Here is a 49261-nt window from a genome sequence, read left to right on the forward strand (position 1 = left end):
CTTTTATCATGAGCAATAAATTCTTTTGCAAATTCAGCTCCATCCCAGTTGAAATCATCATCATAAAGCCCTTCATAATTAAATGATTTTTTAAAATCATGAATGAACTGTTTTGTTGCTGAATTACCATAAATAAAGCATGAGTTCTTGTCTTTTATTCCCCAAGGATCATTACTCTGCTCCATTGTATTAATAATTTGAGATGAAATAATTAATTCATTTTCCATGCTATCGTTCCTCTTTCTAGCCTTAAAATTAGATTTTTAATCATATAATCCATTTAACTTACGACTACCTCAAACCCTAGGATAGTTTATAATCACTTGGATTCAAATAATTGTTTAACATTATGAATAAATTTTTTTTATCTGCATTGCTGTAGATAAAGTTTGAAGAACTATCCGTTATTTCCCACGGCTCATTGTTCATCTCTATTGTATTAATAATCTGAGGTGATAGTGCATAGTTCTTTTTCATATCAGTAACAACTCTTTTTTAATCTAATGGTCAAGGAAACATTTTGCTTCTAGGTTGCACAAATCTTTTTGGCACGTAGAGATCATAATCATTGGTGCGACAATATTCTTCCAATTGCCGACTGGAATGAAGACCAATTCGTTTACATATGCGTGAGATATGGTTTTCAACTGTACGGTAGGAAATATTTAACATTATACCGATTTGCTTATTGGTATATTTTTGTAACATCAGGAAAATAACATCCCATTCTCGTTGAGTAAAGAGATCAGTCGGTGGTTGAAATAATATAGAAGCTGGAAGTTTTCCACGAAATAACCGAGTGAATGAAAAATCCTGAGCTTGCCAAGCATGATATATCGTTCCCATACAACTTCCGTCTTCATGGTAAAAAGGATATTTTGCACAAAAGTAGGATGACAGAATTTGTTCTTTCCCAAATACATGTGTCTCTAGTGAACACACTCTTTCTTCTTTCTCCATCACTTTTTGATCATGAGCGATGTATTCCTTGGCAAATTCGGCTCCATCCCAAGGTATTTCATCATCATAAAACCCTTCAAATTCAAATGAACTTGAAATATTCTTAATAGATTTTAATGCCAAATTACCATAAATAAAGCATGAATTTTTATCCTTTATTCCCCAAGGATCATTACTTTTCTCTAATGTATTAATAACTTGTGATGAAATAATTAATTTATTGTCCATGTATTACTCCTTTTTCTTTAGTTGCATTGCTGTAAATAAAGTTTGAAGAATTATCCGCTATTCCCCACGGCTCATTTTCTATCTCCATTGTATTAATAATCTGAGGTGATAGTGCATAGTTCTTCTTCATATTAGTAACAGCTCCTTTTTAATTTAAGGGTTAAGGAAACATTTTGCTTTCTGGATGCACAAACCTTTCTGGTACATAGAGATCATAATCATTGGTGCGACAATAATCTTCTAATTGACGAGTAGAATGAAGACCAATTCGTTTATATATACGTGATATATGGGTTTCAACCGTACGATAGGAAATATTTAGCATCCTACCGATTTGCTTACTGGTATATTTGTGTAATAGGAGGAAAATAACATCCCATTCCCGTTGGGTAAAGAGATCAGTCGGTGGTTGAAATAATATAGATGCAGGAAGTTTTCCATAAAATAGTCGAGTAAGTGAGAAATCCTGGGCTTTCCATGCATGGAGAAAGAGACCGGTACATTCGTTTTCATCATTATATATTGGATATTTTTCCGAAAAATAAGATGATAGAAATTTATCTTTCCCATATGTATGTGTTTCAAGTGAACATATTCTTTTCTCTTGTTTCATAACATTTTTATCGTGAATAACGAATTCTTTTGCAAATTCAGCCCCGTTCCAGGGGAGTTCACTATCATTTTTCCCTTCATAATCAAATAAATCTGGGAGATTTTGGATTTGTCTAAATGCCAAATTACCAAAAACCCAACATGAGTTTTTGTCTTTGATTGCCCAAGGTTCATTACTTTGCTGCATGGTGTTAATAATTTGAGATGAAATAATTAATTCATTTTCCATGTTATCGTTCCTCTTTCTAGCCTTAAAATTAGATTTTTAATCATATAATCCATTTAACTCATGACTACCTCAAACCCTAGGGTAGTTTATAATCAAATAATTGTTTAACATTATGAATAAAATTTTTTTAGCTGCATTGCTGTAAATAAAGTTTGAAGAACTATCCGTTATTCCCCACGGCTCATTGTTCATCTCCATTGTATTAATAATCTGAGGAGAGATAACATAGTTCTTATTCATATTAGTAACAACTCCTTTTTAATCTAAGGGTTAAGGGAGCATTCTGCTTCCAGATTGCACAAATCTTTTTGGCACATAGAGATCATAATCATTGGTGCGACAATATTCTTCCAATTGACGACTGGAATGAAGACCAATTCGTTTACATATACGTGAGATATGGTTTTCAACCGTACGGTAGGAAATATTTAACATTATACCGATTTGCTTACTGGTATATTTGTGTAATATCAGGAAAATAACATCCCATTCCCGTTGAGTAAAGAGATCAGTCGGTGGTTGAAATAATATAGATGCAGGAAGTTTTCCATAAAATAGTCGAGTGAATGAAAAATCCTGGACCTGCCAACCATGAAATATCGTTCCCATACAACTTCCGTCTTCGTGGTAAAGAGGGTATTTTTCACAAAAATAGGATGACAGAATTTGTTCTTTCCCAAATAGATGTGTTTCGAGTGAACATATCCTTTCTTTTTCTTCCATCACTATTTTATCTTGAATCACGTGTTCTTTAGCAAATTCAGCACCATTCCAAGGAATTTCATCATCGAAAAGCCCTTCATAGTTAAAAGAATTTGGAACATTATGAAGAGATTTTAATGCCAAATTAACATAAATAAGGCATGAATTCTCATCTTTTATTCCCCAAGGATCATTGCTTTGTTCCATTGTATTAATAACTTGAGATGAAATAATTAGTTTATTGCTCATGTTATTACTCCTTTTTCTTTAGCCTTAACATTATGAATAAATTTTTTTTAGCTGCATTGCTGTAAATAAAGTTTGAAGAACTATCCGTTATTCCCCACGGATCATTGTTCATCTCCATTGTATTAATAATCTGAGGTGATAGTGCATAGTTCTTTTTCATATCAGTAAAAACTCCTTTTTAATCTAAGGGTTAAGGGAGCATTCTGCTTCCAGATTGCACAAATCTTTTTGGCACATAGAGATCATAATCATTGGTGCGACAATATTCTTCCAATTGACGACTGGAATGAAGACCAATTCGTTTACATATACGTGAGATATGGTTTTCAACCGTACGGTAGGAAATATTTAACATTATACCGATTTGCTTATTGGTATATTTGTGTAACATCAGGAAAATAACATCCCATTCCCGTTGAGTAAAGAGATCAGTCGGTGGCTGGAACATAATATTGGCTGGTAATTTTCCATAAAATAGCCGGGTGAATGAGAAATCCTGAGCTTGCCAACCATGATATATCGTTCCCATACAACTTCCGTCTTCGTGATAAAGAGGGTATTTTTCAAAAAAATAAGACGAAAGAATTTGTTCTTTTCCAAAAGTATGTGTTAAAAGCAAACATACTCTTTCTTCTTTTTCCATCACCTTTTGATCATGATCGATGTATTCTTTGGCAAATTCGGCCCCATCCCAAGGTAACTCGTGCTCATAAAGCCCTTCAAATTCAAATGAACTTGAAAAATTCTTAAGAGATTTTAATGCCAAATTGCCATAAATAAAGCATGAGTTTTTATCCTTTATTCCCCACGGATCATTACTTTGCTTCAATGTATTAATAACTTGAGATGAAATAATTAGTTTATTGTCCATGCTATCACTCCTGTTTTCCTAACTTTAAAATTAGATTTTTAATTTTATAATCACTTTAACTCACGACTACCCCAAACCCTAGGATAGCTCATGATCATAAAATCCTTCATAATCAAATAATTGTTTAACATTATGAATAAAATTTTTTTTTAAGTTGTATTGCTGTAAATAAAGTTTGAAGAACTATCCGTTATTCTCCACGGCTCATTGTTCATCTCCATTGTATTAATAATCTGAGGTGATAGTGCATAGTTCTTCTTCATATCAGTAAAAGCTCCTTTTAATCTAAGGATTAAGGAAACATTCTGCTTTCTGGATGCACAAACCTTTCTGGTACATAGAGATCATAATCATTGGTACGGCAATAATCTTCTAATTGACGAGTAGAATGAAGACCAATTCGTTTATATATGCGTGAGATATGGGTTTCAACCGTACGATAGGAAATATTTAACATCCTACCGATTTGCTTACTGGTATATTTGTGTAACATCAGGAAAATAACATCCCATTCCCGTTGAGTAAAGAGATCGGTCGGTGGTTGGAACATAATAGATGCCGGCAGTTTTCCATAAAATAGCCGGGTGAATGAGAAATCCTGAGCTTGCCAACCATGAAATAGAATCCCCATGCAGCTACCATCTTCATGATAAATAGGTAGCTTTTCAAAAAAATAGGATGACAGAATTTGATTTTTCCCATATACATGCGTTTCAAGTGAACACACTCTTTGTTCTTTTGTCATTACAGTTTTATCATGAGTAATAAATTCTTTTGCAAATTCAGCTCCATCCCAGGGAATTTCATCATCAAAAACTCCTTCATAGTCAAAAGAATTTGAAAGATTTTGGAGGGTTTTAAATGATTGATTAGCATAAATAAAGCATGAGTTCTTGTCTTTTATTCCCCAAGGATCATTACTTTGCTTCATTGTGTTAATGATTTGCGATGAAATTATCTTGTTACTCATAGTATCATTCCTTTTTCTAGCCTTAAAATTAGCTTATTGATATTTAATTTTGTAATCAATTTAATTCCACACTGCCGACAGTGACAAATCTCGCGGGAATATAAGCGTCAAGTTTATTTTCTTTACAGAAATCTTTTAATTCTTCGTGTAATGATAAATTGAATTTTTGGTAGATTGACTGAATATGATTAACCACATCTTCGGCACTTATCATTAACGCTTCACCGATTTTCTCTTCATCTAATGAACGTAGCGTTAGAAAGAGAACTTCCCATTCAGTTTGTGTCAATTTGTCATTAGGGGCGATAAATTCCAGCGTTGCCGGAGGGGTTTTATCATAATAGTAAGCAGTAGAAAAGTTTTTGGTTTTGCACATATGAAAAGTGAGCCCAATACAATTGCCATCTTCATCGCAAAGTGGGTATTTATTACAAAGATAGATTTGCTTAATCTTATGTTCTTCAAATGGATGCGTTTCTAGTGAACTAACACGTTGCATAGTTTGAAGAACTTTTTGATCCTGACGGTGGAATTCTTTTTCATATTCTGCAATAGGTGAGGGTAATTCACCTGTGGTAAGCCCGGTAATATCGAAATCGTCAGGTAAATTGTGTAGTTGATAAAAAGCGGAATTGGCGTAAATAAATCTCGATTGGAGATCTTTAGCTCCCCAAGGTTCATCACTGTTTTCCCACATATGAATTAATTGTGGGGTGATATTATTAGGTCTGTTTTTTATATGTTGCATTAGTGACTCCTGAATGATTATTTCAATTGTTATCTGACATGTTTGCTAACTAATTATACTTAAAATGCCTTGGTAATATAATAGAATATAATAACTTGCTCGTCAAAATACATATATTTATTAATTAAACCTTTTATTGTTATATAGTGATACTTTTAACATTAATGAATATAACTAAAAATACTATTTTGTATAAAAACATTTTAGTTCACTTACTAAACAGCAAAATTAATGAATAAATTTTTTAAGTCATGAATAATTAAGTGACGTAGATCAAAACTTTCTGTCATTAACCGAAGCGTGAGGGAGCGATTGTTATAACGATGATAGGTAATAGAATGAAAAAGCAGGTGTTATTTTTGGCGCGGGATAATGGCGAAAAAATGGCATTTAATCGGAATAATATTCGAACAATTAAAGAATGCTTTTTAAACGGCGTATTTAGAGCATTGTAATTAGATAAACTATATTTTGGAATTATCAGAATAATCAACTAAATAGAGTTTTCAATCTAAAAACCGAGTTTGAATTTTCCTACTGCTGACAATAGCTATTCTTAAATAAAATTAAGGTTAGGTAAATTCTATGAAATTAAATTATCGAAGAATAATTAAGTAAAAAACTTACTTAAAATGGTATAGCCCAAGATATAAAGTTGTATTTCAAGTTCCACTTAGATGTTTGCCACCATCACGTTCTTACTCTATTTCCCGCAGTTTGTATCAATGATTTTCTGCTTTGACAGTGCCAGCGAGGTAACGTCGGAGGCAAAAAATTGACCTGATTTTCATTATCAAGGCGAAGAGGACGACTTAATTGCCTATCCCAATAGGGCTATTTTATTTGCCCTTCTTTGCCATAAAGAGCGAACCTGGGCAGTGCTCAAAATCCTCACGTACTATGTGTACGCTCCGGTTTTTCCGCGCTGTCCGTGTTCAAACTGCCTGCAACAATTACGCCTATTGAGATAGGCTCTTAAACCGGTATCACCTGAGTGAAATTGCGGAACGGTCCGGTAAAGCGCCGACTCGTATTCGCTTTCGTTGGATCAGAGATGAAAAAAGCGGAAAGATGACGGTTCAGGGCTATCATGTCAGCCCGGAAAGTGGTTTGGATAAAGTGCTGGTTCGTATGATGAGATTGAATCCGACTACCGGTAATTATGAATTCTGGGAGCCGGGAGAAAATCGACCGACGATTTTATGGACGCCGAATGAACAGGAATTCAAGGCTCCACCGCATACCGGAAATGAAGAGCCGCCGTTTATTCCGTCGTAAATAACCGTATTACCAATCCCGGATAAAGAGGGTAGTGATATTGAATCGCTGCCAATGCCAGAAGAGAAGGATTTCCGTGATTATATACCCGTTATCCTTCAAGTTGCCTCTTTGTTGGCTGCGCTCGCTCACCCCAGTCACATAGTTTGCTATGCTCCCGGGGATTCACTCCCTTGCCGTCGTGATGCATCTTGAAATCCATAGGGTATATCCTGATCCTCTCTATACCCGTCATCTTTCAAGTTGCCTCTTTGTTGGCTGCACTCACTCACCCCGGTCACATCGTTACCTATGCTCCCGGGGATTCGCTCCTTTGCCGTCGCGATGCATCTTGAAATCCATAGGGTATATCCCTAATATTATGTTTTTAAATGAAATATTTAAACAGGGCGGATTATTTTCTCCATTAATAATGGATAAGGGTAATATGTAAAAATTAGGAATAAATACGTAATTTAAGACAATAAAAACTTTTCCGGTATATAGTGATTAAAATTATTGGCTCGACAATACGCTTCCAGTTGTTGGCTGGAATTAATCCCTATCTTACGGTATATCCGAGTCATATAATATTCAATAGTGCGATAAGCTAGATTCAGTATCCGTCCAATCTGCTTTCTGGTATTTTTCTGTAAAAAGAGGAAAATGATATCCCATTCACGGTGAGTAAAAAGATCCGTTGGTGGTTGCAGCATAATTGAGGCCGGTAGTTTGTCGTGGTATTGATGTAAATAGGCTAATGAATAGTTTTTTGCTTTCCAACCATGATATATGACGCCGATGCAATCTCCATCTTTATGGTAAAAAGGTGATTTTTCGAAAAAGTAAGACGATAGGATTTGCTCTCTGCCAAATATATGGGTTTCGATTGAACATATTCTCTGCTGTTTTTCCATTACCTTTTTATCATGATTAATAAATTGTTCCGCAAACTTAGCGCTATCCCAAGGAAGTTCATTTTCATAGGCCCCTTCAAATTCAAATGAATTTGAAAAGTTCTGAAGAGATTTTAATGCTAGATTACCGTAAATAAAGCATGAGTTTTTATCTTTAATTCCCCAAGGCTCGTTGCTTACTGCCAGTGTATTAATAACTTGAGATGATATAGCTATGCGATTACTCATATTATAATTCCTTTTTACCCATTTTGGGTTTAAGTTGTGATATGCTTGAATCATATTGTTAGTTTAATACTTTATTACCAGCAATAATAGACTTTTTCAGAAAATAATTATTGTGGCTATTTTTATTACGAGAATTGTTTAGTTGTGCATGCCATTATAGATTTAATTTGAGGTAAATTTTCTTAATATAATTAACCGTGTTTTCTATCATGGATGAGAGTAATTTATCAGTTAAAAATCGATCAATTTTACACAGATAAATTAGTTCAATAATGATATTATTTAAATGATTTATTTGTTTGTGATATTTAAAATAGCTGTGTTTTATGATAGAAAAAAGACAATTATTTCTGCTAATTAAATTTATTTTTATTTAAGATGTGAACTTTAAATATGAGTAACTGTAACAGGAAATAATTATTTTTCTAAAAATTAAATAGGCATTAAGCTGTTTATACCCTATGGATTTCAAGATGCATCGCGGCGGCAAGGGAGTGAATCCCCGGGAGCATAGATAACTATGTGACCGGGGTGAGCGAGTGCAGCCAACAAAGAGGCAACTTGAAAGATGACGGGTATATATAATTGATGTTTTTAATATATAAAAATTGTGTCGGTATAATTTTCATATATTACCTGTATCATACCGACAGCGATAAACTATTTGATCATGATTTTTATGACTAAAAAATAGTAAATAAAATTATTAAAATAGTAAAAATTTTTCGGGTACATAACGTTTAAAATTGTTGATGAGACAATATTCTTCCAGTTGTTGGTTGGAATCAACACCTATCTTATGATATATCTTGGCCATATGGGATTCAATTGTACGGTAAGAGATATTTAATATTTTTCCAATCTGTTTCCTGGTATATTTTTGTAAAAAGAAGAAAATAATATCCCACTCACGTTGGGTAAAAGTATCTGTTGGTGGTTGAAATATAATAGATGTGGGGAGAACGTTATAATATTGATATAAGTTCATTAATGAAAAATCTTTGGCTTTCCATCCATGAAAAAATATGCCTATACATTCCTTTGCATCGTTATATAGTGGTAATTTTTCTTGGAAGTAAGACGATAAAATGTTTTCTTTTCCATATGTATATGTTTCAAGTGAACAGATTCTTTTCCCTTTTGTCATTACAATTTTATCATGATCAATAAATTCTTTCGCAAACTCCGCTCCACCCCAAGGAAGTTCGTCATCAAAAAGCCCTTCATAATCAAATGACGTTGGAATGTTTTGAATAGATTTTAGGGCCGGGTTACCATAAATAAAGCGTGAATTTTTATCTTTGATTCCCCACGGTTCATTGCTTGCTTCCATTGTGTTTATTATTTGTGATGAAATGTATGTTCCATTAATTTTTTTCATGATTAATGCCTATTATAGTGATGATAAATTTATACCCGTTATCTTTCAAGTTACCTCTTTGTTGGCTGCACTCGCTCACCCCGGTCACATAGTTATCTATGCTCCCGGGGATTCTCTCCCTTGCCGTCGCGATGTATCTTGAAATCCATAGGGTATATAATATTCGGCGACCCTAAGTGATCAATATTTATAGGGTGTAAAAGAGGATAGTTATTTTTCTTGTCGTGGTCTCCAAATGAGTGAGTTTCTAGCAAAGTGGCTCTGCATCGTTTCAAAGTATGTTTTATCTTAGTAACGGAATTCTTGTTCATATTTTAAGATTATCAAATATAATTTATATGTTTAAATGACCCCATTTTTATTCTTCGTACACGTTAAGATTAAAGTGATACTGATTAGTTTACTTTTTATATTTTGCATAGTAAATCCTTGGTGATTACTTAAGACATTATTTGAATGATTTAAGTAATAATTCTACGTAACATGATTTGATTCTATAGCATAGAATAACAATTTGTTTTTCAAGGGAAAATAACTATTAATTAAATTATTTATTATTTAATAATGAAATTTTAAATAAACATAAATGTATTTATGAATATTATTTCACGGAAAAATTATTTAGTAATGGTGTTTTTTATGAATGTCCAACGATAGCCGGTAATACTTATTTTTTTTCGATGGTCATTAGTGATGAATGGGTATCAATAGTCTCGGCATATTGTATACCCGTCATCTTTCAAGTTGCTTCTTTGTTGGCTGCACTCGTTCACCCCAGTCACATAGTTATCTATGCTCCCGGGGATTCACTCCCTTGCCGCCGCGATGCATCTTGAAATCTATTGGGTATATAAGAAATCTAATGACTTAAATTTTTCTATAATCTAACTTTTCAAATGAATTTATAGCGCTATTTTTCGATAGATTATAAATTTTAACTCCTTTTCTTATGGCTATTTCATGAGCCAGGTTGAAACAAGGAATGATGAAATCATGTAAGTTATTATTTAATTTGGTATCTAGCTTGTCATTTTGGGTTTCATAAAATCTTGGTTTTGAAAAATTGTTCATGTCTAGACCTGCGAAATATATTTCTTTATAACCCAAAAAAAATGCTATTTGCAAAGCAGAATATGCCACTGTTGTTCCGTTGTAGAATCCGAGATTTAAGTTCAATGAGAATGCGACACCGTTCTGTATTATTATTTCATCACTCTTTATTTCAAAAAGTTCTTTTTCCTGTTGATAAACTGGCTGGTCAATGTTCTCAATAATAATGACTTTACATTTTAATTCAAGATAACCGTAATGAATTAAGATATCATTGAGACAATCCATTGTTGTGAAGAGTATCAATTCATCATCTTTTAATATATTTAAAACGATATTCTTCCTATTTAGAATGAATGTTCGGTCAATTATAACATGATATTTTAATTTTATCTCTGGTGATAATTCATACGAGCCGTTAACACCCATAATATCAAATTTGGTATCATCAAAAAAATCTGTATTGATGGTAGATACCGACGGTCCAGATGCAATAATGATTAAGGGTTTTTCTGATTTTTTTGGGAATTCATTGATATTTATACTTTTCTTATTGAATGAAACGGCGTCGATTTTGCCATTAATGTTTCTTGAGATCTTTATGTGAGGCCAAAAGTTCATATTGTGTTTCATTTTTTTACTGGATACATTTCTGTATATTGATTTTGTTATATTCTGCTTACAGAGCATACCTAGTTTTAAAAGATATTTATATTTAAAAAACATATTGTGTTCCCATTTTTCATTGGAATGTTCAATTAATTATTTTTTGCTTTTTTATCTTTATCTCATTTTGAGATTTAGGTGTATATACAATACAATCAGCAGGGATATCTTTATTAATAAATGACATGGCGCCTATGTAGACATTATCTCCAATTGTTATGTTGTCACTTATAATACAAGAATTTGCACCTATTTTTACATCATTACCTATACTTATTTTCCCTTGAATATCTTCATTAAGAACGCCAATGGTTGTATTTTGTAAAACATGAAAATTATCACCAATAATGCAAGTGCGGGAAATAACAATGCCAACATAATGAGATATACGTAAATTTTTTCCTATATAGCAGCCTAATCCTAAATCACATCCATATTTATTTCTTAAATTTCTATTGATACGAATCGAGATTTTCTTGGCTTTATTTGTCCTATATAAGTAATTAGCAATTCTCCACCAGAAATAGAACCTGCGGTCTGGGCATTTAAAAGCTCGATGGATTGTTTTGAACCATGAAAACGATGTCCGTGAACAGACAACTTCGCTGAGTAAACATGCTTTTAAATGGCTTAGCTCTTCTTTATGTGATAATACCTTGTTCATTTTTCTATCAAAACCCTGCACTGATTAGCCGTATCATTTTTCAGATATGGATTATATTAAAAATATCGAATTTAGCCAAATAGATCAATCAGGCAAACCTAGCTATGTGAATTTTTGTTGACTAAATACAGGTGAATCCCAAGAAAAAATCACCGTCAAGCGCGAATGACGTAAATTCAGTAAACACCGACACAATTTCAATCGCTGCCAACTCTGATATTGCGCTAGGAACAGCAATGTACTGGAAAGATCATAGATTTGGTATTGCTCCTGCTCAAATCATATTAATTAAAATTGGAAATATTTTTAAATTATCAGTAAGTAAAATGTCAATAGTGATACGGAATGGGTATTAATAGATAAATTTCCGGCTGTAGTTTCTAATGTTGAACTATTTATTACTACCAATTATATAAAAATAATTAACCTTATAAGTAATAAGAACGCTGCATTATTCTTTTTCTGAACTAGACTTGATTGGCGTGAATTGTAGGATGGATTGTTTTTACAATAATGCAATATATTGGTTATAAAATAATATTATTTAATTTCAGGAGAAAGTATATGAGTTATAAGAATGATTTTAAGGCTTTTTCTACTAGTGATAATGCGAATGTAATCAGTCAAGAAAAATACGAGGTAAATCAGAGTTTACAAACTGGATTTTCACCAGATAATGTTCCCACCCACTTATTAAATAAGGTATTACGTCAAGCGTCAGCGGTATCATCTGCCGTGACTGATTTTATCGCGACACGATCTGGCAATGATGTTCTGGATGATGGAAATATAGCCAAACTCACCGCTCAATTAAATAAAGCGCTAGAGCAAAAAATGACAACAGATATTCCCAGTGCTTCATTAACACAAAAAGGTGTTGTCCAGCTTACAAATGTGGTTGGTAATAGCGATACATTGGCGGTTACACAAAAGCTTGTTCAGGAAGTAATAAATTCATTACGTGAATATACCCGCGAAGAGATAGACAACCGGATGAAAACAGCCAATGAAATTCCTGTCGGTTCTCCTATTCCGTGGCCGTTACCTCATCCACCATTCGGTTATTTCACTTGTAATGGTTCAGCATTTAATAAATTACAGTATCCGAAGTTGGCGGAAGCTTATCCTGACGGTAGGTTACCTGATTTAAGAGGCGAATTTATTCGCGGATGGGATGATAGTCGAGGTATTGATAGTGGCCGTGGAGTTTTAACTCATCAGGGGGATGCCATCAGGAATATTAAGGGCTCATTTCCTGGGGCGATAACATATAGTTTTCAGTTGGCAACAAAAGGGGCTTGTTATGGTGGTGAAACTTTTGGGGTGGCTACAGATGGCAAATCCAAATCGGTAGGTCATTTTACCCCAGATGTTGTATACACTGCATACGGCTTTGGGTTCGACGCGTCAAGGGTTGTTCCTGTAGCCTCAGAGAACCGTCCCCGCAACATAGCATTTAATTACATAGTAAGAGCGGCGTAATGGCTGAACAAAAATACGCTTGATAGCCGGAAATAGAAAGAAAGACTGCTTTCTACTTGGATGGAAAAAATTTTGACCCTTTTTTAACGGTAAATTTTAATTTATTGATTTTTAAGTAAATATTGTTTATCCCACAAAAAAGGGTTTTTTATTTTTTATAATGGTTGCTCTTTAACATTCAATGGGTTGGGGTTAATATGTAACAGTGCACTGCCGTACAGGCAGCTTAGAAATCCCATTTCTTGTAATATAGATAATGGTACTCGTGCACTGCCGTACAGGCAGCTTAGAAAGGTTTGTTGCTCCAGTAACCCTTCCAGTACGTGCACTGCCGTACAGGCAGCTTAGAAATTCAAATGCTGTCAGGGTTATTTCAACGAAGGGTGCACTGCCGTACAGGCAGCTTAGAAATGTTGGTTACTTAACATGCAACGGTCAGACATGTGCACTGCCGTACAGGCAGCTTAGAAATCTGTTGATTTTAATTAATGCATCAAAATGTTGTGCACTGCCGTACAGGCAGCTTAGAAATACTTGTGTACAGAGAAAGCTTGCTTTCGCTTGTGCACTGCCGTACAGGCAGCTTAGAAAACGAAGTTTCTTTTTAGTCTTGGGCGCAAAGCGTGCACTGCCGTACAGGCAGCTTAGAAAGAACTAAATCGCGGATAAATTCGTAGGTTTTCGTGCACTGCCGTACAGGCAGCTTAGAAATTGGGATGAATCAGCAAACGGGCCGCAGTATGGTGCACTGCCGTACAGGCAGCTTAGAAATTCAATTTATCGTCAGATGAATAATATTTATCGTGCACTGCCGTACAGGCAGCTTAGAAATTAGCATCAATCGTCAGCTCACGCTCTAATAGGTGCACTGCCGTACAGGCAGCTTAAAAAACCAACATTCTCACTTACCAATCTATTTTCAGAACTGTCGGCTCAAGTGTATCGTTGAGAACAATGAATGTGTGTTTTATGAAGATAGAGAGCCTATGACATTCCAGAACACCGTCGCTTAGATATTCGTGTCCAAATGCCAGAAGATTCATCTTGGAATTTAAAATAGAAGGCGTTACAGAAAGAGATAGAAGGAATAAGAGCAAAATAGTTTTCAGATGTTAAATATAAATGGTTTGGGTATGTTTTCGATTCTTAAATATTTAATTACTTATTACTGCTAATTATATAAAAATAGTCAATCTCCTAATAAATAGGAATGCTGTATTACTCTTCTTTCTGAACTAGACTTTGATTTTAATGAATTACAGACGGATTATTTTTACAGTAATTAAATATGTTGATTATAAAAAATATTATTTTGCTTAAGGAGTAAGGATATGAGTCAAAAAAATGATTTTAAAGCTTTTTCTATTAGCGATAATGCTAATGTAATTAGCCAAGAAAAATATGAAGAAAATCAGAATTTGCAGACTGGGTTTCCACAAGATGGTATTACCACTGATATGCTAAATAAGGCATTACGTCAGTCTTCCACGATATCCTCTGTAGTCGCTAATTTTATTGCCACACAATCTGGCAATGATGTTTTGGATGATGGGAATATAGAGAAACTCACCAGCCAATTAAATAGAGCGCTGGAACAGAAAATGACAATAGAGGTTCCTGATGCCTCATTAACACAGAAAGGTATTGTTCAACTTACAAATGTGGTTGGCAATAGCAATACATTGGCGGTTACACAAAAACTTGCGCAGGAAATAATAAATTCATTACGTGAAGAAATTAATATACCTGTGGGTTCCCCCATTCCGTGGCCGTTACCCTATCCACCTGTCAACTATCTCGTTTGTAACGGTGCATTTTTCAATAAATTGCAGTACCCAAAGTTAGCAGAAGCTTATCCTGACGGCAGATTGCCCGATCTCAGGGGGGAATTTATCCGTGGCTGGGACAGTGGTCGAAATGTGGATCCATCTCGTTCAATATTGTCATGGCAGGAAGGGGCTTATTTGGTACAGAATGTTGATCGGGCTAATAATTTTATGATTACCCTCTCACGCAATGAGTTTGCAAAATTGCAGTGGGATATTCCACAAAATAAAAATACTTCGGTAAAAGCTGTATATTATAAAGCTCAGGCAGACTGGATTGCGAATTCCGCATTTATAGGGGTATCGAGGCCCCGTAATATAGCATTTAACTATATAGTGAGAGCAGCAGCATGCAGCATAATGACAGAACAAAAATACGCTTTAGAACATGAAACCGCTGTATTGGGTGAAGACGGATTAGCAATTCAACCCGGTTGGATAAAAGTTTATCACACGAATCAAATAACAAGAGAATTTACTAACGCTGATATTGAATATGTCATGCTCGGTGTCAGTTTATCAGCACATTCTTATTTAGATGCACCAGACTTTCCCGATTCTGATGATGTGGCTGTTTGTCGCAGTGAAGACGGTAAGTGTTGGGAGATCGTCCCTGATTATCGGGGGAAAATAGCTTACGACACGTTAACATTAACTCAACAGAAAATCACTGAACTGGGTGAATTACCTGAAACTCTGACCTTCAAGCAACCGACCACCGATTTTGATAAATGGGATGGCACAAAATGGGTCACTGATAATGTCGCTCTAAAAGCAAATCAGATTGAACAAGCGGAACAGCAGCGTGTAACTCTGTTGCGACACGCGAGTGAATCCATTGCATTACTGCAAGATGCTGTTGATTTAAATATCGCTACCGAAGTAGAAAAATCCGCCTTACTGACATGGAGAAAATATAGGGTAATGCTCAATAGAGTAAATATTTCATTGTCTCCCGATATTGAATGGCCGGAACAGCCGAGGTAAAGACTTTGATTGATGTGAGTTGCGAAATAATGTTATTTAATTCAAGGAGGACATATGAGTCCCAAGAATGATTTTAAAGCTCTCTCTGTTATTAATAATAAAAACATAGTGAGTCAAGAGAAATATAAAATAAGTTCGGATTTGCAGGCAGAGTTTCCTTCAAATGATGTTCACTCTCATTTGTTAAATAAGGCGTTGGATCAATCATCAACTATATCAGCCGTCATAGCTAATTTTATTGCGGAACAATCTGGCGAGGATGTTTTAGATAATGGTGATATAACCAAGCTTACCGCTCAATTAAATAAAGCATTAGAACAGAAAATTTCAGATACCTCTAACATTCCTGTCGGTATTCCTGTTCCTTGGCCGACTGCCGTGCCGCCTGCTGGGTGGTTGCAGTGTAATGGGGCGGTCTTTGATAAGTCGAAATTTCCGAAATTAGCAGAAGCTTATCCTGATGGTCACTTACCTGATTTGAGAGGGGAATTTATTCGGGGTTGGGATGATAGACGAGGTATTGATAGTGGCCGTAGAATTTTAACGCATCAGGGGGATGCTATCCGAAATATTCAGGGTTCGTTCGCCGGCATGATAGCACTAAATTATCATTTGGCAACAAGAGGGGCTTTTTATGCTAGTCAAGTTCTTGGAATAGCGACAGATGGCAGTTTTAAATCGATAAATATTTCTGACACGGATACTCCATACGGCTTTGGATTCGAGGCGTCAAGGGTTGTTCCTGTAGCGGCAGAGAATCGCCCTCGCAACATAGCATTTAATTACATAGTGAGAGCGGCGTAATGGCTGAACAAAAATACGCTTGATAGCTAGAAATAGAAGGAAAGACTGCTTTCTACTTGGATGGAAAAAATTTTGACCCTTTTTTAACGGCAAATTTTTACTTATTGATTTTTAAGTAAATATTGTTTGTTCCATAAAAAAGGGTTTTTTATTTTTTATAATGGTTGCTCTTTAACATTCAATAGGTTGGGGTTAATATGTAACAGTGCACTGCCGTACAGGCAGCTTAGAAAGCCGGTATTTTGCCGGGGGAAAGCCATATGGGGTGCACTGCCGTACAGGCAGCTTAGAAAATGTCAAAAACAATTACTCTCTCAGAACCCTTGTGCACTGCCGTACAGGCAGCTTAGAAAAATCTGGTGGCTTAGTGTGAGGGTTATCAGTCGTGCACTGCCGTACAGGCAGCTTAGAAAGCATGAACGCTTGAAATGTACTTCAAACATAGTGCACTGCCGTACAGGCAGCTTAGAAAAGCAACTGCAACACATGCTTGTTCTGGCAAAAGTGCACTGCCGTACAGGCAGCTTAGAAATTTAGTGAATATTTATTCATTGCACAACAATGATGTTAGGAAAGCATGTTAGGAAGGGTGGTTGCCGGCATGAAAAAAGCCACCGCAAGGTGGCTTTTTCTTTTCCCTAACTCACTGTTTTATCAGTGAATTTTACATGGTGCCCAGGGCGGGACTTGAACCCGCACAGCCTTAAGGCCGAGGGATTTTAAATCCCTTGTGTCTACCGATTTCACCACCTAGGCTGAATTTGGAGGCGCGTCCCGGAGTCGAACCGAGGTTGACGGATTTGCAATCCGCTGCATGGCCACTCTGCCAACGCGCCTTTCTATATTCAACGACATTCAACTACTAATTCAGCATCCAACTTCTGAACAGTAACTTGGAGCGGGAAACGAGACTCGAACTCGCGACCCCAACCTTGGCAAGGTTGTGCTCTACCAACTGAGCTATTCCCGCACCGCTTCGAACTGGCTGATTTACTTATTTGTTTTTGTAAATCTCATGTGCCGTTCGATGCGTTGCATTCTACTTACTTCACGTATCGAGTCAACACAATTATTGTTACGCCGTGTTTGTTCGATGGTTTTTACGTCACTTCGATCAAGCTTCACGCAAATCAGACCAAGCCGCGTTTACATATTGAAACATTGACCAAAATGTCATCACCGTAGCAACATAAAGTAATATGAATCCGCCCAATTCGAATTCAAAATTAGGGCGCCATAATAAAGCAACTAACGCCGCCATCTGCGCTGTCGTTTTTACTTTACCCATCCAGGAAACGGCAACACTATTGCGTTTGCCTAATTCAGCCATCCATTCTCTAAGAGAAGAGATGATAATTTCACGCGCTATCATGGTTGCTGCAGGGAGGGTTATCCACCATGTATGATAGTGTTCGGAAACTAAGACTAATGCGGCCGCAACCATGATTTTGTCCGCGACTGGATCAAGAAATGCGCCAAAGCGAGTGGTTTGTTTCCAAAGGCGAGCGAGGAAACCGTCAAACCAGTCTGTCGCCGCAGCGACAATAAAAATTATGGCACAAACCATCGGCGCCCATGTGAATGGCAAATAGAATGCCAGAACAAAAAATGGGATCAGGACGATACGAAATAGAGTGAGCCATGTTGGTATATTTAATTGCATAGTGCTTCTTAACTATCTGGCTATAGTGGAATTTATAAGTATGGTGCATCAATGTACTTAGTGTTTCAATGCATTATAAATTTTTTCTGCTAATGCATAGGAAATAGTCGGTATTTTTGCGATCTCTTCGACACTTGCATTACGTAAAGGCTGCAAACCTCCCATGTATTTCAGTAACATTTGTCGGCGTTTTGGTCCTACGCCTTCAATAGATTCCAGCGTACTGGTGTTTCTAACTTTAGATCTACGTTGACGGTGCCCGGTTATTGCATGATTATGTGATTCGTCACGAATATGCTGAATCACATGCAGGGCAGGAGAGTCCGGCGGTAATGCGATACTTTTATCCTCCGTCGCGAAAAATAGTGTTTCAAGCCCGGCTTTACGATCACTGCCTTTGGCAACACCGATTAATTGAGGTCGCGTTTTATCCCATTCAACATCAAGAGACTGAAAGACATCTATTGCCTGAGCTAATTGCCCTTTACCGCCATCAATGAAAATAATGTCGGGAATTTTTGACTCATCTAATGCTTTCCCGTATCGACGGCGTAGTACTTGATTCATGGCAGCGTAATCATCACCGGGAGTAATGCCACTGATATTATAGCGCCGGTACTCAGAACGTAGTGGACCATTGCTATCAAAGACGACACAGGATGCAACAGTTTGTTCCCCCATAGTGTGACTAATGTCAAAACATTCCATTCTCTGAATTTTTGCTAACTTAACTAATTTGGTGAGAGAGTCTAATCTTTGGTGAATAGTTGATTGTTGTGATAAGCGGGTCGATAGGGCGATTGTTGCATTTGTGCGGGCAAGTTTCAGATAACGGGCTTTATCTCCGCGGGGCCGGGTTTGAATATGAATTTTTCGCCCGGATATTTCAGATAAAGAATCAGACAAAATGTCTTTTTCTGGCAGAGTAAAATCCAGCAAAATTTCTGAGGGCAAAGTTCGATTTTGGCTGCCCTGTAAATAAAATTGGCCAAGGAATGTTTGTACAATCTCATCAAGCGTTGTTCCCGTCGGGACTTTAGGATAGTAACTTCGGCTACCCAGTACTTTGCCCTGACGTATAAACAGTACATGCAGGCAAGCCATGCCCGCTTCAAAGGCAACACTGATAACATCGAGGTCATCGTCTGTTCCTGAAACAAATTGTCTTTCAGTAACCTGTCGAACGGCCTGGATTTGATCACGGTATCTTGCTGCCTCTTCAAATTTCAGTTGCTGGCTGGCTTGCTCCATTCGGTCAATTAATCTGGTTAAAACTTGCTGATCTTTGCCTGAAAGGAACAGACGAATATAATCAACTTGCTGCTGATATTCTTCTCCACTTACCAGCCCTTTAACGCAAGGCCCAAGGCAGCGGCCAATTTGATATTGTAGGCATGGCCGCGAGCGATTGCGGTAGACGCTATCTTCACATTGTCGGATAGGAAAAAGTTTTTGCAGTAAGATTAATGATTCTCGTACCGCATGAGCGTTTGGAAATGGGCCGAAATATTCACCTTTGAAATGTTTAGCTCCCCGATGCATTGTCAGCCGTGGGTGTTTATCTGCGCTGAGAAAAATGTAAGGGTAGGATTTGTCATCTCGCAGTAAAACGTTATATCGGGGTTGATAGAGCTTAATGTAATTATGCTCCAGCAGCAGTGCTTCGGTTTCGGTATGCGTAACCGTAACATCTATTTGAACAATATTTTTAACCAGAGATTCGGTTTTACGACTGACAATCTGTGCGCGAAAGTAACTGGCAAGCCGTTTTTTTAAATCCTTGGCTTTACCGACATAAATAACCGTGCCTGAGGTGTCATACATACGATAAACGCCAGGCTGACTGGTTACTGTTTTCAAAAATGTTTTTGAATCAAATTGTTCCGTCACTATTTAATAGACTCTCTGTGTCGAATAGCCCATAACGTATTGCCATATGTGTTAATTCTACATCACCGTTGATATTTAGTTTACTAAACATTCGGTAGCGATAGCTATTGACGGTTTTTGGGCTGAGATTAAGTTGTTCAGAGATATCGCTCACCTTTTGTCCTTTCGTGATCATCAGCATAATTTGTAATTCACGATCAGACAGACAACTTAATGGATTGTCTTGCTGTGGGCTAATTTGGCTAAGAGCCATTTGTTGAGCAATATCGGGAGCGATATAGCGCTGGCCGGCATTAACTGCACGAATTGCATTTACCATGTCCTGAGAGGTAGAGGCTTTACTGAGATATCCTCTGGCACCAGCCTGCATCACCTTCATTGGCAAAGGATTTTCAGTATAGATAGTCAACATGATGACACGGACATCGGGACAATAACGTAGGATTCTTTTTGTTGCCTCCAGACCACCAATGCCTGGCATGTTCATATCCATTAACACGATATCTACTTTATTAGCTCGGCACCATTTTATCGCATCTTCACCACAATTAGCTTCTCCTACTACGGTTATCCCTTTTACGTCATCAAGAATACGTTTTACACCAACTCTGATCAGCTCATGATCATCGACTAACAAAACATTTATCAAAAAAGTGTCTCCAACTGGCTCTATGCTCATACATGAGCTTCATTGACATTGCTTGTGTATTGAATTTGTTTCAGAAGAGTTAACTTCAACTGTCTATTTTTTGACTTTTAGTAAAGATTATATAAAACAATAGAATAGATAAATTATCCTAAAAGTTCATCAGGAATGTGAATATTATACTTATCTCTTCCAAAGACAAAAGAGAATTATTTTATACGATAGCAAGTATTATTTATTTGAAATCAGAATGTCCTATATATTTTAATTATGATAAAATTAATAACTAAATAAATATTTATAAAACAAATGGTTTTAACAATAATTTAACGGTTTTGGCGTAGATCTATTTGGAAAATGTATAAAAATGGGGGATAAATTATGTGGTATAATTATTATTTTCATAACGTAATTAATACGTAAACAGGTAACGACTATGAATAAAATCGATTTAATTTCTTCATCCGACACTGAAACCTTGGCAACAGAGGTGACATGTTTGAAAGTTCTGTTGGCTTCTATTCTTAAAACTATGGGACAAGCTCATGCAGGGAGAGTTGTACTGAATCTGGAACGTGTTATTGCAGAAATGGGCGATGAAAAACAGGCTAAGATATTTGAAAATACTGTTCAGCAAATAAAAGCGTTATATCGGCAGTGAGGTAGAGTCTCAGGGGTTAATGTTATTGCCCCTGTACATATCCCACTTTTGCGATGTATTGAAATGATCATAACTATATGAAGTTAAAGGTGTAAGATAAATAAATTAAAAACGATATTAATTGTTTGGTTATAGAGAAAGGTGCGGGAAGAGGAGTGCTAATTTTAGGTGAATGGTATTGATAATATATTTATGTCGATATGAAATATAAGTGATTTTTTTGATTTTTATCATTGCATTGGTTGAATAACTCATGGTAATTAACAGGATATCGCGTATACCTAATGGATTTCAAGATGGATCGCGACGGCAAGGGAGCGAATCCCCGGGAGCATAGATAACGATGTGGCCGGGGTGAGTGAGTGCTGCCAACAAAGAGGCAACTTGAAAGATGGCGGGTATATACTAAATGTAGTAGTCTGGTTTGGTATGTAAATATAGGAGTGTGCGTATGTACAAAACTATTTTAGTACCGGTAGATATTTCAGAAGATGAACTAACGAGTAAAGCGGTTAAGCATGCACTGTCTTTAGCAAAAAAAACAGGTGCGAAGCTCCATATTCTTCATGTACTGCCAATTTCGTCCGCGATTGTTAACGCATATTCGTTGGGATATGAGGAAATTAAGGATAAAGCGACAATTAAAGCCGAAGATGATTTGAAAATGCTGCTTGATACCATCGACTTTCCTGATGACAGGTTATCCTATTCCATTGCATTTGGGTCGCCAAGAGATGAAATAACCGCAGCAGCGACAGAAATTAATGCTGATCTTATCGTTATTGGCTCTAGAAGGCCTAATATTACAACGCACTTATTAGGATCTAATGCATCAGGTGTTGTCAAATATTCGACAACATCTGTTTTGGTTATCAGGTAAGGTGATCCAAACGTAATGAGAGAGATTGGATTGGCTAGCCATCTTCGGATGGCTTGCTAGAAATATTTTAGCTAACGTTGTGTCGCACTATTTTTATTAAATTTGCTCTGATTTCATTTTCATTGAGATTACATAAAGTTTTGTAGAATTGTTGAGGATGCAATAATTGTGGAAAAATTTACTGATAAACTGATTCGTTTGGACTATTTTGTATGGCGGGTGGTACGTTTTTACCTTATTGCTGCAATGTTTTTCTTTATTGGAATAATTCCGGGTATCTTGGGGTTCTACCTGATAGAAGGGCATACATTTTCTGAATCTTTGCTTAACGCTTTATCTATGCTGGGATCGCAGGGTTTAGATCCCGTCCCTGTTAGTTTATCCGGTAAATATTTTATTGCCATATATGGGGTATTTTTGGAAAGTGTATTCTTTATTACTTTGGGGCTTGTTGTAACGCCTTTCATTCATCGAATATTACATAAGTGGCATCTTGATTCTGAGTGATTGAAAATAGAGCTATACCCTATGGATTTCAAGATGCATCGCGGCGGCAAGGGAGCGAATCCCCGGGAGCATAGAGAATGATGTGACCGGGGTGAGTGAGTGCCGCCAACAAAGAGGCAACTTGAAAGATGACGGGTATACTTATTGCAGTTGAAGTAGTTAGGTTTGGTATATAAATATAGGAGTACGTATGTACAAAACGATTTTAGTACCAGTGGATATTTCAGAAGATGAGTTGACTGATAAAGCGATTGCACATGCAGAGTATTTGGCGAAGTTATCGGATGCTAATATACATCTTTTCCATGCCGTTCCTGACATATCAAGGTTTTCAATTAGTTATAGTTACCATTATGGCCTGCTCAACTCTTTTGCCAAGAAATCTATTGCAAGATCAGAAGAGGAATTGGCAAAAGTGGCTGAGAAAATAGACTTGCCAAAAGAGCGAGTCTCTTTCTCCGTAGCCTTTGGATCACCGAGGGATAAAGTATTATCGACAGCAGATGAGATTAAAGCAGATTTAATTGTTGTTGGTTCCCGGCGGCCTAATATTTCCACCCATTTATTAGGCTCAAATGCTTCAGGAATTGTCGGATATGCAAATATTTCAGTTTTGGTAGTCAGATGAATGATTTGTTCAGCAGTGAAAAAACCCGTTTTCACATATACCTTATGGATTTCAAGATGCATCGCGACGGCAAGAGAGCGAATCCCCGGGAGCATAGCAAACGATGTGACCGGGGTGAGTGCAGCCAACAAAGAAGCAACTTGAAAGATAACGGGTATAGATATTGTACTATTTAATACTGATGTAATAATCCGGTGCAGGTATTTTGCATCGGATTTTCTGATTGTTAGAACAGAATATTGAACTTATTTTGGTGATAATTGATTTTAAGCTATCCATTTTTCACCAAAAAGTTGATCTGCACAGGATAGATGTTGCATTAAATCCCGGATTAAAGTGAATATCAGGCAAAGATGCCACAATAATCAGCGACTTATACGGTTATAGTAAAAATAAGCATGATTTTAATTTATTGGCTATAGTTAATTTCAGCAAGGTAACTCGTTTTGAAAACTGGATGAGGACAAAACATGTTAAGAAAATTAGCGGCTGAATTGCTTGGAACTTTTGTTCTGGTTTTTGGGGGATGTGGTAGTGTTGTATTCTCTGCGGCATTTCCTGAATTAGGGATTGGTTTTATCGGTGTATCTTTGGCATTTGGTTTAACCGTATTGACGATGATATATGCCGTTGGGCATATTTCTGGCGGGCATTTTAACCCCGCTGTAACAATTGGTCTTTGGGCTGGTGGTCGTTTCAGGGCAGTAGACGTTATTCCTTATATTATTTCTCAAGTTATAGGTGGTATTCTTGCTGCCGCGGTACTGTATGTTATTGCTAGTGGGCAGGTGGGTTTTGATGCGACCACGAGTGGCTTTGCATCAAATGGTTTTGGTGAACATTCACCGGGGGGATTCTCACTTCAATCGGCTATTGTGGCTGAAATTGTTTTAACGGCTATTTTCTTAATTGTCATTATTGGTGTGACAGATAGACGAGCACCTCCGGGTTTTGCACCATTAGCAATAGGTTTGGCGCTGGTTTTAATTAATTTGATTAGCATTCCTATTACCAACACGTCAGTCAATCCGGCACGAAGCACGGCTGTTGCGATATTCCAGAATACCTGGGCTTTAGAGCAGTTATGGTTTTTCTGGGTGATGCCAATTATTGGTGGGATTGTTGGTGGGGGAATTTACAGGTTATTGTTCGCTGAAAAACAATGATTTTTACTGGTGAGTTACCTTGCTTAAGGCCACGCTGTAGTGTGGTCTTTTTACTTTTCAATAAAAGAACTTTTTGTCACTATTATTTTTTCATTTGTTTTAATAAAGGTAGGAAATATTTTCATGAAGATTTGCAGTTATAAATGGTAAATAATCTGGATGTATTTTATTGCAATATGTTGGGTGGTTTATTACTGCCAATTATACAAAAATAATTAACCCTATAAGTTATAAAATAAATTTCATTATTCCTTTTCTGAACTAGACTATAATCAGCACCAATTGAGAGAGGCTATCTGTACGAACATTTAATATATTGATTACTGGATGATATTATTGAATATAAGAGGAGTATATGAGTCAAAAAAATGATTTTAAAGCCTTTTCTATTAGTGATAATGCTAATATAGTAAGTCAAGAAAAATATGAAGAAAGCCAGAATTTAAAGACGGGGTTTCCACCTGAGAATGTTTCTACCCATGTATTAAATAAGGTATTACGCCAAACCTCAACAATATCATCTATTGTGGCTAATTTTATTGCGACACAATCTGGTGAAGATGTACTGGATGATGGTGATATAGCTAAGCTTACTGTGCGATTCAATAGCGCTTTAGATAAAGCTTTAGAGCAAAAAATTTCAAGTATTTCCAGCATCCCCGTTGGCTCTCCTATTCCTTGGCCGTTGCCCCATCCACCTTCCGGTTATTTCACTTGTAATGGCTCTGCTTTTAGTCGATCACAGTACCCGAAATTAGCAGAAGCTTATCCTGACGGTAGATTACCCGATTTAAGAGGCGAGTTTATTCGTGGTTGGGATGATGGTCGTGGTGTTGATAATGGTCGTGGAATTCTAACTCATCAGAGAGATGCGATTAGGAACATTACTGGTAGTGTAAGCGGACGAACTGCAACTTCCTCATCCCGTATGTTTAGTACCACTGGTGGTGCTTTTTATACTTCTGGAACTCACCCCGACAGTCTATTTAATACTGGTGTTCGTGACCCTATGGCCCAGGATCGATTTAGTGAATTGGGAATCGATGCTTCTCGCGTTGTACCTACTGCGAATGAAAATCGCCCCCGCAATATCGCATTTAACTATATCGTAAAAGCAGAATAATATCGTAAAGGTAGAATAATAATGACACAAGAAAATATTTTAGATACTGAAACCGCTGTATTAGGTGAAGACGGATTAGCAATTCAAGCTGGCTGGATAAAAGTTTACCATGCTAATGCCTATACGAGAGAATTCTCTGGCTCTGATTTCGAATATGTTGCGGAAGGTGTAGGTTTGTCAGCGCATTCTTATTTAGACGCACCAAACCTGTCCGATTCTGATGATATGGCAGTGCGTCGCAGTGAGGATGGAAGTTATTGGGAAATTGTCCCTGACCACCGTGGAAAAATAGCTTACAACACCCAAGCGGGTGTACAGGAAGAAGTAACTGTACTGGGTGAATTACCAGAAATATTAACATTCGAGCAACCGTCCACCGATTTTGATCAATGGGATGGTGAAAAATGGGTAACGGACTTTGAAGCTCAAAAAGTCAGTCAAATTGAACAGGCAGAGCAACAACGGGCTATTTTTCGTCGGCAAGCCGATGAAGCCATCACTGTATTGCAATATGCGGTTGAAACTGAAATGGCATCGGAAGAGGAAAAAACTTTATTGCTAGATTGGAAAAAGTATTTGGTATTACTGCGTCGGGTTGATGTTTCATCGGCACCAGATATTAATTGGCCTGAAAAGCCGCAAGAATAATATCATTAACGTCTTATAATCCTCAGATATTCACAAAGCACTGGTTTTTTAATCAGTGCTTTGATTGGGAAGATTTGTATAAAAGTCTATATAAAAATAAGCTCTGATTCGTAAAATTGATTTGGTATCAATTTTAGATTTATTTTCGCTAAAATTTGAAGGAGATTATAAGAATATTTTTAGATTTTTAACATAAGAGGTTTGAATATTTTTTTTGATGGTAAATTGTGTTTTCATTTATTGCGTACCATTTTTAAAAAATGGTTAATTATTTAATTTGGGGAAGGTATATGAGTAAAAATGATTTTAAAGCTTTTGCTATCGATAGTAACGCTAATGTGCCCAGTCAACAGGACTATGAAATAGATCCGAATTTGTCGCGTGGGTTTCCAGACAAGCAGTATATTGATAATTACATGTTAAATAAGATATTTCGTCAAACATCAACAATAACATCGGTTGTAGCTGATTTTATTGCGACACAATCTGGTGAGGATGTTTTAGATGATGGTAATGTCACTAAACTCACTGCACAGTTAAATAAAGCTTTAGAACAGAAAGCGATAACAGGAATTCCCAATGCTTCATTAACACAAAAAGGTATTGTCCAACTTACCGATGTGATTGGTGATAGTGATACGTTGGCAGTGACACAAAAGTTGATTAAGGAAATAGTTAATTCATTACTGGGAAGTATTAATACTAAGGTACCTGATAGCCGGAAAATAAACGGTAAAGCGTTGACCGGAGATATTAATTTGACTGCGGGGGATGTGGGCGCAGTATCAACTAATAATGCAATGCATTCAATGGGTTTTGCGCGTTTGCATGGCTCGGAAAATCTATACGATGGTTGTGCCGGCTATGGATCCAAAGCGTCATTCCTCACTAAATATGGACTGCCATCTGGTGGGTATGGCGTTCAATTAAGAATTAGTAATGTAAATGGCTTATCAAATGAAGGCATGGATGGTGTATGGAGCCACAGGTTAGTTTTCGCGCACGAAGGCAGTACATATCGTACTGATAGCATAAACAGCGATAGTAAAAGACAAGTTACACGTAAGTTTTGGGATGATAAGAACGCTAAACCAGATACCAACGGAAACCTCAAGGTAGCCTCCCCGGTAATAGAAATCTACCCTGATGGCACCTTCTCGACTAATGACGAATCCGAAGGTGCAGAAGTGATAAAAGAGGCAACCGGCATATATCGTATATCAAATATACTGGGCTATAACGCTGATGGTGGTTGGGGGGTGCATGGGGGCATTTCTGTTCCCCGCGACAACAATAATCTCGAACTGATTTTTGTTGATGATCACGTTCAACCTGATGGCTCTATTATCATTGAGACTTTCCATCGCCAACAAGCACATTTACCGGAGAGATTTCAAAATTGGCGGCTCAAATCTATTGATGACAATGGTAACAAGATATTCTATCAAGATGGGGAGTCCTGTGATATTCCCGGTTCTTGCCGTTTAGATATTCGGGTCCAGATGCCAGAAGATTCACTCTGGAACTTGAATCGAAAGAAGTTACAGGAAGAAATGGAGAGTACCAGCGCTTCTGGTAATAAATGATTCTGGTAGTAAATTGTAGTAATACGGGGCCGTGTATCGGCCCTGTATTTTAAATAGGATAACTACCATCGTGTGATATCTCAACCTGTCTATTGAATAGCCTTTCTTTTTAAAAGAGATGCTAAGAAGAAATGCAAAGAAACAATGTTTGTCTTATAGGTTGATTATGAGGCAACATAAAAGGTTAAAATCAGAATGATATTTTTATATAAGTAGGGTTTATCATTGAAACGTAAAGTTATTTTTTGGGCAATTCACATTGGGTGTTTCAGTTTAATTGCTCCTTTATCTTCTTTTGCCGCACCGGCTACCTTTGAACAAGCTAAAGTTGAATTGCGTCAACGCATTTATCATGACCAATTTAAGTCAGGGGAAGGGACATTTTATTGTGGTTGCGATTGGCAATGGACAGGTAAGAGCGGTGGACGCGCAATCCTTTCTTCGTGTGGTTATCAAGTCAGGTCACAACAGAATCGTGCTGAACGAATTGAATGGGAACATATTGTTCCTGCCTGGGTTTTTGGTCATCAGCGGCAATGTTGGCGAAATGGAGGGAGGAAGAATTGTGTCTCTTCCGATCCTGTTTTTAGGGCAATGGAATCTGATATACATAATTTGGTTCCATCAATTGGCGAGGTTAATGGCGATCGTAGTAATTTCAGTTATGGAATGTTACCGAAAAATATGCCGAATGATTATGGTCGTTGTAACAGTAAAGTTGATTTTAAATCTCGAACGTTCGAACCGCGAGATGAAGTAAAAGGGCAGGTCGCTCGGATCAATTTTTATATGCACGATCGTTACAATCTTTCCATGTCTCGCCAACAACAGCAATTATTTATCGCTTGGGATCGCCAATATCCACCGAGTAAATGGGAGCGGGAGAGAGATAATCGAATTACCGGTATTGTGGGGCATCATAACCCTTTTGTTACCGGTGAACAGAAATGGCAATTATGGCATAAAAACTCGGCTTCTGGCATTCCAAAAAGCGAGCAGAGAAAAGGGCAGAGAAATAGTCAAACAGATACTCAGAGACAACGGGTGTTATCTGATTCATCCTCTACAGGATTAATTAAAGGGAATAACAACAGCAAAATTTATCATTTTTCTCATTGTTCAGGTTATAAGGTGATTCAGGAGAAGAACGCGGTCTATTTTAAAACAGAAACTGAAGCAAGAAATGCGGGTTTTCGATTGGCTGGAAATTGTAAGGGTACTTAACAAAACAGATATACCCTATGGATTTCAAGATGCATCGCGGCGGCAAGGGAGTGAATCCCCGGGAGCATAGCAAACGATGTGACCGGGGTGAGCGAGTGCAGCCAACAAAGAAGCAACTTGAAAGATGACGGGTATAGATAAACTGGTAAGATGACCTTAGTGGCGTTACTTTATTTTCCAATAATCAATAGAATCTCTGTTTAAATCAACTCTGCCATCAGGATATTCAACTCTTGAGGGTTCTCTACCAGGGGGGATAATAATTTTAGGCATCTTGGTTTCATCTAGTTTAGGCTTATAAGTAATTTTCCATTCAGCACCTGGAGTTAATTTCAACCTAAAAGGATATGTATCCACCACGCCCTGTAAGAAAATTCTATTTGGACGCCCATCAACTATCTTTAATATAGGGTAAATAACCGGGCTGAAATCTATAGTATTCAACGCTGCAATTTCGCTAATATTTGTTTGAGCCGCGTCGTTGATAAATGCAGTTAATCCTGTTCCTGCATAGGGAATAGCATCTTTCATCAGGTGGCTAACATCAGCATAACCCACCGCCACAGAGGCTTGGTCGATTTTCCATTTACACCATCCTCCTCCACTAAAAGGCAATTTCGCCTGAAAATAACCGGTTTGTGGATCAGCGTTTACATCCAACTCCAATCCATAATAAGTCGGCACTTGATAAGGCGACATACCTGCATCAAGCTGATATTTAAGACAGTTTTTTGAGATATACACAGCGGATACATAGGGTTTTGTGTACTTTGGCGCTATGCCTTCCACAGTAATTAACTGCCCCTTTCCAGCAGATGAAAAGGGAAACAACTTGTTAAAAAAGGTATCGCTAAATGCCCAGTAAATAAGGTTGGGCACCGATATACAAGGTTACCGGATGGGACGGCATATCTTCTTCCCTTAACAATCCATTGCCATCGGTAACCCCTTTACGTCCTAGCAGAGGATTTCCACGGATTTTCAAACGATAAGGCATATTGACCAAGGGTTTCCCCTGTTCATCCACCAACTGAAATTCCAGCCAGTTTTTCAGTATGTTTTTACAGTCAAGACAATCGAGTGGGCTTAATTTGCTCATTGATACTCTTTCCTTGCGATTAACGTTATATAAGGGCGTAACCCGAACATCATGTGTTGAAAATCCCACAGGATTTTCCCCGTCCGGCTATCAATCACTTTCTCAGCATCAATATCCTGTCAGGAATAGCAGTGATTGATTTCGTCACCAAAGAAACAAGATAGTAAAAATCCTATTACCACCGATAAGAAACACCGCTTATGCCGCGAGTAATAGTGAGTTGAACGATAGCAAGAGAAAATTTTCATTTTTTAAATCTATGAAAAAATAGATTTGCAAGAAAGTGTGACAAACTCAATAGGGATTGAGTTACCGTCAATTGCATCTCTTCGGTTTTAAAAACCTCGTTTTAAGTGATGTTGCTGATAATATCACTGATTCCCTCATCCTTTGATTTTAGTAGGAGAGGGGATCAAGCGAGTATAAATATACAAGGTTCTTAATCGTCGCTATCCACCACTTCATGACGCAGGGCATGATAACCTTCTTCATCAAAGCCATGCCTCCAATAAGGAATGGCATATAGCTGGTGGCGTTCATAGCCTTTTTCTCGGCGAATATAGCGACGAAGTTCTTTTACCAGCTTATCTTCACCGGCAAGCCAGAAAGTGACATCTTCTGTTGGTAATGACCAGGATTTGAATTCAGATACGATTGTGTCAGTTATTTCAATATCACCGGTGATCCAGTGAACCGCTATTCCAGCCGGTTTTTTTAATTCCTGAATATCTTGCTCACTTTCGATACGAATAATGACTTGCCCGGTCGCATCTGGTTTTACTGTTTCCAATAGCGCAGCAATAGCCGGCAAAGAACTTGGGTCGCCAGCCATATAATAGTGGCTGACTTTTGGCAGTAATGGATCAGGTCCACCGGGGTTAGTAATACCAATCCAGTCACCGATTTTAGCCCTATGAGCAAATTCTACCGCCGGGCCGCCATTGTGATGTAGTGCAAATTCAATATCGATCTCTTTTTGTTCGGTGCGGATGGCTCGAACCGAGTAAGTGCGCGTTATTGGACGCAGTTCACTCGGCGGCCATATTGGGCCTTCTGGAGATAAAGTCGGTAACACCGGCTTGGTCTGCCCCGGAAGCGGTAAGAATATCTTTAGGTGTCCGCCTTCACATTCAGTGGGATAACTATCCAGATATTCACTGGTGAAAGTAATGCTGCGCATATTAGGTGTCACGTCGAAAATGTTTTTCACCTGAACAAGTCTAGGTGGTGCAGGCCGGTAAATATTTTTTTCTTCAATTGTTCTATTGGTCACGTAAAATTCCTCTGGAAAATTTACCGAAGGTTATTATCTGATAAAGCCAAAGTTAGTGTAACAGCAATTAACGAAAATGATAATTATTATCATTCAATAAATTGCGCTGCCGTCGATAATGGGGTTTATCTGCCTTTTTCAATCCACTGAAAATTGAATTTCTACCTCTGTACCACCATGTTTACGGTTTTTTATCTGTAATTGTCCACCTAGGATAGAAACTCTGTCTTGCATAATAGCCAGCCCAAATTTGTTTTTATTAGCGGAGTCCAGATTGATACCTTGACCATTATCACTGACAACTGTAATGATTTTGTCATCGATAGGATAAATACGGATACTGATCCAATTGGCATTGGCATGCTTATAACAGTTGTTCAAACATTCCCTAATGATTTGTATCAAATGTTTGCTGTAACTGTCAGGAATGTGCTGATGTGTCAGGCGGTAATTGAATTCAATGTTGAAGCCTAGACGATGGTTAAATTCATTAATCAAGGTCTGTAAAGATTCTTGTAGATTACATTGAGGTTGTTCGTTCCTGAACGTTGCCAGTAATTCTCTGAGCTGGCGATAGGCAATATTCAACTCATCTTTAATCATATTCAGCGAGGTTAAACTTTGCTTGGGTAAATTATCACTGCCGATATACAGGCAATTAACTTGAATCTTAAGGAAAGAGAGGGATTGAGCAATGGAATCGTGGAGTTCACGAGAAATAGCGGTTCTCTCTGCGGCCAACATACTCTGGTGTTGGCATTGGAGCTGATTTTCCCGTAATAGTTTATTTGTCATTAACCTCACCACATCCTGAACCAGACTTTTTTCATCGGGAGTGAGATCACTATTTCTGTGTGTTTTTATCCAGAGTGTCCCATAGTTATCAATATTATCATCTAGATTCCATCTCATAATCAGCGGCATATCAAAATAGGGACATTGGTGGGGATTGCGAAAGAAATATTCTTGTTGTGATGGATAAAAGATGATTTTGGCTTCACAGAAAGGGATCAGGCGATTGAGGTGGGAAAAAATCTCCTGAAACTTTTCAGGTAGCAGTTTACAATTTTGTAGTTTGAAATGGCTTTGACAGAGGAAATCCAAATAGCCATTTTTTTGTTTCAGTGCGTTAATTTCTGCTTTGTATCTTGCATGTTGCCATTCTTTGACAGGCGCAGAGTTATGTACCACTTTTATCAGGAAGTAGACATTTGTAATACTTAACATTATCAATAACGGTAAAATTAAATCTGGAACCGACGGTTTATCAATCAACAACAGTATAAAAAGTAAAAACAAATTTATAATAGAGTTGATTACAAACAGTTTTTGGTTTTTGAAGATGGTGTTATTTGAACTTGTTTTCATCAGGTTAAGATTCCGTTCTGCAATACTGATGAAAACTTTAGCTCAATTTGTTAAATAGTGTTAATAATTACTTCAATTTCATACCTGCTGCTGTCATCAGAAGGCGAAATAGTGTGGAAACAGCAAAAAGAGCCATCACACTGCATAACCAGATCATCGCCATCCAGCCTATCCGTTTCCATACAGAAGGGCGTGGGGTGTTTTGATTAGTGGTAGCCTTGTTCATGGTTAACTTTCCCCCGAAAAACGTAGTAGCTCCAATAGGTGTAAACCAGGATCACTGGGATGATAAGTAGGGCGCCGACCAGCATAAAACCTAAACTTTGCTGTGGTGCCGCCGCAGCTTCATAGCTGATGGTCGGTGGGATCAAGTTAGGCCAGATACTGATACCTAACCCACTGTAGCCAAGGAAAACTAACAATAGTGCGACCAGAAACGGTGTGTAATGAGCTTTACGTTTGATGGAATGCAGTAGTTTCCAGCCAGACCAGACCACCAACAGTGGCACGGGAAGGAAGAACAACAGGTTCGGTAAGCTGAACCAACGTTCAGTTATTGCCGGATGGATGAATGGCGTCCATAAACTGATAATGGCGATAACTGTCAGCATCAGAAACGTGAGCGGACGGGCGACACGGTACATCTCTTGTTGTAAGTGACCTTCGGTTTTCATAATTAGCCAGCCACAGCCTAACAATGCGTAAGCAATGATCAGGCCAAAACCACAAAATAGGGGGAAGGGTGAGAACCAATCAAAATAGCCGCCGGTGTAAGCTCGGTTTTCCACCGGGAACCCTTGAATAAAGGCACCCACCACCACACCCTGAGCAAACGTCGCCATCACAGAGCCGCTGATAAAAGCGTTGTCCCAGATATGACGATGCTCAGGCGCGCATTTGAAACGAAATTCAAAGGCGACACCACGGAAGATCAGGCCAAATAACATTAATGTCACGGGGATCGTTAATGCATCAAGGATAACGGCATAAGCCAAAGGAAAAGCACCGAATAAACCTGCGCCGCCAAGCACCAGCCAAGTTTCGTTACCATCCCATACCGGCGCAACACTGTTCATCATTAAATCACGGTCCTTATCGCTTTTAACCGTGGGATAGAGCAGCCCAATCCCAAGGTCAAAACCATCCATGACAATGTACATCATGATGCTGAACACAATGATAATGAACCAGATTAACGGCAGATCAATACCCATTTTTTAGCTCCTTTTTGGGACCTTTGCGGATAAGTTTCATCATATAGGCGTAACCCACACCGAATACCGAGCTGTAGACCGCGATAAAAAGCAACAAACTGATGCTCATATGTATTTCACCGTGTGCGGATACTGCATCTTTGGTGCACAACAGGCCATAAACCACCCACGGTTGACGGCCTATTTCGGTGGTAAACCAACCGGCAAGAATGGCGATCAGGCCAGAAGGTGCCATCAAGAATGTAAAACGCAAGAAGGTTTTTGACTGATAAAGTCGTCTCTTATAGCGCAGCCAAAGCCCCCAAAAGCCGGCAACGATCATCAACACACCGAGGCCGACCATCACTCTAAATGACCAGAAAACCATAAGCGCGTTTGGTCTGTCTTCCGGTGGAAATTCCTTAAGCGCCGGAACCTGCTTATCTATACTGTGAGTTAAGATTAGGCTGGCGAGATAAGGAATTTCGACGGCATAACGCGTCTCTTCCCGCTCCATATCTGGGATACCAAACAGGATCAGCGGCGTTGCTTCACCGGGAAGATTTTCCCAGTGGCCTTCCATTGCCGCGATTTTAGCGGGTTGATGCTTGAGGGTGTTGAGACCGTGAGCATCACCAATCAATGCCTGCAAAGGCGCAATAATCAAGATCATCCACATCGACATGGATAGCATTTTTTTCATTGCTGTCGAGTCATTGCCTTTTAATAAATGCCATGCCGCTGAAGCTGCAACAAAGAATGCTGAGGCGAGGAAGGCTGCAGTAGACATATGAGCCAGGCGATAGGGAAAGGAGGGATTAAATATCACTGCCAGCCAGTCGACGGGGACGACCTGATTATTGACAATTTCGTGACCTTGCGGGGTTTGCATCCAGCTATTGGAGGCCAGTATCCAAAAAGTGGATATCAGAGTACCTAGCGCAACCATCAAGGTGGCGAAGAAATGTAATTTTTCACCGACACGATTCCAGCCAAATAACATAACGCCGAGAAAGCCCGCTTCAAGAAAGAAGGCGGTCAGTACTTCGTAAGTCAGCAATGGTCCGGTGATCGAACCGGCAAAATCGGAGAAAAAACTCCAGTTGGTGCCGAACTGGTAAGCCATAACCAGACCGGAAACCACGCCCATCCCGAAGTTGACAGCAAAAATTTTCGACCAGAAATGATATAGCACTTTGTAATCGGTATTACGCGTTTTCAGCCATAACCCTTCCAGTACCGCTAAAAAACTTGCCAACCCGATGGTAATCGCCGGAAAGATAATGTGAAACGAGATGGTAAATGCGAATTGAATTCTGGCCAGTTCCAAGGCACTTAAACCAAACATAGTGACCTCTTATTTTTAGTTTGAATAAAGGCAGGAAATGTATGCGGACAAGTAAAGCATGAAAAAAATGACTATAATAGTGACAGTTTTCTGTATATTGGCTATAACAGTTTGCAGGGAGATCTGAATTGATGAAACGTTATGAACAATTTGCCAGGCAAATTCTGCAACATATTGAAGATGGTACCTGGCTGGTGGGAGATAGATTACCTTCACTGAGAGAATCAGTGAAGTTATCGGGTTTGAGTTTGATGACCGTTGTTCAATCGTATCAATTATTAGAGAGTCAGGGATGGATCACTTCCCGGCCTCAATCGGGTTATTACGTCGCCAAACGTTTGCAACCGTTTGCCGCAGCAAAAGGAGGAAAGCGATTACATTTAAGTGAAAGCGTGGAAATAAGCGCTTCTATTTTTGATGTATTACAGGCGTGCAAAGATCCTGCGATTATTCCGTTTGGCTTAGCATTTCCAGATCCATCCTTATTGATTCAACCTAAACTTTCCAAAGCGTTAGCGGCTGCTGCCAGACGAATAGCGCCGCATAGCGCTTTAGCCAATTTACCGCCGGGTAATGATAAGTTACGTCGTAACATATCGCGCCGTTATGCAATGCATGGTATTCATGTCCCTCCTGATGAAATTGTCATCACTGCGGGTGCGATGGAATCACTGAGTTTCAGTTTACAGTCGGTGACAGAGCCGGGGGATTGGGTGGTGATTGAATCACCGGCTTTTTACGGTGCTTTACAGGCCATTGAGCGTTTACGCTTGAAAGCGGTAGCCATCAAAACTGATCCACAAAACGGTATTGATTTGGATGCGCTGGAGGAGGTGATTCAAAAATACCCGATAAAAGCTTGTTGGTTAATGACTCACTTTCAGAACCCGCTAGGGGGAACGATGTCCGCTGAAAGTAAATTACGGCTGGTGAATATCCTGAACAGTAATCAGGTGGTGCTGATTGAAGATGATGTTTATGGTGAACTCTATTTCGATCAACAGCGGCCTGTACCGGCGAAAGGGTTGGACAGTGAAAACAACTTTATGCACTGCTCCTCGTTTTCTAAATGTCTGGCGCCGGGATTTCGGGTAGGTTGGGTTGCGGCAGGAAAACATGCCAAGAAAATCCAACAGCTACAAATGATGAGTACCGTTTCTGCCAGCATGCCGACGCAATTGGCCATTGCTGATTATCTTGCGGAGGGGGGATATGACAACCACTTACGTCGCCTTCGTCGCACATTGGAGCAACGTCAACACCTGATGTTACGAGCAATTGGTGACTATATGCCTGCTTCAGTCAAAGTGAATCGCCCTAAAGGCGGCTATTTTCTCTGGTTGGAATTTGAGCCTCTGTTCAGTGCACAGCGGCTTTATCAACTGGCATTGGCAGAAGGGATCAGTATTGCACCGGGCAGTATGTTTTGCACCAGCGAACAGTTTAACCATGCCTTTCGTCTGAATGCCTCTTTTGATTGGAACCAGCAAATGGAACGTGCGATGCAGACTTTAGGCAATATTTGTCATACATTATTGGTTGAAATAGCCTGATCCCAGGCTGATATTAATCCCTATCAAGGAGAAGTTCGTGGAGAAAGCAACGGTATTTAAAAGTAACCGTTCTCAAGTAAGCCGTCCGACTTTCCAAAGTTGTGGTTTTCCCGAAGGTGTGAGACAGGTTGATATGGCTGGTGAGTCTTGGGACAGTTGGTTTGATGGTCCTGGTGTTACGGCAGATTTCTTGACAGAACGTGACCAACCGCCAGTACAAGAACGTGAGGGATTCTGAACGCCCTTATCACATATGAAACTTATGGTGTCCACGACGCTTTTGCCGACACCATTTTGAGGTTATTTCACTATACCCGTCATCTTTCAAGTTGCCTCTTTGTTGGCTGTACTCACTCACCCCGGTCACATAGTTCTCTATGTTCCCGGGGATTCGCTCCCTTGCCGTCGCGATGCATCTTGAAATCTATAAGGTATACATTATTCTATACAAAGCGCTCTTACGTTACTTCCTTGCTTTCTCCGAGTGGTCATGCTGTCAATCCAATCTTCTAATGATACCTTCTGTGCTTTCTCGAATGCGGGCCTTACATTTACCCATGATTCGTACCTTAGGTTATATTCTGCTTGTGGCAGGAAGTAATGAGATTTGAATTCGATAAGGCCTTTATCATCTTCGTAAGCGACGATTGAAAACTCAGACCAATATAAGAAGAATGACACGCCACCTCTTGGTGATGTAGCAAGAACACTTTGTACGAAATTGGATTGAGTTTGCCTTCTACCTGCATAAGATAATGCAGCAATCGCCAATTGTCTCAGTGGGGTTTTCATCTGCTCTTTCTCCTGACTCGATAATCCTAAGAAGTTTTCCAGGAAAGAGTTGATCAAAACATCGGCATCATGGCTTTTTTGAATAACATTTTGTGTACTTGTTGACAGTAAAGAAAGGAATGGAACGCCAGATAATTCTGCGGTAAATGAGAAGAAATTCTTTTTATTACCTTGGCCTTGAGGATCTAAAGGATTATAGCCTGAAACCGCACGGCACATATTAATAACAGTTTGCAAGCCTTCGGTAATGCTGAGTGGGTTTTTAGATGGTGTGGCAGAATCTTTTGCCAGCTGGGTATAATTTCCTGTAGCTGCGCCATTCGCTGGGCTCTGTACATCAGAATAATCGCCAGCATCAGGATACTCCATAATAATATTGCCTGAGCGTTCCCAATCTTTAAGGAGCCTTGTGCCTCCTTTTTCAATATGTTCTATCCATTCTTGGGCTTTTTTAACTGCATAATCAGGATTATTTAAGATATTTTCCATGATTTTTATCCTTAATAGATTTATACCCGTCATCTTTCAAGTTGCTTCTTTGTTGGCTGCACTCACTCACCCCGGTCACATCGTTATCTATGCTCCCGGGGATTCGCTTCCTTGCCGCCGCGATCCATCTTGAAATCCATAGGGTATATTAAGTTAAGTATTGAATGTTAGGGTACTGTTGAAAGTAGGGAGCAATGTTGAACCCTATTTTTAACAGTGAGATAAATCGATAATCATGTACTTAATATTACTGTTTTTTTAGCTTGGTAATTTTTATTTTAAATTTTTGTTAATAAGTGTTAAATATATTTTTGTATGAACTAAGTATATCCATAAGTGGATGTTTTTCACTATCAAATATTAAGGGTATGTAATTTAACTTATTCCTCACGGATAAATGTTTGTTTATGTGATATTTTCATATTAATAGTAAAATACTGTTTGTGAAATTTATCGATGTGAAATTCACATTTTAAGATAATTCATTTTTATATATATTGATCGTATGCTCCATGTTCTATTCTTTATGTTATATTTGTCTATTCTCCTTTAATTTAATGGTTTTATTGAATAACTATGATGAGAATAATCTCAGCACATATTGGTAATAATGTTATTGATATAAATCAATTAATCTACTGACAGAGCGTTTTCAGTTTATGCTTTCATTTTGGTTGTCATACAATCAATTAAATACTCTATGGTTATCTTATCTTCTTTCTCGAATACTGATCTTACTGTTTCCCACGTTTTCTGGCTGAGATTATATTCTGCCTGGCAAAGATTATAATGAGAGGTGAATTTAATCGTACCCTTGTTATCGACTTTCTTTATTATCAATATAGAAGAATAGAGTAAGAGTGACACCCCATTTGGGGTTTTAGTCAGAGCATATTGCACCAGATTGGATTTTTTTTCCTTTTGATCGGCATATGATAAAGCGGTATCAATCAACTTTTTCAAATAAATCTTAATAGTAATTTTATCCTGAGGAGATAACCCTTGAAAGGCTTCAACAAAAGAATCGATCAAGACATCTGTGTCATGACTTTGTTGAGTAATCGTATTGGTGTCTGCCCATAGTAAAGAGAGAAAGGGAACCTTTTCTATTTCTTCTGTGAATGCTGTGAATTTCTGCGCATTGCCATTACCTTCCGGTTCTTGCGGGTCATAACCTGAGGCCACTCGACATAAGTTAATGATAGTTTGCAGCCCCTCAGTGACACTGACTGGGTATTTATTTGATGTGGCCGATTTTTTGGCGAATAGTGTGTATTTATTTGTCGCTGCTACACTGGCTGGACTTTGTATATCAGAAAGATTCTCAATTTCTAAGAAATGAGTAAAAATGTTATCTGAATGTGGCTGCGTTTTAGAATATCTTTCTCCTCTGTGTTTAACGTGTTCTATCCATTCTTGAACAGCTTTAATTTTATGATCAGAATTTGTGAGTATATCTTTCATGTCTATTTTCCTTTATGGATTTATACCCGTCATCTTTCAAGTTGCCTCTTTGTTGGCTGCACTCACTCACCCCGGTCACATAGTTACCTATGCTCCCGGGGATTCGCTCCCTTGCCGTCGCGATGCATCTTGAAATCCATAGGGTATATACCCGTCATCTTTCAAGTTGCCTCTTTGTTGGCTGCACTCGCTCACCCCGGTCACATAGTTTGCTATGCTCCCGGGGATTCACTCCCTTGCCGTCGCGATGCATCTTGAAATCCATAGAGTGTATTAGATAAGTAATTGATTTTCATTCTTTACTCAAAATGAGTTCCAGATTCAGAAACTATAATTTGTTTTATATCAATAATATAGGGTTTTATTTATATGATAAACATATGTTCCTGAAAACCGAGAATATCTTAATCAATAGGTAAAAATATATATCTAATCTTTTAATAATAGTGTAAAAATGTAGTATGTAAAGTCGATTGCAATAAAATTTGTGCTTTAGGTTGTTTTTATTGAATAATATCACATTATATTATTTTGCTGTTTATTTTTTTATTTTCTAATAATGCGTTTTATTATTAATTATTTGTCGATTTGTTTTGATTAATATTTATTGTAAATTAATAATTACAAGTAAAAATTACGATCAATTACATTAACTTATTGGTTGAAATATTTTATTGCATGGTTGATTTTATTTATTATTGGAAAGTAAATGTTGTTATAAATATTTTCGAGATGAAATGGATGAAAAAGAGTCATTTTCATATGTTGGACAGAAATGGTTTTAATATATGTCTGGTTTTAGGGAGTCTAAATTTTATTGCTATCAATTATAAAAATAGTTGATAATTTAAGTTGTAAGAACATTCCATTATTCTTTTTCTAAGCTAAACTATGATTGAAATGAATTATGGGGAATGATTTTCACGGTGGTTAAATTAAAATAATATTATTTAATTTTGGAGGGTGTATGAGTTCTAAAAATGATTTTAAAGCTTTTTCTATTAGTAATAATGCTAATGTGGTGAGTCAAGAAGGATATGAAGAAAGCCGGAGTTTAAAGATTGGGTTTCCACCAGATGATATTAATATTCACTTGCTCAATAAGGTATTACGCCAGTCGTCAACAATAGCATCTGTTGTAGCTAATTTTATCGCAACATATTCCGGTAATGATGTTTTGGATGATGGGGATATCGTTAAACTTGCTGCCCAATTAAATGGCGCGTTAGAACAAAAAATTGCCACCGAAGTACCAAATGCCTCATTAACACAAAAAGGTATTGTTCAGCTTACGGATAAAATCGGTAACAGTAATACCCTGGCGGTAACGCAGAAGTTGGTTTCTGATGTAAATGATAATGCGAATAACCGATTGGCAAAAGATCAAAACGGCGCAGATATTCCTGATAAAAAAGCATTTGTGGAAAATCTCGCTTTAGAGGTTATTAGTACAAAACCGGTTATTGTTGGGAATAATACAGCTTCTACAATCGATAATTTTGATAACATTCCTCAGAATTCAACATATTTTGCATATCCAACAGGACTAAACGGTCCAGGTGTATATGGACCAGGAATGAGATTTTCAGGAGGGAATGGGGGCCTTAAGCATTATGAGCTGATGATTCATTCCACCTATGTGCAGAAGAGCGAATTACACTATAGAACGCATAATGGTGACGGTAACATCAATAAATGGAATCCGTGGTATAAAGTCTGGTCAACAAGCAATGCCAAGCCGGATACTAATGGCAACCTCAAAGTCTCCAGTCCAGTGGTAGATATTCATCCAGATGGAACTTACCAGTTAACTTGCGAAGCTAAAGGGGTGACGGTCGAGCGAATAGAGACAGGGAAATATTGTATTAGTGGTTGCAGCGGTTTTGCTAAAGATGGGGCATGGGGAATTCACGGTGGTACTATCGTCCCGGCAGACAGCAATGGGTTAAATCTAATTTGGGTTTGTGAATCGGTAGATTCAGTCAGTGGCGATATAACCATCGAATGTTATCATCGTCAAAATAGAGATGCGCCGATATTTGCGCAAAATAGGCGTGTTAAGAATATTAACGATGATGGGGAAGTCATTTATTACAATGATGGTGAGCTATGCGATATTCCCGATGGACGAGTAATTAATGTTCGAGTGCAATTGCTGGAAAAATCACAAGAATAAAATAAAAAAATCCACGCAACTGCGTGGATTCTAAGAATTTGAATCAGTCTCAGAGAGATCTTACGATGTTGTTAGAGATGAAAAATAAATTAGACATTAAACAAGAAATTCATCACATCGCCATCTTTAACGATATAGTCTTTACCTTCTGAACGCATCTTGCCGGCCTCTTTTGCCCCTTGTTCGCCTTTGTAAGTGATAAAATCTTCAAAAGAGATGGTTTGTGCGCGGATAAAACCTTTTTCAAAATCAGTATGGATCTTACCGGCTGCTTGTGGTGCGGTTGCGCCAACTGGGATGGTCCATGCCCGAACCTCTTTCACGCCGGCGGTGAAGTAAGTTTGCAGATTCAGTAACTGATAGCCAGCGCGGATAACGCGATTTAAACCGGGTTCTTCCAGCCCAAGTTCAGCCATAAACTCTTCGCGTTCATCATCTTCCAGCTCCGCGATATCCGCTTCTACCGCTGCACAAACCGGTACGACCACTGAACCCTCTTTTTCGGCGATCGCACGAACCGCATCCAGATGAGGGTTGTTTTCGAAACCCTCTTCGTTGACGTTAGCAATGTACATGGTGGGTTTCAGCGTCAGGAAACTCAGGTAACGAATAGCCGCTTTCTCTTCGGTACTGAGATCCAACGCCCGCAACATACCCGCTTGTTCCAGATGAGGCAGACATTTTTCCAGTGCTGCCAGTTCTGTTTTGGCCTCTTTATCGCCACCTTTGGCTTTTTTCTGCACACGATGAATGGCTCGTTCGCAGGTGTCCAGATCGGAAAGGGCCAGTTCGGTATTGATGATCTCAATATCAGCCTCAGGATCAACTTGACCGGAAACGTGAATGATATTGTCATTGATAAAGCAGCGCACAACATGGCCGATAGCTTCTGTTTCACGAATGTTAGTCAAAAACTGGTTGCCCAAGCCTTCACCTTTTGATGCACCTTTTACCAGACCCGCAATATCGACGAATTCCATTGTGGTCGGTAAGATTCGCTGAGGTTTCACAATTTCAGCCAGCTGTTCAAGCCGAGGATCTGGCATAGGGACGACACCGGTATTAGGTTCAATGGTGCAGAACGGGAAGTTTGCTGCTTCGATACCGGCTTTAGTCAGCGCATTGAATAAGGTTGATTTTCCGACGTTAGGCAGGCCAACGATACCGCATTTGAATCCCATGATTTTCACCTTAATTTACTTATAAATCAAAAGGCTGTATCAGCCTTTTCGATGAGTCAAAAAAATTGGCGCCATTATACACGGAATAACGGGCTATCACGATCTTACAGACAAGATTTATCGACTTCATATCATCAAGCGCTGGCTTTAAAGCTATGTAAACGATTGATTGCCTTATCCATATCTTGTTTCATCAGGATGTCAGTACAACGCCGTGCTTCATCAATTGCATCATCAATCAGCTGTTGTTCACTGGCTGGTGGTTTGCCTAGCACAAAACCAACCACTTTATTTTTATCGCCGGGATGGCCGATACCAATACGTAAGCGATAAAAGTTAGGGTTATTGCCAAATTTGTTCTGAATATCTTTCAAGCCATTATGACCGCCATGACTACCACCCAGCTTCATTTTTGCCACCCCGGGCGGTAAATCGAGTTCATCATGAGCCACCAGAATTTCATCCGGTTGAATACGGTAGAAGGAGGCGAGGGCAGCGACAGATTTACCACTGAGATTCATAAATGTCGTTGGGACTAACAGACGAATATCATGACCGCACATATTAATCCGGGCAGTGTAACCGAAAAATTTACTCTCTTCTTTCAGTGATTGATTGTGGCTCCGAGCGAGTAGATCAACATACCAGGCTCCGGCATTGTGTCTGGTTTGGGCATATTCAGCACCGGGATTAGCCAGACCGACGATTAGTTTTATGTTACTCACTATTTTTCTTCACTTTTGGCAGTAAAACAAAAAGAAGAATAGTTTACCTGTCGGCGGCTACAAGTACAAAGTTCAGTTTGAAAGCTTGGAAATATTGTTACGAAAATTTTCGAGAGGAAATTGTAAGGAGAAAAGTCATTTACAGATATTAATCACAAATAGTTTTGATATCTGCTTGGTTTGAAAATATTGAATTTTTTATTGTTGCCAGTGGTACAAAAATAGTTAACTACCTAAGTCATAATAAAGTTTTATTATTGTTTTTTCGAGATGAGCTATAATTGAAATAAATTATGTAGAACGATTTTTAAGATAATTCAACATGTTGATTATGAAGTGATGTTTTTTATTTTAGGAGGATATATGAGTCAAAAAAATGATTTTAAAGCTTTTTCTATTAGTAATAATGCTAATGTGGTGAGCCAAGAAGGATATGAAGAAAGCCGGAGTTTAAAGACCGGGTTTCCACCAGAAAATATTACTACTCATGTACTCAACAAGGTATTACGTCAGTCATCGACAATAACATCTGTTGTGGCTGATTTTATCGCAACATATTCCGGCAATGATGTTCTGGATGATGGGGATATAGCTAAACTTATTGTTCAATTAAATAGAGCGTTAGAACAAAAAATTGCAATACAAGTACCAAATGCTTCATTAACACAAAAAGGTGTTACTCAGCTCACAGATAAAATAGGTAATAGTCATACCCTCGCGGTAACGCAGAAGCTGGTTTCTGATGTAAATGATAACGCTAATAACCGATTGGCAAAAAATCAAAATGGCGCAGATATTCCTGATAAAAATGCGTTTGTGAAAAACCTCGGCTTAGCGGAAACAGTGGAATTGGCGAAAAATGCAGTATCGGCCAATGGGGGGAATTATCCACAGTATTTTAGGTTTAAACAGGTTGAAACACTGCCCACTGAACGTAATGCGACGATGTTAGTTTCTTTACAGGGAGCCAAACCGACAAATGAGATAGTCGGGTTTACGCTTTACAATTGGTATGACAATTATATTAAAACAGGTATTGTGCGTGGCAGTAGCATTGATACCTACGGATATACGATAGATATTAATGGCAAACGGGTTTTTTCTGTTTCTCCTGCGGGTCAGATTGAAGCCGCGTCAGCGAATATAAGGGGGAATGCGGGCGTTTTTAATATAACCCATGATACGGGTAAACATGCATATTTTCAGTTTATTGAAGGAGAAAAAAGGACGGCCTACGTTGGATTTCCAAGTGACGGGTCACCGAATTTTGATATTTGTAACGAAAAAAAATCTAGCAAATTAACCATTGGTGGCGAGTTGGCAGCATATATTAATAACAATCTGGTTTTCTCTGTTTCTCCGGCGGGGCAGATTGATGCCGGGTCGGCAAATTTAAAGGGGGCCGGGGGTATTTTTAATATAATATATGACACGGGTAGACACGCATATTTTCAGTTTGTTGAGGGAGGAAAAAGAACTGCCTACATTGGAGTTCCAGGTGACGGCTCATCGGATTTTGATATTTGCAATGAAAAAAATTATGGCAGGCTGACAGTTGGCGAAAAGTTGAAATATAACGGTAATCCTATTGCCGTTTTTAATGATAATTGCATCACCGATACTAACGGCAATCTTAAAATATCCAGCCCTGTAGTGAGTATTCATCCAGACGGCACTTATGAATTAACTCGCGAAGCGGAAGGCATGATTGTCGAGCGGATAGAGACAGGGAAATATCGCATCAGCGGCTGCAACGGTTTTGCTAAAGATGGAGCATGGGGAATTCACGGTGGTACAATTGTCCCGGCAGATAGCAACGGATTAAATTTGATTTGGGTTTGTGAATCAGTAGATCCATCTAATGGCAATATAACCATCGAATGTTATCATCGTCAAAATAAAGATGCGCCGATATTTGCTCAAAATAGACGTGTTAAGAGCGTTAATAGTGATGGAGAAGTCATTTATTATAATGATGGTGAACTCTGTGATATCCCCGATGGACGAGTGATTAATGTTCGAGTTCAACTGCCGGAGAAATCATAATCACTGAGTGTGAACTCAATAATTACAAATATACCCAATGGATTTCAAGATGCATCGCGGCGGCAAGGGAACGAATCCCCGGGAGCATAGATAACTATGTGACCGGGGTGAGAGAGTGCAGCCAACAAAGAAGCAACTTGAAAGATGACGGGTATAGACAGAAAACCCGTTGGAGCGGGTTTTCTGCTTATGTTTTTAATGAAAGTTGTATAAATATTTAATGCCGTGTTAGGAAATGATTTACGACGATTTTTATTTTGCTAAGTGATTACTTATTGTTATCGACTGATAATTTATTTTCATTATACAAAGTCATAAAAAGTAATTTATTGTACTCAGTAGCTATAACTGAATATATGCCCTATGGATTTCAAGATGCTTCGCGACGGCAAGGGAACGAATCCCCGGGAGCATAGAGAACTATGTGACCGGGGTGAGCGAGTGCAGCCAACAAAGAGGCAACTTGAAAGATGACGGATATAACAGCAATAACTTTAGGTATTTCTGATGAGCATCAATCGTAATTCTCGTAATGTAATAAATTGTAAGATAAATAAGGGTGTGCTAATTGTCTGTGTTTTATTTGCAGCGCTTATGCTACTAAAAAGTTATCCTGCTTTATCTGAACCAGTAAAGTCTTTGATTGGTATTGAAAATTGCCAGGAATACCCAGAGGCAGTTATAGAGCATAATATTGATAGAAAAAAACAGATAACCGAGCAGGCTGGCAATAAGTTACACGAAAACGTTACTTATAAAGAGAAAAAGCGATCAGAGCCGAGGAGATGTGGTAATTTTTTATCAAAGAGAAGCGTAGTAGGAAAAAACGATAGCGGTGAAAAACCAAAAATACTGTGGTTAGACGAAGATAGTCATAAAGACGGTAATCACCCCCTCCCTCCTTTAATTTTATCTCATGGCACTAAAATCCTTGGATTATTAAATTCAGATCCGAAAAAATTGGCACAGGATTATATTGTTAATAAATTAAACAGTCAGATAACAAGTAATACCCAGAAGTGGTTATCACAGTTTGGTACAGCTAAAATTAATTTAAATGTTGATCATCGTGGGCGACTGGATGAAAGTTCTGTAGACTTACTCGTTCCTTTTTATGATGATAAAGATCATTGGCTTGTTTATAGTCAATATGGCTATCGTCATAAAGATAGCCGTGACACTGTGAATTTAGGCATTGGCACCCGTTTATTCATAAATAACTGGATGTATGGGGCGAACACTTTTTACGATAATGATTTAACTGGTAATAATAGCCGATTCAGCTTGGGTGGTGAACTATGGACTAACTACCTAAAGATGTCTGCTAACGCCTATTTCCGCCTGAGTGATTGGCATAACTCCCGTGATTTAGTCAATTATTATGAGCGCCCTGCCAATGGTTATGACCTTATTGCCGACATGTATTTACCTTCAATGCCATCACTCGGTGCTAAAATAAAATATGAACAATATTTTGGTGATAATGTTGCATTATTCGGAAAGAACAAGAGACAAAAAGATCCCTATGCGGCAACTATTGGGGTAAATTATACCCCGATTCCATTGATCACAGCAGGGATTGACTATAAATTAGGAAAAGAGGGAAAAAGCGATGGTATATTTTCATTCAATGTGAATTACCGATTTGGTGTTCCGTTGTCAGAACAACTTTCACCAGAAAATGTCTCTTCACTACGAAGCTTGGCCGGCAGTCGTTACGACTTAGTTGAAAGAAATAATAATATTATTTTGAATTATCTGAAAAAACAGCAACATTTTAGGTTACTGGTCCCTGTAATAGAAATTAGTAGTTACGGTGGTGAAATTAAACCAATACAAATTCAATCTGATACTCCATTCAACAATGTGACTTGGGATATACCTGAATTATTCCAGAAGAATGGCGGGATGATAAATATAGAAAGTACTCATGGTTATACAATTCAGTTACCGGAATATCAGCCTGATGGAAAAAATGACTATACTATAACAGGTACAAGTAAAGATGATCAGCTGAGGGTGCAAATACAAGCTCATGTATTACAACGTAATATCTCTTTGAGTGTTAATACAACCGATCCTTTAATTGCTGATGGAAATGCGAAATATGTCTATACAGCGACTCTGCTTGGCGCTGACAAAAAAACGCCGATAGAAAATGCTAAATTGATTTGGGATACGGATAAAAAAGATCCTGGATTAAAATTAAAGCCTGATTCAGAGGCAACAGATAAAAATGGACAACAGACGGCAACATTAACCAGCACAACGCCATTATCCGATATACAAGTCAGCGTCAGTATTAATGGCGAACGTGTTACTACGGATAAAAAAGTCAGTTTTACGGAGTCCAGCAGCAGCTATCGAGTCACCGGCGTGACGGTGAATGTGGATAAAGATAAGAAGCGCTACAACAACGGTGCCGACAGTTATACCTTCACGGCGACGGTGGTGGATGGGCATGGCAAGCCGGTAGCGGATAAACCAATCGACATTGACTGGCAGACAGACTCAAAGGTTGACGGACTAAAACTGACGAAACAGAACAACTCGGTGAGTAACGCGCAGGGACAGGTGACTGCGACCTTAACCAGCACGGCGGCGGTGGAGAATGTGCAGGTATCGGCGAAAACAGCCAGCCAGCAGACGGCGGTGAACGCGAACGGCAAAGTCAGTTTTACGGAGTTCAGCACCAGCTATTATGTCGCCAGCGTGACGGTGGAAGTGGATAAAGACAAGAAGCACTACAACAACGGCAGTGACAGTTATACCTTCACGGCGACAGTGAAGGACGGGCACGGCAATCTGGTGGTGGGTCAACCGGTCAACATTGACTGGCAGACAGACTCAAAGGTTGACGGACTAAAACTGACGAATCAGAACAATCCGGTGAGTAACGCGCAGGGGCAGGTGACCGCGACGTTAACCAGCACGGCGGCGGTAGAGAATGTGCAGGTATCGGCGAAAACAGCCAGCCAGCAGACGGCGGAGAACGCGAACGGCAAAGTCAGTTTTACGGAGTTCAGCACCAGCTATTATGTCGCCAGCGTGACGGTGGAAGTGGATAAAGACAAGAAGCACTACAACAACGGCAGTGACAG

At 38.5% G+C, this 49261-nt stretch carries 45 protein-coding genes, 3 tRNA genes, 2 pseudogenes and 2 CRISPR repeat arrays (1 of these 52 cut by a window edge); of the genes and pseudogenes, 19 read left to right on the forward strand and 31 right to left on the reverse strand.

The window, feature by feature from the left end; translation table 11 throughout:
* The 9 genes from SLS51_RS00795 to SLS51_RS00840 form a co-directional block, all read right to left on the reverse strand.
* On the reverse strand, positions 1–227 hold the 5' portion of the coding sequence (locus SLS51_RS00795; RefSeq protein WP_323834587.1) for a helix-turn-helix transcriptional regulator. 457 nt of this gene lie to the left of the window's left edge; the window shows 227 of its 684 coding nt (coding positions 1–227); the start codon lies at positions 225–227; its stop codon lies off the left edge, out of view.
* 280 nt (positions 228–507) lie between these two features.
* Complete coding sequence (locus SLS51_RS00805; RefSeq protein ID WP_323834589.1) at positions 508–1188, reverse strand: helix-turn-helix transcriptional regulator; 681 nt, start codon at positions 1186–1188, stop codon at positions 508–510.
* On the reverse strand, positions 1178–1318 hold the full coding sequence (locus tag SLS51_RS00810; RefSeq protein ID WP_439126828.1) for a hypothetical protein: 141 nt from the start codon (positions 1316–1318) through the stop codon (positions 1178–1180). The genes SLS51_RS00805 and SLS51_RS00810 overlap by 11 nt, the downstream gene beginning before the upstream one ends.
* Before the next feature lie 30 nt (positions 1319–1348).
* On the reverse strand, positions 1349–2029 hold the full coding sequence (locus SLS51_RS00815) for a helix-turn-helix transcriptional regulator (RefSeq protein ID WP_323834590.1): 681 nt from the start codon (positions 2027–2029) through the stop codon (positions 1349–1351).
* Between the two features lie 270 nt (positions 2030–2299).
* Complete coding sequence (locus SLS51_RS00820) at positions 2300–2980, reverse strand: helix-turn-helix transcriptional regulator (RefSeq protein WP_323834592.1); 681 nt, start codon at positions 2978–2980, stop codon at positions 2300–2302.
* A gap of 4 nt (positions 2981–2984) precedes the next feature.
* Positions 2985–3140 (reverse strand): hypothetical protein, encoded by a 156-nt coding sequence (locus SLS51_RS00825; protein ID WP_323834594.1) that lies wholly within the window; start codon positions 3138–3140, stop codon positions 2985–2987.
* Between the two features lie 30 nt (positions 3141–3170).
* On the reverse strand, positions 3171–3851 hold the full coding sequence (locus SLS51_RS00830; RefSeq protein WP_323834596.1) for a helix-turn-helix transcriptional regulator: 681 nt from the start codon (positions 3849–3851) through the stop codon (positions 3171–3173).
* Between the two features lie 292 nt (positions 3852–4143).
* Positions 4144–4821 (reverse strand): helix-turn-helix transcriptional regulator, encoded by a 678-nt coding sequence (locus SLS51_RS00835; RefSeq protein ID WP_323834599.1) that lies wholly within the window; start codon positions 4819–4821, stop codon positions 4144–4146.
* Positions 4822–4876: 55 nt separating this feature from the next.
* Positions 4877–5569 carry a PAS domain-containing protein gene (locus SLS51_RS00840; RefSeq protein WP_323834602.1) on the reverse strand — a complete coding sequence of 231 codons (693 nt, stop codon included), beginning with the start codon at positions 5567–5569 and terminating at the stop codon, positions 4877–4879.
* A gap of 990 nt (positions 5570–6559) precedes the next feature.
* Here SLS51_RS00840 and SLS51_RS00845 point away from each other — a divergent pair.
* Positions 6560–6943 (forward strand): annotated as a pseudogene (locus tag SLS51_RS00845) (S-type pyocin domain-containing protein); the annotation flags it as partial.
* A gap of 53 nt (positions 6944–6996) precedes the next feature.
* Here the strand turns inward: SLS51_RS00845 and SLS51_RS00850 are convergent.
* From SLS51_RS00850 to SLS51_RS00870, 5 genes are all read right to left on the reverse strand, one after another.
* Positions 6997–7128 (reverse strand): hypothetical protein, encoded by a 132-nt coding sequence (locus SLS51_RS00850; RefSeq protein ID WP_323834687.1) that lies wholly within the window; start codon positions 7126–7128, stop codon positions 6997–6999.
* Positions 7129–7302: 174 nt separating this feature from the next.
* Positions 7303–7971 carry a LuxR C-terminal-related transcriptional regulator gene (locus SLS51_RS00855; protein WP_181573414.1) on the reverse strand — a complete coding sequence of 223 codons (669 nt, stop codon included), beginning with the start codon at positions 7969–7971 and terminating at the stop codon, positions 7303–7305.
* Between the two features lie 706 nt (positions 7972–8677).
* The gene (locus tag SLS51_RS00860) at positions 8678–9352 is read right to left on the reverse strand and encodes a LuxR C-terminal-related transcriptional regulator (RefSeq protein WP_323834604.1); all 675 of its coding nucleotides are present in this window, start codon (positions 9350–9352) and stop codon (positions 8678–8680) included.
* 867 nt (positions 9353–10219) lie between these two features.
* Positions 10220–11128, reverse strand: coding sequence for a WaaZ-like lipopolysaccharide core biosynthesis protein (locus SLS51_RS00865; protein ID WP_323834606.1), 909 nt, complete (start codon positions 11126–11128; stop codon positions 10220–10222).
* Between the two features lie 28 nt (positions 11129–11156).
* Positions 11157–11732 carry a serine acetyltransferase gene (locus SLS51_RS00870; RefSeq protein ID WP_323834608.1) on the reverse strand — a complete coding sequence of 192 codons (576 nt, stop codon included), beginning with the start codon at positions 11730–11732 and terminating at the stop codon, positions 11157–11159.
* 564 nt (positions 11733–12296) lie between these two features.
* Between SLS51_RS00870 and SLS51_RS00875 the strand changes: the two genes are divergently transcribed.
* The 4 genes and pseudogenes from SLS51_RS00875 to SLS51_RS00890 all read left to right on the forward strand — a co-directional run bounded on the left by SLS51_RS00875 (position 12297) and on the right by SLS51_RS00890 (position 16831).
* Entirely contained in the window at positions 12297–13214 is a 918-nt protein-coding gene (locus tag SLS51_RS00875) for a tail fiber protein (protein WP_323834610.1), read from the forward strand.
* Positions 13215–13419: 205 nt separating this feature from the next.
* Positions 13420–14105: direct repeats of the CRISPR family, unit length 28 nt; unit sequence GTGCACTGCCGTACAGGCAGCTTAGAAA.
* A 440-nt stretch (positions 14106–14545) separates the two neighbouring features.
* Positions 14546–15170: pseudogene (locus tag SLS51_RS00880) on the forward strand (tail fiber protein); the annotation flags it as partial.
* Between the two features lie 230 nt (positions 15171–15400).
* Complete coding sequence (locus tag SLS51_RS00885; protein WP_323834683.1) at positions 15401–16027, forward strand: tail fiber assembly protein; 627 nt, start codon at positions 15401–15403, stop codon at positions 16025–16027.
* 54 nt (positions 16028–16081) lie between these two features.
* Positions 16082–16831, forward strand: coding sequence for a phage tail protein (locus SLS51_RS00890; protein WP_323834612.1), 750 nt, complete (start codon positions 16082–16084; stop codon positions 16829–16831).
* Between the two features lie 205 nt (positions 16832–17036).
* Positions 17037–17363: direct repeats of the CRISPR family, unit length 28 nt; unit sequence GTGCACTGCCGTACAGGCAGCTTAGAAA.
* 137 nt (positions 17364–17500) lie between these two features.
* Here the strand turns inward: SLS51_RS00890 and SLS51_RS00895 are convergent.
* The 6 genes from SLS51_RS00895 to uvrY all read right to left on the reverse strand — a co-directional run bounded on the left by SLS51_RS00895 (position 17501) and on the right by uvrY (position 21033).
* Positions 17501–17587 (reverse strand) — tRNA-Leu (locus SLS51_RS00895).
* Positions 17588–17593: 6 nt separating this feature from the next.
* Positions 17594–17667: transfer RNA gene (locus SLS51_RS00900), tRNA-Cys, on the reverse strand.
* Positions 17668–17725: 58 nt separating this feature from the next.
* Positions 17726–17801, reverse strand: a tRNA-Gly gene (locus SLS51_RS00905).
* A gap of 144 nt (positions 17802–17945) precedes the next feature.
* Positions 17946–18494 carry a CDP-diacylglycerol--glycerol-3-phosphate 3-phosphatidyltransferase gene (pgsA, locus tag SLS51_RS00910; protein ID WP_323834614.1) on the reverse strand — a complete coding sequence of 183 codons (549 nt, stop codon included), beginning with the start codon at positions 18492–18494 and terminating at the stop codon, positions 17946–17948.
* 57 nt (positions 18495–18551) lie between these two features.
* Positions 18552–20384, reverse strand: a complete 1833-nt coding sequence (gene uvrC, locus SLS51_RS00915) for an excinuclease ABC subunit UvrC (protein ID WP_323834616.1) — start codon at positions 20382–20384, stop codon at positions 18552–18554.
* The gene (gene uvrY, locus SLS51_RS00920; protein ID WP_323834618.1) at positions 20368–21033 is read right to left on the reverse strand and encodes a UvrY/SirA/GacA family response regulator transcription factor; all 666 of its coding nucleotides are present in this window, start codon (positions 21031–21033) and stop codon (positions 20368–20370) included. The genes uvrC and uvrY overlap by 17 nt, the downstream gene beginning before the upstream one ends.
* Positions 21034–21466: 433 nt before the next feature.
* On the opposite strand from uvrY, the gene SLS51_RS00925 reads away from it, so the two are divergent.
* The 9 genes from SLS51_RS00925 (at position 21467) to SLS51_RS00965 (ending at position 29453) form a co-directional block, all read left to right on the forward strand.
* Positions 21467–21691, forward strand: coding sequence for a DUF2594 family protein (locus SLS51_RS00925; protein ID WP_323834620.1), 225 nt, complete (start codon positions 21467–21469; stop codon positions 21689–21691).
* 451 nt (positions 21692–22142) lie between these two features.
* Positions 22143–22571 carry a universal stress protein gene (locus SLS51_RS00930; protein WP_323834622.1) on the forward strand — a complete coding sequence of 143 codons (429 nt, stop codon included), beginning with the start codon at positions 22143–22145 and terminating at the stop codon, positions 22569–22571.
* A gap of 168 nt (positions 22572–22739) precedes the next feature.
* Positions 22740–23078 (forward strand): hypothetical protein, encoded by a 339-nt coding sequence (locus tag SLS51_RS00935; RefSeq protein ID WP_323834624.1) that lies wholly within the window; start codon positions 22740–22742, stop codon positions 23076–23078.
* Between the two features lie 190 nt (positions 23079–23268).
* Positions 23269–23706 carry a universal stress protein gene (locus SLS51_RS00940; protein WP_323834626.1) on the forward strand — a complete coding sequence of 146 codons (438 nt, stop codon included), beginning with the start codon at positions 23269–23271 and terminating at the stop codon, positions 23704–23706.
* Between the two features lie 470 nt (positions 23707–24176).
* The gene (gene aqpZ / locus SLS51_RS00945; protein WP_323834628.1) at positions 24177–24872 is read left to right on the forward strand and encodes an aquaporin Z; all 696 of its coding nucleotides are present in this window, start codon (positions 24177–24179) and stop codon (positions 24870–24872) included.
* A gap of 355 nt (positions 24873–25227) precedes the next feature.
* Complete coding sequence (locus SLS51_RS00950; RefSeq protein ID WP_323834630.1) at positions 25228–25995, forward strand: phage tail protein; 768 nt, start codon at positions 25228–25230, stop codon at positions 25993–25995.
* A gap of 21 nt (positions 25996–26016) precedes the next feature.
* Positions 26017–26643, forward strand: a complete 627-nt coding sequence (locus SLS51_RS00955; protein WP_323834632.1) for a tail fiber assembly protein — start codon at positions 26017–26019, stop codon at positions 26641–26643.
* Positions 26644–26933: 290 nt separating this feature from the next.
* A complete protein-coding gene (locus SLS51_RS00960) occupies positions 26934–28229 on the forward strand; it encodes a phage tail protein (RefSeq protein ID WP_323834634.1) in 1296 nt (431 codons plus the stop codon).
* 225 nt (positions 28230–28454) lie between these two features.
* Positions 28455–29453: an endonuclease gene (locus SLS51_RS00965; protein WP_323834636.1), complete on the forward strand. Its 999-nt coding sequence runs from the start codon at positions 28455–28457 to the stop codon at positions 29451–29453.
* A gap of 165 nt (positions 29454–29618) precedes the next feature.
* On the opposite strand, the gene SLS51_RS00970 is transcribed toward SLS51_RS00965, so the two are convergent.
* From SLS51_RS00970 to SLS51_RS01000, 7 genes are all read right to left on the reverse strand, one after another.
* On the reverse strand, positions 29619–30338 hold the full coding sequence (locus tag SLS51_RS00970) for a hypothetical protein (protein WP_323834685.1): 720 nt from the start codon (positions 30336–30338) through the stop codon (positions 29619–29621).
* Complete coding sequence (locus SLS51_RS00975; protein WP_323834638.1) at positions 30304–30552, reverse strand: hypothetical protein; 249 nt, start codon at positions 30550–30552, stop codon at positions 30304–30306. Before SLS51_RS00975 ends, SLS51_RS00970 begins: the two co-directional genes overlap by 35 nt.
* Positions 30553–30991: 439 nt before the next feature.
* Positions 30992–31825, reverse strand: a complete 834-nt coding sequence (locus SLS51_RS00980) for a siderophore-interacting protein (protein WP_323834640.1) — start codon at positions 31823–31825, stop codon at positions 30992–30994.
* 138 nt (positions 31826–31963) lie between these two features.
* Positions 31964–33052 carry a histidine kinase gene (locus SLS51_RS00985; RefSeq protein ID WP_323834642.1) on the reverse strand — a complete coding sequence of 363 codons (1089 nt, stop codon included), beginning with the start codon at positions 33050–33052 and terminating at the stop codon, positions 31964–31966.
* A 208-nt stretch (positions 33053–33260) separates the two neighbouring features.
* Positions 33261–33419 carry a DUF2474 domain-containing protein gene (locus SLS51_RS00990; protein ID WP_071824106.1) on the reverse strand — a complete coding sequence of 53 codons (159 nt, stop codon included), beginning with the start codon at positions 33417–33419 and terminating at the stop codon, positions 33261–33263.
* Positions 33400–34407: a cytochrome d ubiquinol oxidase subunit II gene (cydB, locus tag SLS51_RS00995; RefSeq protein ID WP_323834647.1), complete on the reverse strand. Its 1008-nt coding sequence runs from the start codon at positions 34405–34407 to the stop codon at positions 33400–33402. The genes SLS51_RS00990 and cydB overlap by 20 nt, the downstream gene beginning before the upstream one ends.
* Positions 34397–35734: a cytochrome ubiquinol oxidase subunit I gene (locus tag SLS51_RS01000; protein ID WP_323834649.1), complete on the reverse strand. Its 1338-nt coding sequence runs from the start codon at positions 35732–35734 to the stop codon at positions 34397–34399. The genes cydB and SLS51_RS01000 overlap by 11 nt, the downstream gene beginning before the upstream one ends.
* A 131-nt stretch (positions 35735–35865) precedes the next feature.
* Between SLS51_RS01000 and SLS51_RS01005 the strand changes: the two genes are divergently transcribed.
* On the forward strand, positions 35866–37287 hold the full coding sequence (locus SLS51_RS01005) for an aminotransferase-like domain-containing protein (RefSeq protein WP_323834651.1): 1422 nt from the start codon (positions 35866–35868) through the stop codon (positions 37285–37287).
* 37 nt (positions 37288–37324) lie between these two features.
* Positions 37325–37525 carry an AbrB/MazE/SpoVT family DNA-binding domain-containing protein gene (locus tag SLS51_RS01010; RefSeq protein WP_323834652.1) on the forward strand — a complete coding sequence of 67 codons (201 nt, stop codon included), beginning with the start codon at positions 37325–37327 and terminating at the stop codon, positions 37523–37525.
* Between the two features lie 200 nt (positions 37526–37725).
* Here the strand turns inward: SLS51_RS01010 and SLS51_RS01015 are convergent, their stop codons facing one another.
* Both SLS51_RS01015 and SLS51_RS01020 read right to left on the reverse strand, forming a co-directional pair.
* Positions 37726–38568 (reverse strand): hypothetical protein, encoded by an 843-nt coding sequence (locus SLS51_RS01015; protein ID WP_323834654.1) that lies wholly within the window; start codon positions 38566–38568, stop codon positions 37726–37728.
* 657 nt (positions 38569–39225) lie between these two features.
* Positions 39226–40032: a hypothetical protein gene (locus tag SLS51_RS01020; RefSeq protein WP_323834656.1), complete on the reverse strand. Its 807-nt coding sequence runs from the start codon at positions 40030–40032 to the stop codon at positions 39226–39228.
* A gap of 967 nt (positions 40033–40999) precedes the next feature.
* On the opposite strand from SLS51_RS01020, the gene SLS51_RS01025 reads away from it, so the two are divergent.
* Complete coding sequence (locus SLS51_RS01025; RefSeq protein WP_323834658.1) at positions 41000–42208, forward strand: phage tail protein; 1209 nt, start codon at positions 41000–41002, stop codon at positions 42206–42208.
* 89 nt (positions 42209–42297) lie between these two features.
* Here SLS51_RS01025 and ychF read toward each other — a convergent pair whose 3' ends face one another.
* Both ychF and pth read right to left on the reverse strand, forming a co-directional pair.
* Positions 42298–43389 (reverse strand): redox-regulated ATPase YchF, encoded by a 1092-nt coding sequence (gene ychF / locus SLS51_RS01030; protein ID WP_323834660.1) that lies wholly within the window; start codon positions 43387–43389, stop codon positions 42298–42300.
* 134 nt (positions 43390–43523) lie between these two features.
* A complete protein-coding gene (gene pth, locus SLS51_RS01035) occupies positions 43524–44114 on the reverse strand; it encodes an aminoacyl-tRNA hydrolase (protein ID WP_323834662.1) in 591 nt (196 codons plus the stop codon).
* 363 nt (positions 44115–44477) lie between these two features.
* Here pth and SLS51_RS01040 point away from each other — a divergent pair, with 363 nt between their 5' ends.
* Together SLS51_RS01040 and SLS51_RS01045 are read left to right on the forward strand one after the other, a co-directional pair.
* Positions 44478–46160: a phage tail protein gene (locus SLS51_RS01040; protein ID WP_323834664.1), complete on the forward strand. Its 1683-nt coding sequence runs from the start codon at positions 44478–44480 to the stop codon at positions 46158–46160.
* Positions 46161–46754: 594 nt separating this feature from the next.
* Positions 46755–49261: inverse autotransporter beta domain-containing protein (locus SLS51_RS01045; protein WP_323834666.1), on the forward strand; the 2507-nt coding region annotated here is incomplete at its 3' end.

The organism is Photorhabdus africana, assembly GCF_035181445.1.
GTDB lineage: Bacteria > Pseudomonadota > Gammaproteobacteria > Enterobacterales > Enterobacteriaceae > Photorhabdus > Photorhabdus laumondii.

What these genes read in the sequence shown, in the direction of transcription:
- SLS51_RS00825 (WP_323834594.1), bottom strand. Translation starts at nt 3,140, where the DNA reads ATGAAAAAGAACTATGCACTATCACCTCAGATTATTAATACAATGGAG.
- SLS51_RS00805 (WP_323834589.1), bottom strand. Translation starts at nt 1,188, where the DNA reads ATGGACAATAAATTAATTATTTCATCACAAGTTATTAATACATTAGAG.
- SLS51_RS00950 (WP_323834630.1), top strand. Translation starts at nt 25,228, where the DNA reads ATGAGTCAAAAAAATGATTTTAAAGCCTTTTCTATTAGTGATAATGCT.
- SLS51_RS00875 (WP_323834610.1), top strand. Translation starts at nt 12,297, where the DNA reads ATGAGTTATAAGAATGATTTTAAGGCTTTTTCTACTAGTGATAATGCG.
- SLS51_RS00990 (WP_071824106.1), bottom strand. Translation starts at nt 33,419, where the DNA reads ATGAACAAGGCTACCACTAATCAAAACACCCCACGCCCTTCTGTATGG.
- SLS51_RS01040 (WP_323834664.1), top strand. Translation starts at nt 44,478, where the DNA reads ATGAGTCAAAAAAATGATTTTAAAGCTTTTTCTATTAGTAATAATGCT.
- SLS51_RS01015 (WP_323834654.1), bottom strand. Translation starts at nt 38,568, where the DNA reads ATGGAAAATATCTTAAATAATCCTGATTATGCAGTTAAAAAAGCCCAA.
- SLS51_RS00870 (WP_323834608.1), bottom strand. Translation starts at nt 11,732, where the DNA reads ATGAACAAGGTATTATCACATAAAGAAGAGCTAAGCCATTTAAAAGCA.
- SLS51_RS01025 (WP_323834658.1), top strand. Translation starts at nt 41,000, where the DNA reads ATGAGTTCTAAAAATGATTTTAAAGCTTTTTCTATTAGTAATAATGCT.
- SLS51_RS01005 (WP_323834651.1), top strand. Translation starts at nt 35,866, where the DNA reads ATGAAACGTTATGAACAATTTGCCAGGCAAATTCTGCAACATATTGAA.
- SLS51_RS00855 (WP_181573414.1), bottom strand. Translation starts at nt 7,971, where the DNA reads ATGAGTAATCGCATAGCTATATCATCTCAAGTTATTAATACACTGGCA.
- pgsA (WP_323834614.1), bottom strand. Translation starts at nt 18,494, where the DNA reads ATGCAATTAAATATACCAACATGGCTCACTCTATTTCGTATCGTCCTG.
- SLS51_RS00925 (WP_323834620.1), top strand. Translation starts at nt 21,467, where the DNA reads ATGAATAAAATCGATTTAATTTCTTCATCCGACACTGAAACCTTGGCA.
- cydB (WP_323834647.1), bottom strand. Translation starts at nt 34,407, where the DNA reads ATGGGTATTGATCTGCCGTTAATCTGGTTCATTATCATTGTGTTCAGC.
- SLS51_RS00955 (WP_323834632.1), top strand. Translation starts at nt 26,017, where the DNA reads ATGACACAAGAAAATATTTTAGATACTGAAACCGCTGTATTAGGTGAA.
- SLS51_RS00835 (WP_323834599.1), bottom strand. Translation starts at nt 4,821, where the DNA reads ATGAGTAACAAGATAATTTCATCGCAAATCATTAACACAATGAAGCAA.
- ychF (WP_323834660.1), bottom strand. Translation starts at nt 43,389, where the DNA reads ATGGGATTCAAATGCGGTATCGTTGGCCTGCCTAACGTCGGAAAATCA.
- SLS51_RS00985 (WP_323834642.1), bottom strand. Translation starts at nt 33,052, where the DNA reads ATGTTAAGTATTACAAATGTCTACTTCCTGATAAAAGTGGTACATAAC.
- SLS51_RS01000 (WP_323834649.1), bottom strand. Translation starts at nt 35,734, where the DNA reads ATGTTTGGTTTAAGTGCCTTGGAACTGGCCAGAATTCAATTCGCATTT.
- SLS51_RS00975 (WP_323834638.1), bottom strand. Translation starts at nt 30,552, where the DNA reads ATGAGCAAATTAAGCCCACTCGATTGTCTTGACTGTAAAAACATACTG.
- SLS51_RS01020 (WP_323834656.1), bottom strand. Translation starts at nt 40,032, where the DNA reads ATGAAAGATATACTCACAAATTCTGATCATAAAATTAAAGCTGTTCAA.
- SLS51_RS00840 (WP_323834602.1), bottom strand. Translation starts at nt 5,569, where the DNA reads ATGCAACATATAAAAAACAGACCTAATAATATCACCCCACAATTAATT.
- SLS51_RS00830 (WP_323834596.1), bottom strand. Translation starts at nt 3,851, where the DNA reads ATGGACAATAAACTAATTATTTCATCTCAAGTTATTAATACATTGAAG.
- SLS51_RS00940 (WP_323834626.1), top strand. Translation starts at nt 23,269, where the DNA reads ATGTACAAAACGATTTTAGTACCAGTGGATATTTCAGAAGATGAGTTG.
- SLS51_RS00930 (WP_323834622.1), top strand. Translation starts at nt 22,143, where the DNA reads ATGTACAAAACTATTTTAGTACCGGTAGATATTTCAGAAGATGAACTA.
- SLS51_RS00960 (WP_323834634.1), top strand. Translation starts at nt 26,934, where the DNA reads ATGAGTAAAAATGATTTTAAAGCTTTTGCTATCGATAGTAACGCTAAT.
- SLS51_RS00865 (WP_323834606.1), bottom strand. Translation starts at nt 11,128, where the DNA reads ATGTTTTTTAAATATAAATATCTTTTAAAACTAGGTATGCTCTGTAAG.
- aqpZ (WP_323834628.1), top strand. Translation starts at nt 24,177, where the DNA reads ATGTTAAGAAAATTAGCGGCTGAATTGCTTGGAACTTTTGTTCTGGTT.
- SLS51_RS00885 (WP_323834683.1), top strand. Translation starts at nt 15,401, where the DNA reads ATGACAGAACAAAAATACGCTTTAGAACATGAAACCGCTGTATTGGGT.
- SLS51_RS00810 (WP_439126828.1), bottom strand. Translation starts at nt 1,318, where the DNA reads ATGAAGAAGAACTATGCACTATCACCTCAGATTATTAATACAATGGAG.
- SLS51_RS00860 (WP_323834604.1), bottom strand. Translation starts at nt 9,352, where the DNA reads ATGAAAAAAATTAATGGAACATACATTTCATCACAAATAATAAACACA.
- SLS51_RS00820 (WP_323834592.1), bottom strand. Translation starts at nt 2,980, where the DNA reads ATGAGCAATAAACTAATTATTTCATCTCAAGTTATTAATACAATGGAA.
- SLS51_RS00815 (WP_323834590.1), bottom strand. Translation starts at nt 2,029, where the DNA reads ATGGAAAATGAATTAATTATTTCATCTCAAATTATTAACACCATGCAG.
- SLS51_RS00890 (WP_323834612.1), top strand. Translation starts at nt 16,082, where the DNA reads ATGAGTCCCAAGAATGATTTTAAAGCTCTCTCTGTTATTAATAATAAA.